The 57,671-nt window shown below is 33.3% G+C and carries 50 protein-coding genes and 1 tRNA gene (1 of these 51 running past the window's edge); 19 read left to right on the top strand and 32 right to left on the bottom strand.

All coding sequences use genetic code 11. The features are described 5' to 3' along the window. From IQ05_RS10245 to rsfS, 3 genes are all read right to left on the bottom strand, one after another. Window positions 1–582 carry the 5' portion of an LUD domain-containing protein gene (locus IQ05_RS10245; RefSeq protein WP_144892644.1) on the bottom strand. It extends 21 nt beyond the left edge of the window, so only the first 582 of its 603 coding nucleotides appear in the window; the start codon lies at window positions 580–582; its stop codon lies beyond the left edge, outside the window. Window positions 583–697: 115 nt separating this feature from the next. Continuing rightward, window positions 698–2,623 (bottom strand): ATP-dependent zinc metalloprotease FtsH, encoded by a 1,926-nt coding sequence (gene ftsH / locus IQ05_RS10240; protein ID WP_144892642.1) that lies wholly within the window; start codon window positions 2,621–2,623, stop codon window positions 698–700. Between the two features lie 18 nt (window positions 2,624–2,641). Then, a complete protein-coding gene (gene rsfS, locus IQ05_RS10235) occupies window positions 2,642–3,013 on the bottom strand; it encodes a ribosome silencing factor (RefSeq protein WP_086453765.1) in 372 nt (123 codons plus the stop codon). Window positions 3,014–3,108: 95 nt separating this feature from the next. On the opposite strand from rsfS, the gene IQ05_RS10230 reads away from it, so the two are divergent. After that, on the top strand, window positions 3,109–3,837 hold the full coding sequence (locus IQ05_RS10230) for a biotin--[acetyl-CoA-carboxylase] ligase (protein WP_144892640.1): 729 nt from the start codon (window positions 3,109–3,111) through the stop codon (window positions 3,835–3,837). A gap of 56 nt (window positions 3,838–3,893) precedes the next feature. Here IQ05_RS10230 and IQ05_RS10225 read toward each other — a convergent pair whose 3' ends face one another. Both IQ05_RS10225 and pyrE read right to left on the bottom strand, forming a co-directional pair. Further along, the gene (locus IQ05_RS10225; RefSeq protein ID WP_144892635.1) at window positions 3,894–4,286 is read right to left on the bottom strand and encodes an SRPBCC family protein; all 393 of its coding nucleotides are present in this window, start codon (window positions 4,284–4,286) and stop codon (window positions 3,894–3,896) included. Window positions 4,287–4,308: 22 nt separating this feature from the next. Next, a complete protein-coding gene (gene pyrE / locus IQ05_RS10220) occupies window positions 4,309–4,956 on the bottom strand; it encodes an orotate phosphoribosyltransferase (protein WP_086453767.1) in 648 nt (215 codons plus the stop codon). 7 nt (window positions 4,957–4,963) lie between these two features. Here pyrE and IQ05_RS10215 point away from each other — a divergent pair, with 7 nt between their 5' ends. Beyond that, window positions 4,964–5,566, top strand: coding sequence for an NUDIX hydrolase (locus IQ05_RS10215; protein WP_144892633.1), 603 nt, complete (start codon window positions 4,964–4,966; stop codon window positions 5,564–5,566). Window positions 5,567–5,711: 145 nt separating this feature from the next. Here IQ05_RS10215 and IQ05_RS10210 read toward each other — a convergent pair whose 3' ends face one another. Beyond that, complete coding sequence (locus IQ05_RS10210) at window positions 5,712–7,442, bottom strand: M14 family metallopeptidase (RefSeq protein WP_144892631.1); 1,731 nt, start codon at window positions 7,440–7,442, stop codon at window positions 5,712–5,714. A 154-nt stretch (window positions 7,443–7,596) separates the two neighbouring features. Here IQ05_RS10210 and IQ05_RS10205 point away from each other — a divergent pair, with 154 nt between their 5' ends. Further along, complete coding sequence (locus tag IQ05_RS10205; RefSeq protein ID WP_144892628.1) at window positions 7,597–8,943, top strand: DEAD/DEAH box helicase; 1,347 nt, start codon at window positions 7,597–7,599, stop codon at window positions 8,941–8,943. A gap of 142 nt (window positions 8,944–9,085) precedes the next feature. Here the strand turns inward: IQ05_RS10205 and IQ05_RS10200 are convergent, their stop codons facing one another. The 4 genes from IQ05_RS10200 to IQ05_RS10185 form a co-directional block, all read right to left on the bottom strand. Next, on the bottom strand, window positions 9,086–9,664 hold the full coding sequence (locus IQ05_RS10200; RefSeq protein ID WP_144892626.1) for a PhnA domain-containing protein: 579 nt from the start codon (window positions 9,662–9,664) through the stop codon (window positions 9,086–9,088). A 97-nt stretch (window positions 9,665–9,761) separates the two neighbouring features. Then, a complete protein-coding gene (gene coaD / locus IQ05_RS10195; RefSeq protein ID WP_144892624.1) occupies window positions 9,762–10,217 on the bottom strand; it encodes a pantetheine-phosphate adenylyltransferase in 456 nt (151 codons plus the stop codon). Window positions 10,218–10,261: 44 nt separating this feature from the next. Further along, window positions 10,262–10,954, bottom strand: coding sequence for a DUF421 domain-containing protein (locus IQ05_RS10190; RefSeq protein WP_144892622.1), 693 nt, complete (start codon window positions 10,952–10,954; stop codon window positions 10,262–10,264). Window positions 10,955–10,963: 9 nt separating this feature from the next. Further along, window positions 10,964–11,938, bottom strand: coding sequence for a D-alanine--D-alanine ligase (locus IQ05_RS10185; RefSeq protein WP_144892620.1), 975 nt, complete (start codon window positions 11,936–11,938; stop codon window positions 10,964–10,966). A 241-nt stretch (window positions 11,939–12,179) separates the two neighbouring features. On the opposite strand from IQ05_RS10185, the gene IQ05_RS10180 reads away from it, so the two are divergent. Further along, the gene (locus IQ05_RS10180) at window positions 12,180–12,803 is read left to right on the top strand and encodes a PASTA domain-containing protein (RefSeq protein ID WP_144892618.1); all 624 of its coding nucleotides are present in this window, start codon (window positions 12,180–12,182) and stop codon (window positions 12,801–12,803) included. Further along, window positions 12,793–13,833, top strand: a complete 1,041-nt coding sequence (locus IQ05_RS10175) for an RluA family pseudouridine synthase (protein ID WP_144892616.1) — start codon at window positions 12,793–12,795, stop codon at window positions 13,831–13,833. Before IQ05_RS10180 ends, IQ05_RS10175 begins: the two co-directional genes overlap by 11 nt. A gap of 66 nt (window positions 13,834–13,899) precedes the next feature. On the opposite strand, the gene IQ05_RS10170 is transcribed toward IQ05_RS10175, so the two are convergent. From IQ05_RS10170 to IQ05_RS10160, 3 genes are all read right to left on the bottom strand, one after another. Beyond that, window positions 13,900–15,114 carry an RsmB/NOP family class I SAM-dependent RNA methyltransferase gene (locus IQ05_RS10170; RefSeq protein ID WP_144892614.1) on the bottom strand — a complete coding sequence of 405 codons (1,215 nt, stop codon included), beginning with the start codon at window positions 15,112–15,114 and terminating at the stop codon, window positions 13,900–13,902. Between the two features lie 131 nt (window positions 15,115–15,245). Beyond that, window positions 15,246–17,207, bottom strand: coding sequence for a KUP/HAK/KT family potassium transporter (locus IQ05_RS10165; protein ID WP_144892612.1), 1,962 nt, complete (start codon window positions 17,205–17,207; stop codon window positions 15,246–15,248). A 114-nt stretch (window positions 17,208–17,321) separates the two neighbouring features. Then, complete coding sequence (locus tag IQ05_RS10160) at window positions 17,322–18,593, bottom strand: hypothetical protein (protein ID WP_144892610.1); 1,272 nt, start codon at window positions 18,591–18,593, stop codon at window positions 17,322–17,324. 109 nt (window positions 18,594–18,702) lie between these two features. On the opposite strand from IQ05_RS10160, the gene IQ05_RS10155 reads away from it, so the two are divergent. Continuing rightward, entirely contained in the window at window positions 18,703–19,767 is a 1,065-nt protein-coding gene (locus IQ05_RS10155) for a sialidase family protein (RefSeq protein WP_144892608.1), read from the top strand. A 60-nt stretch (window positions 19,768–19,827) separates the two neighbouring features. Here IQ05_RS10155 and IQ05_RS10150 read toward each other — a convergent pair whose 3' ends face one another. The 4 genes from IQ05_RS10150 to IQ05_RS10135 form a co-directional block, all read right to left on the bottom strand. Then, window positions 19,828–20,286, bottom strand: a complete 459-nt coding sequence (locus tag IQ05_RS10150) for a sensor of ECF-type sigma factor (protein ID WP_144892606.1) — start codon at window positions 20,284–20,286, stop codon at window positions 19,828–19,830. 19 nt (window positions 20,287–20,305) lie between these two features. Beyond that, window positions 20,306–20,725, bottom strand: a complete 420-nt coding sequence (locus tag IQ05_RS10145; protein ID WP_144892604.1) for a hypothetical protein — start codon at window positions 20,723–20,725, stop codon at window positions 20,306–20,308. Window positions 20,726–20,758: 33 nt separating this feature from the next. Next, entirely contained in the window at window positions 20,759–21,301 is a 543-nt protein-coding gene (locus tag IQ05_RS10140) for an RNA polymerase sigma factor (RefSeq protein ID WP_144892601.1), read from the bottom strand. A gap of 61 nt (window positions 21,302–21,362) precedes the next feature. After that, entirely contained in the window at window positions 21,363–22,439 is a 1,077-nt protein-coding gene (locus IQ05_RS10135) for an SRPBCC family protein (protein WP_244289565.1), read from the bottom strand. Window positions 22,440–22,967: 528 nt separating this feature from the next. On the opposite strand from IQ05_RS10135, the gene IQ05_RS10125 reads away from it, so the two are divergent. Beyond that, on the top strand, window positions 22,968–23,357 hold the full coding sequence (locus tag IQ05_RS10125) for a pyrophosphohydrolase domain-containing protein (protein ID WP_144892595.1): 390 nt from the start codon (window positions 22,968–22,970) through the stop codon (window positions 23,355–23,357). Between the two features lie 56 nt (window positions 23,358–23,413). Here the strand turns inward: IQ05_RS10125 and IQ05_RS10120 are convergent, their stop codons facing one another. Next, complete coding sequence (locus IQ05_RS10120) at window positions 23,414–24,481, bottom strand: branched-chain amino acid aminotransferase (protein WP_144892592.1); 1,068 nt, start codon at window positions 24,479–24,481, stop codon at window positions 23,414–23,416. 298 nt (window positions 24,482–24,779) lie between these two features. Here IQ05_RS10120 and mnmD point away from each other — a divergent pair, with 298 nt between their 5' ends. Together mnmD and IQ05_RS10110 are read left to right on the top strand one after the other, a co-directional pair. Beyond that, a complete protein-coding gene (mnmD, locus tag IQ05_RS10115) occupies window positions 24,780–25,442 on the top strand; it encodes a tRNA (5-methylaminomethyl-2-thiouridine)(34)-methyltransferase MnmD (RefSeq protein ID WP_144892590.1) in 663 nt (220 codons plus the stop codon). A 125-nt stretch (window positions 25,443–25,567) separates the two neighbouring features. Then, the gene (locus tag IQ05_RS10110; protein WP_144892588.1) at window positions 25,568–25,765 is read left to right on the top strand and encodes a hypothetical protein; all 198 of its coding nucleotides are present in this window, start codon (window positions 25,568–25,570) and stop codon (window positions 25,763–25,765) included. A 25-nt stretch (window positions 25,766–25,790) separates the two neighbouring features. On the opposite strand, the gene IQ05_RS10105 is transcribed toward IQ05_RS10110, so the two are convergent. After that, the gene (locus IQ05_RS10105; RefSeq protein ID WP_144892586.1) at window positions 25,791–26,732 is read right to left on the bottom strand and encodes a LysR substrate-binding domain-containing protein; all 942 of its coding nucleotides are present in this window, start codon (window positions 26,730–26,732) and stop codon (window positions 25,791–25,793) included. A 229-nt stretch (window positions 26,733–26,961) separates the two neighbouring features. Between IQ05_RS10105 and IQ05_RS10100 the strand changes: the two genes are divergently transcribed. The 3 genes from IQ05_RS10100 (at window position 26,962) to can (ending at window position 29,671) form a co-directional block, all read left to right on the top strand. Then, complete coding sequence (locus tag IQ05_RS10100; RefSeq protein ID WP_144892584.1) at window positions 26,962–27,249, top strand: hypothetical protein; 288 nt, start codon at window positions 26,962–26,964, stop codon at window positions 27,247–27,249. Between the two features lie 76 nt (window positions 27,250–27,325). Beyond that, the gene (locus IQ05_RS10095) at window positions 27,326–28,978 is read left to right on the top strand and encodes a SulP family inorganic anion transporter (RefSeq protein ID WP_144892582.1); all 1,653 of its coding nucleotides are present in this window, start codon (window positions 27,326–27,328) and stop codon (window positions 28,976–28,978) included. Between the two features lie 57 nt (window positions 28,979–29,035). Next, window positions 29,036–29,671, top strand: a complete 636-nt coding sequence (can, locus tag IQ05_RS10090) for a carbonate dehydratase (RefSeq protein ID WP_144892581.1) — start codon at window positions 29,036–29,038, stop codon at window positions 29,669–29,671. A gap of 42 nt (window positions 29,672–29,713) precedes the next feature. On the opposite strand, the gene IQ05_RS10085 is transcribed toward can, so the two are convergent. Beyond that, window positions 29,714–30,913 (bottom strand): LETM1-related biofilm-associated protein, encoded by a 1,200-nt coding sequence (locus IQ05_RS10085; RefSeq protein ID WP_144892984.1) that lies wholly within the window; start codon window positions 30,911–30,913, stop codon window positions 29,714–29,716. Between the two features lie 344 nt (window positions 30,914–31,257). Next, entirely contained in the window at window positions 31,258–32,037 is a 780-nt protein-coding gene (locus IQ05_RS10080; protein WP_144892579.1) for a superoxide dismutase, read from the bottom strand. Window positions 32,038–32,292: 255 nt separating this feature from the next. On the opposite strand from IQ05_RS10080, the gene IQ05_RS10075 reads away from it, so the two are divergent. Further along, on the top strand, window positions 32,293–33,213 hold the full coding sequence (locus IQ05_RS10075) for a YihY/virulence factor BrkB family protein (protein ID WP_144892577.1): 921 nt from the start codon (window positions 32,293–32,295) through the stop codon (window positions 33,211–33,213). Window positions 33,214–33,361: 148 nt separating this feature from the next. Here the strand turns inward: IQ05_RS10075 and IQ05_RS10070 are convergent, their stop codons facing one another. The 5 genes from IQ05_RS10070 to IQ05_RS10050 all read right to left on the bottom strand — a co-directional run bounded on the left by IQ05_RS10070 (window position 33,362) and on the right by IQ05_RS10050 (window position 41,472). Then, window positions 33,362–35,167 (bottom strand): acyl-CoA dehydrogenase family protein, encoded by a 1,806-nt coding sequence (locus IQ05_RS10070; protein ID WP_144892575.1) that lies wholly within the window; start codon window positions 35,165–35,167, stop codon window positions 33,362–33,364. Window positions 35,168–35,207: 40 nt separating this feature from the next. After that, window positions 35,208–36,389: an acetyl-CoA C-acyltransferase gene (locus tag IQ05_RS10065; RefSeq protein WP_144892573.1), complete on the bottom strand. Its 1,182-nt coding sequence runs from the start codon at window positions 36,387–36,389 to the stop codon at window positions 35,208–35,210. Window positions 36,390–36,469: 80 nt separating this feature from the next. Next, entirely contained in the window at window positions 36,470–38,860 is a 2,391-nt protein-coding gene (locus tag IQ05_RS10060; RefSeq protein WP_144892571.1) for a 3-hydroxyacyl-CoA dehydrogenase/enoyl-CoA hydratase family protein, read from the bottom strand. A gap of 67 nt (window positions 38,861–38,927) precedes the next feature. Beyond that, complete coding sequence (locus tag IQ05_RS10055; RefSeq protein ID WP_144892568.1) at window positions 38,928–39,416, bottom strand: MarR family winged helix-turn-helix transcriptional regulator; 489 nt, start codon at window positions 39,414–39,416, stop codon at window positions 38,928–38,930. 280 nt (window positions 39,417–39,696) lie between these two features. Further along, window positions 39,697–41,472, bottom strand: a complete 1,776-nt coding sequence (locus tag IQ05_RS10050; protein ID WP_144892566.1) for an AMP-dependent synthetase/ligase — start codon at window positions 41,470–41,472, stop codon at window positions 39,697–39,699. Window positions 41,473–41,950: 478 nt separating this feature from the next. Here IQ05_RS10050 and IQ05_RS10045 point away from each other — a divergent pair, with 478 nt between their 5' ends. Next, the gene (locus IQ05_RS10045) at window positions 41,951–42,874 is read left to right on the top strand and encodes a LysR family transcriptional regulator (protein ID WP_144892564.1); all 924 of its coding nucleotides are present in this window, start codon (window positions 41,951–41,953) and stop codon (window positions 42,872–42,874) included. Window positions 42,875–42,951: 77 nt separating this feature from the next. On the opposite strand, the gene IQ05_RS10040 is transcribed toward IQ05_RS10045, so the two are convergent. The 6 genes from IQ05_RS10040 to IQ05_RS10015 all read right to left on the bottom strand — a co-directional run bounded on the left by IQ05_RS10040 (window position 42,952) and on the right by IQ05_RS10015 (window position 54,698). After that, window positions 42,952–43,911 (bottom strand): fasciclin domain-containing protein, encoded by a 960-nt coding sequence (locus IQ05_RS10040; RefSeq protein WP_144892562.1) that lies wholly within the window; start codon window positions 43,909–43,911, stop codon window positions 42,952–42,954. A gap of 19 nt (window positions 43,912–43,930) precedes the next feature. Next, a complete protein-coding gene (locus IQ05_RS10035; protein ID WP_144892560.1) occupies window positions 43,931–44,815 on the bottom strand; it encodes a hypothetical protein in 885 nt (294 codons plus the stop codon). 372 nt (window positions 44,816–45,187) lie between these two features. Further along, window positions 45,188–48,850: a phosphoribosylformylglycinamidine synthase gene (gene purL / locus IQ05_RS10030; protein WP_144892559.1), complete on the bottom strand. Its 3,663-nt coding sequence runs from the start codon at window positions 48,848–48,850 to the stop codon at window positions 45,188–45,190. Between the two features lie 92 nt (window positions 48,851–48,942). Continuing rightward, the gene (locus IQ05_RS10025) at window positions 48,943–50,784 is read right to left on the bottom strand and encodes an endonuclease (protein ID WP_144892557.1); all 1,842 of its coding nucleotides are present in this window, start codon (window positions 50,782–50,784) and stop codon (window positions 48,943–48,945) included. Window positions 50,785–51,169: 385 nt separating this feature from the next. Further along, on the bottom strand, window positions 51,170–53,008 hold the full coding sequence (locus IQ05_RS10020; RefSeq protein WP_144892555.1) for an endonuclease: 1,839 nt from the start codon (window positions 53,006–53,008) through the stop codon (window positions 51,170–51,172). Window positions 53,009–53,171: 163 nt separating this feature from the next. Beyond that, on the bottom strand, window positions 53,172–54,698 hold the full coding sequence (locus IQ05_RS10015; RefSeq protein ID WP_144892553.1) for a hypothetical protein: 1,527 nt from the start codon (window positions 54,696–54,698) through the stop codon (window positions 53,172–53,174). A gap of 112 nt (window positions 54,699–54,810) precedes the next feature. Here IQ05_RS10015 and IQ05_RS10010 point away from each other — a divergent pair, with 112 nt between their 5' ends. The 5 genes from IQ05_RS10010 to IQ05_RS09990 all read left to right on the top strand — a co-directional run. Further along, window positions 54,811–55,248 carry a PaaI family thioesterase gene (locus IQ05_RS10010; RefSeq protein ID WP_086453826.1) on the top strand — a complete coding sequence of 146 codons (438 nt, stop codon included), beginning with the start codon at window positions 54,811–54,813 and terminating at the stop codon, window positions 55,246–55,248. Next, window positions 55,248–56,351, top strand: coding sequence for a chorismate-binding protein (locus IQ05_RS10005; protein WP_144892551.1), 1,104 nt, complete (start codon window positions 55,248–55,250; stop codon window positions 56,349–56,351). The genes IQ05_RS10010 and IQ05_RS10005 overlap by 1 nt, the downstream gene beginning before the upstream one ends. A gap of 23 nt (window positions 56,352–56,374) precedes the next feature. Further along, complete coding sequence (bshB1, locus tag IQ05_RS10000; protein ID WP_144892549.1) at window positions 56,375–57,091, top strand: bacillithiol biosynthesis deacetylase BshB1; 717 nt, start codon at window positions 56,375–56,377, stop codon at window positions 57,089–57,091. 86 nt (window positions 57,092–57,177) lie between these two features. Further along, a tRNA-His gene (locus tag IQ05_RS09995) sits at window positions 57,178–57,251 on the top strand. A gap of 165 nt (window positions 57,252–57,416) precedes the next feature. Then, a partial coding sequence (locus IQ05_RS09990; RefSeq protein ID WP_144892546.1) for an ISAon1 family transposase N-terminal region protein occupies window positions 57,417–57,671 on the top strand: 255 nt, incomplete at its 3' end.

Raw genomic sequence — 57,671 nt, 5'->3', positions numbered from 1 at the left:
TAAATACAGATTCTTTGCGGAACTTCCATATTGAGTGAAGTCCTCTTCTTTGGCTTTTTCGAAATACTTTATAGTTGAAATATTAGTTGGATAATCTCTTTCGTATTTTTTCTTAATGGCACTTAAACCATCGCTTTTGGTTCCCATGATTTGGCTGGCTTTAGCCATAATAATCATGTTTGTAGGAAGATCGTTTGGTTTGTGTTGTTTGATTTGTTTGGATGAAAACAAGATAGAACCCTCTTCGGCAATCAAACTTTCACAACTAGACAGCAAAAATTTAGGATTTTCAGGTTTGTCATAAGTAAGTTTATTATCATCAAGTAACTTAAAAAGTTCGGAATCGTAACAAAGAACTTCACTTTCAAACCAGTCGTTTTCTTCAAGTATGTTTTCAAACTGCTCCGTAATTTCTAAGTTGTTTTCACAGTATAAAAATTTACCACCGTTTTTTTTGAAATTAAAAATAAATTGCTCGTCTATAGACACAGTTGGTTCCTTATAGTAAGTACTAAATTCACTTTCTTTTTGCTCTTCAGCAGCCGGATGACTTGAACCAAAAATTTTTCTAAAAAGACTCATATTTATTTTTGAAAACAATAATTAAAGGTATAAAAACCGTTCAAAGATAAAAAAATCTTAATTCAAAAATTGTTTTTGAATTAAGATTTTAAAAATAATTGATATTATGTATTATTTACGATACTACTTCTTCAAGATTTTTGTCAAATGTTCTTTTGCCAAAAATTGCCTCAAGATCATCTTTAAATATTACTTCTTTCTCTATTAAGATGTTGGCAAGTTGATTTAGCTTGTCTTTGTTGTCTTCTAGAATTTGAATCGCTCTTTGGTATTGGCTTTCAATTAATAACGAGATCTCCTCATCAATAACTTTTGCAGTCTCTTCAGAGTATGGTTTTGAGAAGTTATACTCACTTTGTCCTGTTGAATCATAATAGGTAACGTTACCTATTTTGTCATTCAAACCATAAACGGTAACCATAGCGCGAGCTTGTTTGGTTACTTTCTCTAAGTCACTTAATGCTCCAGTAGAGATTCTATCAAATGTTACTTTTTCAGCAGCTCTACCACCCATTGTAGCACACATTTCATCAAGCATTTGGTCTGGACGTACAATTAGTCTTTCCTCTGGTAAATACCATGCTGCACCTAAACTTTGACCTCTAGGTACTATTGTTACTTTTATTAATGGAGCAGCGTGCTCTAGCATCCAGCTAACAGTTGCGTGACCCGCTTCGTGTATTGCAATTGCTTTTTTCTCTTCAGGTGTAACAATTTTGTTTTTCTTTTCTAAACCACCAACAATTCTATCGACAGCATCTAAGAAATCTTGTTTATCTACTGCAGATTTGTTATTTCTTGCTGCTATTAAAGCCGCTTCGTTACATACATTTGCAATATCTGCACCTGAAAAACCTGGAGTTTGTTTAGCTAAAAAGTCAGTATCAAGACCTTCAATTTTTTTCAAAGGAGCTAAATGAACTTTAAATATTTCGGCTCTTTCACGAATGTCTGGTAAGTCAACAAAAATTTGTCTATCAAAACGACCAGCACGCATTAAAGCTTTATCCAGTACGTCAGCTCTGTTTGTTGCAGCAAGAACAATAACATTTGAGTTGGTACCAAAACCATCCATTTCTGTCAATAATTGGTTCAACGTATTTTCACGCTCGTCGTTACCTCCTGACATGTTACTTTTGCCTCTTGCTCTACCTACAGCATCAATCTCGTCAATAAAAATGATGGCAGGTGATTTTTCTTTAGCTTGTTTAAATAAGTCTCTTACACGTGATGCACCTACACCAACAAACATTTCCACAAAATCAGATCCTGATAAAGAGAAAAATGGTACTTGAGCTTCACCGGCAACAGCTTTGGCTAATAATGTTTTTCCTGTTCCTGGAGGTCCTACAAGTAAGGCGCCTTTTGGTATTTTACCACCCAAATTAGTGTATTTTTCAGGGTTTTTAAGAAATTCTACAATTTCTTGTATTTCTTCTTTTGCACCTTCAAGACCCGCTACATCTTTAAATGTAGTTTTGATATCCGTTTTTTCATCAAAAAGTTTGGCTTTTGATTTTCCAATGTTAAAAATTTGTCCACCACCGCCAGCACCGCCACCAGACATTTTGCGCATAATAAATATCCATACCGCGATAATTATGATGATAGGAAGTAAACTGATTAATATATCAGACCAATTGTTTTTTGGTAAAAAACTAAAATCTTTTAATTTTCCCTCAGCAACTGCTTTTTCTAACTTGTTTTGAAAAATTTGATCGTTACCAATGTCAAATGTATAATGAGGACCTTTATTTTCTCTATCAAAAACATCTTTAGATACTTTTTTATGAGCTACTTCCTTGATGGCATTGGCATTCAAGAAAACTTCTGCTTCGGTTTTATTATAAACAATAACTTTTTCAATTTGTCCTTTTTGTAAGTATTCGTTGAATTTTGAAGCAGTCAATTGTCCCGGCTCATTTAGCCCATTTCCTTGGAAAGTTATGCTGATGAACAAAAGAATTAAAATTACTGAAGTGTAAACAAGCCACGGGCTTACTTTAAACTTATTCGGGTTTGGATTATTTTCTTTAGCCATTACTACGGATATGTGTCTTTAGTATTTGTTTTCTATGGTTGTTATTTTAGCATCGCCCCATAAACTTTCGATGTTGTAATATTCTCGAATGTGTTTTTGAAATACATGAACTACGATATTTACATAGTCCATCAATACCCATTCTGCATTATCAGTACCCTCTACATGCCAAGGTTTGTCTTTTAATTCTTTAGATACTGTTTTTTGAATTGAATTTACAATTGCATTAACTTGGGTGTTTGAATTTCCATTTGAGATTACAAAATAGTCACATACTGCAGTATCAATTTCTCTTAAATCGAGGATGGTAATATCATTTCCTTTTACTTCTTCTATTCCTTTAATGATATTTGCCAGAAGGATATCATTGTTTATAGTCTTTTTCGCCATGAATTATTTTTATATAAGTTTGTAAAGTTACCATTTTTTGTGATTATTTTTGAACCTTAACACAATATTAAATTCTGTTTCACAAAAAACTACATATGAAACTAATCAAACTCGATGCCATAGATTCAACAAACGACTTCCTGAAAGGACTTGCGAGTAAACAAGACTTAGAAAATTTTACTGTAGTTACTGCTGAAAGTCAATCAAAAGGGAAAGGTCAAATGGGCGCTGTGTGGACTTCTGAAAAAAGTAAGAATCTAATAATGAGTGTTTTGATTAAAAATATTCTTTACAATATAGATTCTATTTTTAATTTGAATATCGCTGTTTCGTTGGCTGTAATATCTGTTTTAGAAAAGTATCAAATCCCTAAACTAAGTATTAAATGGCCTAACGACATAATGTCAGATAATAAAAAAATAGGTGGCATCTTGATTGAAAATAGTATAAAAAGTGATGGTTCTATTTTTTCAATTGTAGGTTTAGGCTTGAATGTGAACCAAACTAACTTTGAAAATTTACCCAAAGCTTCCTCTCTTGCATGTGTGAGTGCAACATCATTTAACATTTCAATACTAATTCAGGAAATTGTTAGTGAGATGAAAGAAAAAACAAATAATTGGCCAGATTCCAATTCCTTACATACTAAATTATACACTCAATATTTGTTTAAAAAAGAGGTTCCTACTGCTTTTAGTTTACCAAATGGATCGGCTTTTATGGGAATTATTCAAGGGGTGTCAAGTACAGGAAAACTTAAAGTTTTATTGGAAGATGACACTATACAAGAATTTGATATTAAAGAAATTCAAATGCTATATTAAAAAAAAAAGTCTTTAAGCTATTGCTCAAAGACTTTTTATGATTGGAGAATAAAAAATTATAGTTTATTCATATTTGTAGCTAGTGTTTCAATGAACTTTCCTATTGGGCCTTTAATCATCATTGCCATCATTGGGTTAAAATCGCCTTCAAAATCAAGCTTTACACTACTGCTAGCCTCTGATATAGACTCAATATTTGCAACAAGTGTAAATGGAAGTTTGTCACTAGCAGCACCCAAAACAACTTTGTTCGGTGCTATTTTTTCTTTCATTTTTAATTTAATTTCTGGCATTCCTTTTAGTCCAAAAATGAAAGCATCTTCGCTAATTACTTCAAATTTAGCAATATTGTCTGGCATTAACTTTTCAAAATTCTTGACGTCACTTAATAAATTAAACATTTCAAGATCAGATTTTTCTACTGTAACTTTTGGGCTTTCTAAGTTCATATTTTGGGTTGTTAATTTTTAGTTAAACATTTGTATTCCAAGTTGATGGAGATACGTTCCATTCTCTTAAAGTTTGTTCTTCTTCTTCAGTAATATATCTTTTGGCTACAGCCAAATTTAAAAGATTTTGATAGTTACTTAAGGTGAACAAATCAACATTTGCGTTTTTGAAATTTTCTTCGGCCACGTTAAAACCATAGGTAAATATAGCTGCCATTCCTTTTACATTGGCTCCAGCTTCTTTCAAGGCTTCAACAGCTTGTAAACTGCTGTTTCCTGTACTAATTAAGTCTTCAACTACAACAACATTTTGACCTTTTTGTAAAAATCCCTCTACTTGATTTTGTCTGCCATGTTTTTTTGGTTCAGGTCTTACGTATACAAATGGTAGACCCATACTTTCTGCTACAAGCATTCCTATGCCTATTGCTCCTGTAGCAACTCCTGCAATTACATCAGGTTTTCCAAATTGTTTCTCAATATTTTTAGAAAATTCATCGCGAACGTAATTTCTAACTGCTGGAAATGAAAGGATTAAACGGTTGTCACAATAAATTGGGGATTGCCATCCAGAAGCCCATGTAAAAGGATTTCTTGGATTCAATTTAATTGCATTTATTTGCAATAGAAATTCGGCTGTTTTTTCGGCTGTATCTTTATTAAAAATCATACCACAAATGTATAAAGTTTTTGTTAACGACAAACCACTTTTTTTGACAAATCATATTTCAAAGGAAACAGATTTTCAATTGTTCCTCTTAGAAAGTATTGATATTGAACAGCTTATAGTGAAAATTTTTCAAAATAAAATAAATAAAGCCTATTTATATCATCCAGATGAAACCTTGATTATGAAGACTTTGAAGGCCAAAATTCCAGTATGTAAAGCTGGTGGCGGACTGGTTTATAATAAAAAGGGAGAGGTTTTATTTATTTTTAGAAATGGAAAATGGGATTTACCTAAGGGCGGAATTGAAAAAGGGGAGGATATTGAGGATACCGCAATGCGTGAAGTAGAAGAGGAAACAGGTGTAAATGGGTTGTCAATTTCTCACAAATTACAAAAAACGTATCATGTCTTTAAAAGAAATGGCAAGTATAAGCTTAAAGTGACACACTGGTTTGAAATGCAATCTGATTTTGAAGGAACTCCTCAAGGACAATTAGAAGAGGGAATTGAAAAAGTAGCTTGGATGAATGCAGAACAAATAAAAGAGGCATTGAAAAATTCCTATGAAAATATAAAATTATTGTTTGAAGAAGAGAAGCTACTGAAATAGTCCTATTTTTCGAAAACATATAAAGGTGATTGAGCAGTTTTATACTGACGTATTAAATTAAACACGAATTTCACGAATTTCCACTAAATAATTAGTGTAAATGCGTGAAATTCGTGTTTTATATATAATTCAACTGGAACTTTTTTTATTTTAAAACACGATAAACAGGATATTGTAAATGTGCCTTTTCATAGTAAACCGAATGTTTGTATATCCACTCTAGTTGCTCTTCCGGATTTTTTAAAAAGGCTTCGTCGTTTTGTTTTTTTGTTTCAAATTCTGCTTTCAAAGATGGGTTTTCTTTAAAAATTTGAGTTGCAGTATCTTCAAAAACATAATCAGAATAGCCTTCTTTTTGTTGGAGTAGTGTATCAAAGAAGTTCCAATTGAAAAAAGAATCCACTGCCTCCGGCTCTAATGTTTCTAAGATATATTTAATACCTTTTTGTTGCGTAGGTATCAAATAATCACCTTTGGCGAAAGCCCTCTTCTCAATTGTAGCGTTTACGGTTGTATTTCGATGTAGATAATGTCCTTCGTAGGCTGAGCTGCTAGTTTTAAAATCAGCTATTTTATAACTTTCTACTTCAATAATAGTATCGTTTTTAAGTTGTGAATAGGATATGGTATTGCTTTTTAATAAGTCAATTACAGGCCAAAAACCTTTTGGGACGATATAAGCCTGAGGAATTACAATTTCTTTTACAGATTTGTATTCTTTGTTATATGGAATGTTTTTTTGAAATGGCTTTTTTTGATCGTAATAAAGTCGATTTCCTGTAGTGACATCACTTTTTTTATAGCTAGCCTCAAAACCTCTAAAAAAGAATGATTCGGTTTTAGTGGTGTCAATTTCCCATTTTAAGGTGTATTTTTTCTTTGGAGCATATTGGTTTTCGTTTTTTAACCTGAGTTCTTTGATGGTTTTGTAATTTTCATCGGTGTAATCAATCGTTGATTTCATGTATTCATAGGTAACTTTTACACGATCAGCATATTTTTTTAGCATGTGTGTTTCTACAACAAAGCCGAGTGTATTAAACAAGGAAGTGTATCCAGTAGCATATCTTGGACTTTCAAAAAACTGTGCAAATCCCTTATCAGGAGTGTCTTGAAAAGCGTTTACATAGGGTGTGGTTTCAATTTTCTTTTTTTGTAAATCAGCTACAATTGACGGCATCATTTTAGCATTTAAAAAATCGCCTAAGACAGTTCCTAATTTATTGTGTTGAGTCATGATATAAGTGAGCTTATACTGGTAATCCGAGCCATTACTAACATGGTTGTCAATAAAAACATCAGCATTTATTTTATGAAAAATGTCCACAAAACTTTTTGTATTTCGGGTATCTGATTTGATGTAATCTCTATTTAAATCGTAGTTGCGTGCGTTTCCACGAAAACCATACACTTCGGGTCCGTCTTGATTGGCTCTTGAGGTCGAATTTCTATTCAAAGCTCCTCCAATATTATAAACAGGTATACAAACAATTACCGTATTTTTGGGTGCTTTTATTTTACCCAAAGCTAAATCTCTAAATAGTTGCATACTAGCATCAATTCCGTCTGGTTCACCGGCATGAATACCGTTATTAATCAAGATTACGGCTTTGTTTTTTTGGATTTCTCCAAAATCAAATTGCTTTTCAGGATTAAAAACAACCATATGCAGCGGTTCTCCGCTATCTGTTAACCCCATTTCTTGCATGTTGATGGTTGGGAAATCTTTTGCTAATAATTTGTAATACGCAATAGTTTCTGGGTAGGATGCCGATTGATTTCCGTTGCCTTTTTCAAAAAAAGTATCGTATTTATTTTGATTTTGTGCCAAAGAACAAATGGTACATAAAAGAAAAAAGTAGTGTAAATATTTCATGGTTACGTAAATATAAGAGCTTCAAATTTAGCTTTTTTTATAGAATCTTTAAAAGGAATATTTAATAATAGGGCAGATGTATGAAATTATCGAAATTTTAAACGACAAAATTCATTAGTCGCAATTTAAAATTACCTTTGCACAAACGAATAAAATGAATACGAAGCACCACTCCAACAATATACTTTTGAATTTAGGTATAGAAAGCCTAAATGAAATGCAAGAAGTAGCACAAGATGCTATCCTGAATGACAATAATATTTTATTACTGTCTCCTACAGGTTCAGGGAAAACACTCGCTTTTTTACTACCAATATTTGAAATACTACAGCCCGAAATACTTTCGGTGCAATGTTTAATTTTAGTTCCCTCACGTGAGTTGGGACTCCAAATAGAACAAGTTTGGAAAAAAATGGGTACTGATTATAAAGTAAATGTATGCTACGGTGGGCACTCCATAGATACTGAAATTAAAAACTTAAGCAATCCACCAGCTGTTTTGATAGGAACTCCAGGTAGAATTGCAGATCATATTGATAGAGGAACTTTTAGGGTTGATAAAATTCAAACCTTAATTTTAGATGAATTTGATAAATCATTACAGCTTGGTTTTCATGAGCAAATGTCATTTATCATTGGGAAATTAACCAAATTGAATAAACGAGTGTTGGTTTCGGCTACTTCAGATATTGAAATACCTAAATATACACGTGTACTTAATCCTACTATTTTAGATTTTATTCCTGAGCATGTTGTAGAAACCAATCTTTCTATGCGAATGGTTGTTTCTAAAGACAAGGATAAAATGGGTAGTTTATTTAATTTAATTTGTTCTTTGAAGTCACAGGCTGCAATCGTATTTTGTAATCATAGAGACGCTGCAGAACGTATTAGTGATACTTTGAATGCAAAAGGCATTTATGCTACGTATTACCATGGCGGCATGGATCAAGAGGAGCGGGAGCGTGCGCTTATACAGTTTAGAAATGGCAGTATGACTTATTTAATAACCACTGATCTTGCTGCTCGTGGACTTGATATTCCAGAGATGAAGCATGTTATTCACTATCATTTACCATCTAAAGAAGATGAGTTTACACATAGAAACGGACGTACTGCGAGGATGCAAAACTCAGGTACCGCATACATTATTTTCAATGAAAGCGAGAAAAAGCTAGATTATATTGATTACTCCATGACGGAATTAAAAGTGGAGAATACTGTTAGTTTACCAAAACCGCCTGAATTTCAAACTATATACATCAGTGGTGGGAAGAAAAATAAATTGAATAAAATAGATATCGTAGGCTTCTTTTCTCAGAAAGGAAAATTAGAAAAAGGGGATTTAGGTCTTATCGAAGTCAAAGATTTTATTTCATTTGCAGCAGTAAAATTCAACAAAGTAAAAGATTTATTGCACGCCATCAAGGATGAAAAAATGAAGGGTAAAAAATATAAAATTGAAGTTGCTCGAAAGGTGATCAAGAAAGAGGAGGAGTAGCCTCGAAGTTTCGGTATCAGTCTCAGTCTCAGTTTTCAGTAAAAAAAATCGTTAAGAGTAAATTTTGTTTTACTGTTAACGATTTTTAGTTTAATGTATATTTTTTTCTGTTCTCTTTTTTCTGCAAACTGATTACTAAAAACTATGTTTTCTTTACATACTGAGTGATAATTACAATGGTTTGACCATCTACCTTTCCCTCAATATATTCGGCATTTTCATGATCCAGTCTAATGTTACGTACAGCAGTTCCTTGCTTTGCAACCATGCTAGAGCCTTTTACTTTTAAATCTTTGATTAATACAACCGAGTCTCCTGTTTCTAGTATTACTCCATTACTATCGCGGTGTATGATTTTGTTTTCGTCTTCCTCGCCTTCGCCTGTAGCTTGCGCCCAAGCTAAAACTTCTTCATCAAGATACATTTGGTCTAATAATTCCTGAGGCCATCCCGCATTGCGCATACGACTTAACATTCTCCATGCGACAACTTGTACGGCAGTATGTTCACTCCACATGCTATCATTTAAACATCTCCAGTGATTTAAATCTACGTTATCTGGATTTTCAATTTGGTCAATGCACGTCGTACAAGCCATAATACTTTCGTCAAGTCCGCCTTTTTTGGTAGGTAAAACTTGATATACTTTTAGGTTCTCAGTTGAACCGCATAGTTCACATTTTGACCCGCTGCGTTTGCTTAATTCTCTTTCTATACTCATGTTTGATGGCTTTTATTTTTATGGAAAATTATGTATTTCTACTTTTAGAACACTTGTTTTTGTGACTTTTTAACGAATTATATCGATATCAGAAGTATTATTTTATCCTAACCGCATCTGGAACTAACATTTCATATTGCCCGTTGTTGCGAATCACATCTCTTACTATACTGGAACTGATATACGACGTTTTTGCTGCGGTCAATAAAAACACCGTTTCTATTTTTGATAACCTACGATTGGTGTGCGCAATAGCTTTTTCAAATTCAAAATCGGCTGGATTTCGTAAACCACGAAGGATGAAATCTGCTTTTAATTTTTTACAAAGATCAGTGGTTAACCCTTCATAGGTAATGACTGAAACTTTAGTTTCATCCTTAAAAGTCTCCTCAATAAATCTTTTTCTTTCTTCTAGAGAGAACATGTATTTTTTTTCGGCATTGACACCAATCGCAATAACTATTTCATCAAATAAGGGTAAGCTTCTTTTGATGATGTCTTCATGTCCTAAAGTTATTGGGTCAAATGAACCCGGGAATATGGCTTTTCTCATTGTAAAAGTTATAATTAAATCAAAATGATTTTCTTTGGGTTGAACTAGGTTTTTCGGATTGTTTGTATGGCCTCAACCCATTCAGACTTTGTGCAAATACTGCATAGGGCATTACCTGGTTTATGACTTTCTGTGTTGCCGCAAAACGTACAGGAATACATACCTTCTATTGGGATTTTTTTACTTTTTAATTTGAATAAAAAAGGCAAAATTGGTAATCCTGGCTGGACTTCGTGGTCTTCGTAATAGAAAACACTAATCTCTCCACTTGTTTCCATAAATGCATTCTTAACCTGTCCTAAATGCTCTATTGATTTCAATCGAAGTTCCGAAAAGAATTCATCTTGTGCCAGGCTCTCTTTTTTGAAAGTAGCGATTGAGAATTTCCCTTCGCTGATGATACATTCGGTTTTTCCTTCTATAAACTCTTCAAAGCGTTTACTTTTTCCGGTGAGCGAAGTTACTAATCGGTACAAAAGGATAATAACCAGAAATACGGTTATGGGTGGAATGATACCAACTTCTTCATAAAACATAGGATCTCCCGCTGCTGATCCTAAGGCAATAATGATTACCGTTTCAAATACGGATAATTGTTTCACACCCCGTTTACCAGCTATTTTTAATGTCAATAGCAAAACGGAAAACATTATGGTAGAACGGAAAATGACCTCTAAAAGAAAGGATTCTGGTAGATTATTGTATAATAATCGGTTCCATTCAAAGATTTCTGTCATAATGGAAAGTTAGTTATTTAAAGCTAATTCTATCGCATTAGTAAACAAATCTTCCAATGAAATTCCTGCAGCTTTGGCTTGTTGCGGAATTAAACTTTCGGTGGTTAAACCTGGAATAGTATTCATTTCAAGCATGTGTGGTTCTTCATTTACAATAATAAATTCGCTTCTGGAGAAACCTTTCATTTTGAGTACTTCGTAAGCGCGTTTGGCTATATCACTTACTTTTTGCGTCATTTCATCTGAGATTCTTGCTGGTGTGATTTCTTGAGACTTTCCTAAATATTTGGCTTCATAATCAAAAAAATCATTTTCTGAAACGATTTCGGTTATCGGTAAAACGGTCACTGTTCCTTTATAATTGATAACACCTACAGAAACCTCAGTTCCGTCAAGAAAACTTTCTATTATTATTTCGTTGTCTTCTTTGTAAGCAACTTCAATCGCGATAGGCAATTCGGCAGCAGTTTTTACTTTTGAAATTCCGAAGCTAGAACCCGCTTTATTGGGTTTTACAAAGCAAGGCAAACCAACTTTAGCAACAATTTCAGCGGTATTGATAATATCTCCTTTGTTTAAATAGTAAGAAGTAGCGGTTTTTATACCGTATGGTTTTAAAACCGACAGTAAATCGCGTTTGTTGAACGTTAATGCGGCTTGGTAATAATCGCAAGAAGTTTGCGGGATGTGCAATAGTTCAAAGTAGGCCTGCATTAATCCATCTTCCCCGGGTGTACCGTGAATGGCATTGAAAACACAATCGAAAGTAATCTTGTTACCTGCAACAGTTACTGAAAAATCATTCTTATCTATTGGAAATTCAGCATCATTTGCGTCAACGTAAACCCATTTTTCTTTAAAAATATGGATGCGAAAGCCATTGTATTTTGTCTTGTCAAGGTATTGATAGACAACGTTTCCGCTGATGAGTGATATTTTATATTCGCTTGAATACCCGCCCATGATGATGGCAATATTTTTCATTTTATTCAGTTTTAAGTGATGTGTTTTTTGTTTAAAAAAGGTAAGACAGCTTATGATTTGTTTTAGCCCCGATAGCAGCGGTATCCTTTGTTTTTTTTCTTTAAAAAAGCAAAGATACAAGCGGATAGCGGGAATAAGCTCCAAAAAAATAGCGCGTATAATTCCTAAAAACGATTAAACAAAATTATCATTTTTTTTGAAACGAAATAGCTTTATCTTTGCCACAATTAAAAATTATTTTATGAGTTTACGTAAGTATCTTACCAGTCGTGTTTTTGTAGTTCAAGTAATTTTAGCACTTGGGATTCTTGTTGCTTTAGTGTATTTATTCATGCACTGGCTTACATTTACCACAGATCACGGTAATGAAATTTCGGTTCCAGATTTAAGAAAATTAACCGAGGAACAAGTAGAAGAAAAACTCGATGAGCTTGATCTAGACTATGAACTCTTAGACAGTGTTGATTATAGAAGTGATTTTCCTCAGTTTAGTGTTGTGGAACAAGATCCTACACCAGGTACTAAGGTGAAAGTAGGTAGAAAAATATATATAAAAATTAATACCTCAGGATATTCATCTGTACGAATTCCAGATTTAGTTAATAAAACGTATCGTGAAGCTGTTCCTACTTTAAAAGCACTTGGACTTGATGAAGGGAGTGTTACTTATGTGCCAAACTTAGGGAAAGATATGGTGCTGGAGATGCGTTATAAAGGAAGAAATTTAAAACCAGGTGATAGAGTGCTTAAATCGTCCAAAATTGACTTGGTCTTGGGAGATGGAAAAATGAGTTTTGAAGAAGAAGAAAGCGCAGCAGATACCCTTGCGGCACCAATAGAAGAAATACCAGTTGATGAACAATAATATAGATACAATAGATTTAGAAGACGAATTATTTGAACATTTTAGGTTTGAAGTTCCAAAAGGTCAAGCCTCTTTAAGGATTGACAAATACTTGATGGGTTTAATACAAAATGCAACCCGAAATAAAATTCAAACAGCAGCCAGTGAAGGTAATATTTTTGTAAATGATGCCACGGTTAAGTCAAATTATAAAGTTAAAGCGCATGATATAGTGCGGGTTATGCTTTCGCATCCTCCTTATGAAAATCATATTATTCCAGAGGATATTCCGCTTGATATTGTTTATGAAGATGATACCTTATTATTGATTAATAAATTACCTGGAATGGTAGTGCATCCTGGTCATGGGAATTATACTGGAACCTTAGTTCATGCATTAGCCCATCATTTTGATAATTTGCCTATGAATAGTAGTGAACGTCCTGGACTAGTTCACCGAATAGATAAAGACACATCAGGCTTGTTAGTCATTGCAAAGACTGAGGCTGCCATGACGCATCTTGCCAAGCAATTTGAAGCAAAAACATCAGAAAGAGAATATGTTGCTCTTGTTTGGGGTAATGTGGCTGATGATAGCGGCACGATAGAAGGAAATTTAGCTAGACATTTGAAAGATCGAATGCAAATGGCTGTTTTTGCAGATCCTGAAATAGGGAAACCAGCTGTGACACATTATAAAGTTTTAGAACGTTTTGGGTATGTAACTTTAATATCATGTCAGCTAGAAACTGGACGAACACATCAAATTCGGGCCCATATGAAACACATTGGGCATCCTTTATTTAATGATGAGCGTTATGGAGGTCACTTGATCTTGAAAGGAACTACATTTACAAAATACAAACAGTTTATTGACAACTGTTTTAAAGCGTTACCAAGGCAAGCACTTCACGCAAAAACACTCGGATTCATACATCCTACAACTGGTGAAATGATGCGTTTTGATACTGAGTTGCCTCAAGATTTTCAAGATTGTATAGAAAAATGGCGAGGTTACTCTAAATCACACTTTACAGACGAAGAGAATTAATAAAAAAAAAAACTCCAATTTCTAATTTAGAAATTGGAGTTTTTTTTGTGCTATAAGCTTTTAATATTATTCTTTACGTTCTAGAAGCGCCATGTAAAAGCCATCAAACCCTGACTCTGACGCTAGGATTTTATGATCTTTAACAAAAGTAAACTGTTTTCCAATTTCGGTAGTTAAAAAACGTTTCACTTGATCTTGGTTTTCAGAAGGTAAAATAGAGCAAGTCGCATAAACTAATTTCCCTCCTGGTTTTACAATTTTGGAATAACTTTCTAAAACTTCAGATTGTACTTTACGAATGTTATCAATGAACTCCGGTTTCAATTTCCATTTAGCATCAGGATTTCTTTTTAAAACTCCTAAACCGCTACAAGGAGCATCAATTAAAACTCTGTCAGCTCTCTCGTGTAATTTTTTTATAATTTTAGTGGAGTCGATAATGCGGTACTCAATATTAAAAGCACCATCTCTTTTAGCTCTAATTTTTAATTGCTTTAATTTACTTTCATATAAATCCATTGCAATTAATTGTCCTTTATTTTCCATCAAAGAGGCAATGTGAAGTGTTTTTCCACCCGCACCTGCACATGTATCAACTACTCTCATTCCTGGTTTTACATCCAAAAATGCTGCAACTAGTTGAGAATTTGCATCTTGTACCTCAAAAAATCCTTGTTTAAAAGCATCTGTCAAAAACACGTTGGCTCTTTCTTTTAAAACAAGTGCATCTGGTTGCTCTTTAAGAGTATCTGTTTCAATGTTTAAATCCATCAAAATAGCACGCAAAGCTTCTCGCGTTGTTTTTAATGTGTTTACTCTAAGGATTACTTTTGCAGGTTGGTTTTGAGCAGTGATTTCTTTAGACCAAACTTTTTCTCCAAGTTCACTTACACCCAGCTCATCCATCCAGTCTGGTATAGATTCTTTTAAAGCTCTTACTTTTGATAATTCATCAAAACGACCTTTTATTTTTCGTTCAGGAGTACCTTCAAGCTGGCGCCAATCAGGGATTGGGTAGCCTCTTAAAACGGCCCATACAGAGAACATTCTCCATAAATTATCTCTATCGTACGGCTCTTTAACCTCTGCTATTTCAGAGTATAATCGTTTCCAACGCACAATTTCATAAATGGTTTCGGCTACAAACTTCCTGTCTGAACTTCCCCAACGTTTGTCTTTTTTTAAGGATCTTGCTACTACTTTATCGGCGTATTCGCCTTCATTAAAAATAGCGTTTAAAGCATCTATTGTTGTGTAAACTAAATTTCTGTGTAATCTCATTTTAAATAATTGAGGTGCAAAGGTACTATTAATTGATTTGAATGTTAAATTTTAGTACTGAATGTTGTTTAAAAAATTTTCATAAAAAAAGCACTGTATTGCTACAATGCTTTTTTTAAAGGATTCTTAATTTATTTTACTCGCGTGAGCCCTATGTTTTCTGGTGCATGAAGTACCATTGGGAATTTTTCAATTTTTACAGAACTACTATCTAAACCAAAAGCGCGTTCTTCTGAAAGACTTAGTTTTTTGATAAAAAAGTATGAATTCATGATTAATTTTTCATGCCATCTTAAATCACTATCGTTTGAAAGGAATTTTTCGGATAATACGAATTTAAAATCTCCAATAATATTGTTTTTGTTTAGAGATTCGTACCTACTTGTGATATCTACTTCGCCCTTCTTAACCATGTCTCTGATAACTTCACGGAACATAAGATTGATTTTAGTAGGTTCTCTAAAACCAAGGTTAAAGTCAACACGGTATAAATCGTCTTTTACAATTTCGGTAACTTTGTATTCGGTTTTGTAAGGTTCTGTAAGAATATTGACATGAACAAACCAATATATGTCAGCTCTTTTAGGTCTTTTTTGTAAGATAGAATACATTACTTTTTCCTCTATTTCATCAACTCGTCCAGCATTAGTCATGTAAACTAAATGTGTTGCATATTTTGGTATTGATAAATCGGCACTTAATTCAACAAGTACTTTCTTGTAATCTTCAATTTTAACCAGTTTAGTGTAACTTTTATTAATTTTCTTAGCCAAATACCAAATTGTCATTACTGATATTAATGCTATAGCGATAAAAAGTGTTACATAACCACCTTCGGCAAATTTTGTAATATTAGCAGCTAAAAAACTGAATTCGATTACTAAATAAATGGTGATTAAGGGAACTATAAAATATAATTTTACCCTTTTCATAATCAAGTAGTAATTCAATAGAATGGTGGTCATGATCATACATAGAATAATAGCTAGTCCGTAAGCATGCTCCATGTTGCTAGACTCTTCAAAATGCAATACAATACCTACGCATCCTATAAATAACAACCAATTAATTGACGGAATGTACAATTGTCCTTTTAATTCTGTCGGATATTTTATTTTTACTTTTGGCCAGAAATTAAGTCTCATTGCTTCATTTATTAACGTAAATGAACCACTAATCAAAGCTTGAGATGCAATAACAGCAGCAAGTGTAGCTATTACAATCCCTATTGGTTGAAACCAATCTGGCATAATTAAGTAAAACGGATTCCCATTTTTTCCACCAATACTTTGTAAAGTTTCGCCCTCATGTTGTAATAAGTAAGCAGCTTGTCCAAAATAATTTAGTACCAATGCTAGTTTTACAAAAACCCAACTAATTCGGATATTTTTACGACCACAGTGTCCCATATCAGAATATAATGCCTCAGCACCAGTAGTACATAAGAAAACAAAACCAAGTACAAAAAATCCTTCAGGATGAATGGATAATAAGTGGTATGCATAATACGGGTTTACAGCTTTTAATACTTCGGTATTTTGAGTAATTTGAGAAATCCCCAAAATAGCTAGCATCCCGAACCAAATAAGCATCATGGGAGCAAAGAATTTACCGACTAATTTTGTTCCAAATTGTTGTATCATGAACAAAATGAATAAAATGGTAATAACAATTGGGATGGTATTAATTTCAGGATAATAGGTTCTTATTCCTTCAACAGCTGAGGAAACCGATATGGGAGGTGTAATGATACCATCTGCTAGTAAAGCACTTCCTCCAATTATTGCTGGAACGATTAACCATTGAATTTTAGTTTTCTTAACCAATGCGTACAGTGCAAAAATTCCTCCTTCACCATGATTGTCTGCGCTAAGTGTGATAATCACATATTTAATGGTTGTTTGTAGCGTAAGAGTCCAAAAAACACAGGAGATACCTCCCAAAACGATATCTGATACTATTAAATGAGTGCCAAGTATGGCTTTCATCACATACAAAGGTGAGGTTCCTATATCTCCGTAAATGATTCCTAATGAAATTAATAACCCGCCTAATGTCCATTTAGTATGGAGGTCTTTGTGTGAAGCGTTCATGAAATTTTTTTTTAAAAACGTTTCAAATTTACACTTTTATAATATATTAGGTGCTTTTTGTGTAAAAAAAAACACGACTAAAATTGTCGTGTTTTTCAAGTATTTTAATCAAATCTAAGATCTTCTATTTTCTGATCGTTCAGAACTTCCTCTTTGATTGCTATTTCCTCTTGTTTCAGATCCTCTACCAGAATTACCCCTAGAACTTGATTCTTGTCTTTGAGGTGCAGCTTGTGGTGCTGAACTTGATCTGTTTTGCGAATAATCTCTCGGTGAACTTTCTCTTCTTGATGGTATACTGTTTTCAGAATTTGATCTACTTTGAGTTGTTGCAGTTTGGTTTTCGCTTCTTTGCATAACTCTTTCGTTACTTGTATTGCCTCTATTTTGAGAGTAGCTTCTATCAGATCGCCCGTTAGCAGTGGTTGTCTCTCCACTAGTTCTTGTGCTATATCTGTTGTTTTCAGTTCTTGTTGGTATTGGATTTGAATTGTTGCTATTTTCTGTGCGAGATCTTCCTTTTGATTCATATCTACCAGAAGTACTGTTTTGTGCCGTACGGTTTTCTCTGCTACTATTTGTAGAGTATCTATTAGCATCATTGGTGGTGCGTCTACCATAAGTGTTTTCTACTCTTGAGCTTGTTCTTCTTTGGTCTAGTTCATATCGGTTTGATACAGCCACATTACGTCTTGAAAAAGCATAGTTTGGATATTGTCTTTCATACCCATTAGAGCGTCTTGAGTTATAAAGAACAACCGCTCTACTGCTTGTTCTATAATTTACATAATTGTAACTGTTATAGCTATTTAAACAAATTGAAATATTATTTCTATATCTAAACACAGGGAAAGGATTCCAAGTATAGTAGTACGATGGGTAATATCCCCAGTTCCATCTAGAAGTATAGGCACGGTAGGAAGGTCTCCAGAATGATGCGTAAATTACAGGAGTAGTATAGTAAACTGGCTCATAAATATAATTATCACCATACATGTAAACATCCCCTATTACTTGTACCTGAACTTTATTGTTTCTATCTCTTTCAACATCAATTGTAGCTACATCTTGGTATAGATCTCTGTCTAGTACAGCTTGAACAACAATTAGGTGTGTGTTGCTCTCTACCGATTCTACAACTCTTAAATAATCAACTTGATTGTCGTTGTTTAAATCTAGATTAGATATCTGAGCTTTCGGGTCGTTTAATCTTCTTTCAAAATCATCAAGATCTCTGGAATCACCAAAAATGGAAGCTATTGCTCTCAAATCTAGATTATCGCTTATTTCAGAATTCATGGCGTTTACTGATGTTCTATCTTGTGCCTGAGAAGTTGTGACTAATAAGGTAGTCATAACACTGAATAGGAGTAGTTTAGTTTTCATATATAATGGAATTAGTTTCACATTTATGTAGTAACCAATTACTATGCCAGTTTCTTTTAGACTGTAACTCTAGATTTTTATTTGTACTTTGGCCTAAAATAAATAGTATATGAATTACCGTTTTTTTCTTTTATTGATAGTAGTTGTAATAGCATCATGTAAAAGTCAAGCAGATGTTAATCAAACATTTGATGATTCAGCAATTTTCAAGAATATTGCTATAGATACTTTATTTCAGGATAAAGTTAGTATTCGCTCCTTAGTGGTTGATGAGACCAAAATTTGGTATGTGGCTGATAAAAATCGATATGGCTACTTTGATTTGGCAACAAATAAAAAAACTGAAAACAAAATTGTTAAGGATACATTGCAATTAGAATTTAGAAGTAATGCACAAACTAGAGATTACGTTTATGTTTTGAGTGTATCGAACCCTGCAATGCTATATCAAATTTCTAAAAAAGATTTAACTACTAAATTGGTCTATCAAGAAAATCATGAGAAAGTATTTTTTGATAGTATGCAATTTTGGAATAATAAAGAAGGTATAGCCATGGGTGACCCTGTTTCTACTGGTTTAAATGTTATCATTACTCGTGATGGCGGAGCTTCATGGAAAAAAGTTCCTGACATACTCATGCCTACAACAAGTGCAGGAGAGGCTGCTTTTGCAGCAAGCAACACTAATATTGTATTAAAAGGTTCTTCTACTTGGATTGTCTCTGGTGGAGTTAAGTCAAGAGTTTTTTATTCGCCAAATAAAGGAAAGTCTTGGACAGTTTATGAAACGCCTATTGTACAAGGTAAAAGCATGACAGGAATATTTACTGCTGATTTTTACAATGAAAAAATAGGGTTTGTATCTGGTGGAGATTATGAAAATAGAGATCAAAATCATTCAAATAAAGCCATAACTGTTGATGGAGGAAAAACTTGGAAACTAGTAGCTGAGAATATGGCTTTTGGTTATGCATCTTGTGTGCAATATGTGCCTAATAGTAAAGGGAAAGGTATTGTTACGGTGGGTTACTCTGGAATATTTTATTCTGGGGATGGAGGTGTTTCTTGGAAACAATTAGCAACTGATTCAAAATTGAATACCATTCGCTTTATTAATGCAACTACGGCTATTGCAGCTGGCCAAAATAAAATGATTCGGTTACAATTTAAATAAAAAAACTACCCTCAATATGCTAGACACTGAGGGTAGTTCTTGAATTAATAAAAAAGGAAATTAATTTTTTTGTCCGTTATTGCGGTATTGTTGGAGTAATTTTTTATTGAAATCTTCTTCGGCCTTTTTTAATTTTACAATCTTTACAGCTGGTAAAAACGTTCTCAAATTTTGTAAAAAGCGTTTGCGAACTAAGAATAATTCTTCTTCTGTGCCCTCAATTTGAGCTAAAAAAAGTTTGGCTTCTTTCTCATTAATTTTATCAAGAGAACCATCGCTCATTCGTTTTACATAGGATTTCATTTTTTGATGTCTTAACTCAAATTGTTTATCATCATAAGTATTGTAAACAGGCCAAAACTTTTCGGCTTCGGTAGTTGTAAATCCTATTTCTGTGGTAAAAAAAGCAGCTTTCAAAACTTTTATTTGCTCTCTTTTTTCTTTCATACTTTCGCCTTGAGCGTAAAAATTAAAAGAAACAAATAATAAAGCAAGGAGTATTATTTTGGAATTATTCATTGTATTTTTTTTAAATCTATTATTCTAAAATTAAATTTTCTAAGTTGGTATTTGTTGAAAAATGTTCTTCAATTGTCTCATCTTCTAGGGCAATTGGAGTTTTCATATTTTCAATTTCTTCATAATTCAAACCATTAATTAAATCGTATTGATTTACATTTGTTTGATAAGTAATATAATTTTCTAATGCAGCTGTTTCTAGCTCATTTTCTTTATTGTTTTGTTGTTGTACCACTAAAGGAACCATCAGCGCTAAAACTAATACGGCAGCTACAGCAGAGAATATTAAAGTTTTCTTTCGTTGAAAAATAGAAATAACGGGTGGTTCATTTTGCTCTAATTGCTGCATCATCTTTGCAGAAAAAGTGTCAAAATAATGATCAGGAACTTTAAATCCAGGTTCTATTTTTGGTTCGTTTTCTAATTTAAATGTCTTCATAATAGTGTTTAGACAATGTTAATACTAAAAGGTTTAAGTGGAAGAAACAAAAGCTTCAATTTTTTTTACGGCTAGGTGATAGGAGGCTTTCAATCCGCCTACTGTGGTGCCTAAAATTTCAGATATTTCTTCGTATTTCAGTTCTTGAAAGTATTTCATTTTAAAAACCAGTTGCTGTTTCTCTGGTAGTAACGCAATTGCGCGTTGTAGCTTTAATTGCATTTCATTTCCATCAAAAAATACATCGGCTTCTAGATTATCGAGTGTTTTATTTTGCAAAGCCTCAGATGAGATATTATTAGCACGGGCTTTTTGTTTTAAGAAAGTCAAGGCCTCATTTGTAGCAATACGGTACATCCAAGAAAAAAGTTTGCTATCTCCTTTAAAACTTTTAAGATGTTGAAAAATTTTAATGAAACAATTTTGCAAAACATCATCTGTATCATCGTGATTTAAAACAATGGTGCGGATATGGTTATACAATGGTTTTTGATATTCCAATATCAACCTCTGAAACGCTTGATTTTGCGTTTTGGGGTTTAATAATTGGTTTATAAATTCCTGTTCTTCCTGCACAATGTTTTTTTAGTTTAAGATGATTTTTGAATAATAAGGTTTAATACCAAAAGGTGTTTTTTTAAAATTCAGAATCTTCTTCTTTGATTTCTGTTGGAGTTGGTTGATTGCCAGGAGTTACTGGAGTAGCAGTCGTAGGTTTTACAGGAGCAGTTACGGGAATCACTTTTGGCGGAAGCGGCACATAAACCTCAGTTTCCCATTTTGATGGGTTTTTTACGTCTGATTTATTAATTTTAAAAACTTCTAAATGGCTAAAATTAGGACTTACAACAACCTTATTTTTAGCTATGTACGCATTAGATTGTTGAATAGCCTTGCTTATGTGAGTATAATCGCCTGTTAAATTTGTTTTTATGGCTTCAAATGGCTCTAATGTACCTGATAAAATATCACTACCTGAGCTAGTCAAAATTCGGTTTTTAGTAGGAATACAAAAAGAAATTTGTGCTAATCCTGTTGTTGCATTGTAATTGTGAAACAATAAAAATGGTTTTCCATTTGTTTCAACGCCATTATTGGTACAAAAAGCAGTTAATTTATTAAATACGATATTAGCATTTTTAGAAACGCTAGTAAGCTTGCTTGTAAAGGTTTGTTTTAAGTAATTTGTTCCTGATTTTGTGCTTAGACCAATGACTTTTATATTGAAAGTATTGGTTTCAAAAACCAATGTTTTTTCGAGTTTCTCTAAACTTTTTTCGTAAACGCGACCCATTATTTTATCTATTCCGCCTTGCATTGCAGCCATTACTTTCATGGTAAAGCTCATTTTTCCTTGAGATTTCCAAGTCACTTTAGTCCCATTTAAAGTATCTTTAAAACGCAATACTACTGATGATTCACTGCCATCAAAATCCATTTTTTGTGAAATACTATCGTTTTCTTGTGATGAAAGTGTTGCAATTGATCCTGAACTTGTTTGGTTATCCCAAGTCATCGTAGCGCCGTTGCCTATTGATTTTTCTGAAAAAGAAAGGTTTGAAGCTGCATCTTTAGATATCCAGGCTGCAAAATCTTCCCAGTTTCTTAAATCATTAACAAACTGGTATACAGTATTCTTAGGCGCTTTAATAATATGACTTCTTTCTACAGTGAAATCTCCTTTTTGAGTGGCAATAAATATAGTCAAAGCCACTAGGCTTAGTAGAAGTAGAAGGAAAATATATTTTAAAATTCGCATAACGGGTTGGTTTCTTGATTTTGTAAAGTTATAGATTTTATTTAAAAGTTTTTCAATGCTCAAATTTTTATAAATTGTTCTTGAAATCCTATATTGTAAAATTGTAAAAGCTTGATTATTATTGTTGTATTTTTTTGTAAATACTTAGATTAAAGGTAGTGTTGAAATAAAATAAATAAAAAAGCCCACAAGAAGTGGACTAATAATCAGGTGAAAACTACCTTTTAAAGAAAACTTTTATCAAAAAAAGAATAGCAATAAAACCAATAAATCCCAATAGGATTTTATAATTGCCTTTATAAAATGTTTTATGAACTTGAATGTCTTTTCTGTAGGAGTATACTGCGGATATAACAAAAGCGATAAAAAATAAGATACCAAAAATGATTTGACCTTGACTAAACATGTTTTACAATTTTTTGTAAATTTACTCAATAGTTTAGAAATAGTTGCTATTTTGTCATCTCAATTAATAAAAAGAATATGAAAAAACAAATTGACGCTGTAAAACAATTTCATTCTGCTTTTAACTTAGGATTTCATGATGCACCTGTTGCTGATTTGGGAGAAAAGAGACATTTGTTACGATACAATTTAATGAAAGAAGAAAATGAAGAGTATCTAGAAGCAGTGCAAAATAATGATTTGGTTGAAATAGCTGATGCTCTTGGGGATATGTTGTATATATTGTGTGGAACTATTATAGCCCATGGATTACAAGATAAAATGGAAGCAGTATTTGAAGCCATTCAGCTTAGTAACATGAGCAAATTAAATACTGATGGAACACCTATTTATAGAGAAGATGGTAAGGTTATGAAAGGACCTCATTATTTTAAACCTGATTTTTCAAACATATTAAACGAAAAATAAAAAAAGTGATTTTCACAGTAGAAAATCACTTTTTAAAATTTAAGTTCCTGAAATAATTATACTTTCACTGTCCAGCCAAAAGTATCTTCGTCAAGTTTATTTTGAATGTTTGTTAATTTTTCTTTTAGTTGAATGGCAATTGAATGATCAACCTTTGGAAGATCATAATACACATCTTGGAAAGAAAATCCTGAAATAGGACTAATTACTGCTGCTGTTCCAGCACCAAATATTTCTTTTAGAGTACCGTTTTTTGCTGCTTCAACTAATTCTGATACTAGTACAGAACGAACTTCAACATCAATACCTTCACTTTTTGCTAAGTCAATAAGTGTTTTTCTAGTTACACCATCAAGAATACGTTCACTCACAGGAGCTGTGAATAAGGTATCGTTGATTCTAAAAAACACATTCATAGTTCCCGCTTCTTCAAGTTTAGTGTGGGTAGCATCGTCTGTCCAAATAACTTGTTGAAAACCTTCTTTATTTGCTAAAGTTGTAGGGTAAAATTGTGCAGCATAGTTACCCGCAGCTTTTGCAGCACCTATTCCTCCATTTGCAGCTCTACTGTAGTGTTCAGCAATAAGAACCTTAACATCTCCAGCATAATAAGAGGTAACTGGGGATAAGATAATCATGAATTTATATTCGTTTGATGGATTTGCTATTACTCCTGTACCTGTAGCAATCATAAATGGTCTTATGTACATCGAGTTTCCGTTCCCTTTTTTAATCCAGGCTTCGTCTAGTTGTAATAATTGGTGAAGTCCAGACATGAAAATATCTTCTGGAACCTCTGGCATTGCCATACGTACCGCTGATTTATTAAAACGATTGTAATTTTCATCAGGTCTAAAAAGCCAAATAGAGTCATTTGTATCTTTATAGGCTTTCATTCCTTCAAATATTGCTTGGCCATAATGAAAAACCCTTGTTGATGGATCTATCAAAAAAGGAGCGTATGGCTTGATAGTAGGATTTTGCCATTCACCGTTTTTGAAATCGCATTCAAATAAATGATCAGTAAAAACAGAACCGAAGCTTAAGTTTTCAAAATCTACATCGTTTATTTTTGATGTGGTGGCTTTTATAGTTTCAATTTTAGTAGTTAGAGTGTTACTCATAATAGTGTACTGTTTGTTTATTTTTTGTTCAAACAAAAAAAACAATTCATGTGAATCAAGTATTGCTTTTTGTTTAATGCGTGCAAAATTAAATAAAAAACAATGAATACTTTTATTCATTTCGTTTAATTATAGCATAAAAGTGTGATTTGTTTGTTATTTAAAAAAATATACTTATAATGTTTAATTTTGAGGGTATCTATTAAATAATAATGACAGGAAGTAAAAAAAAAACTTTTAGTTTTCACTAATTTTGGTAAAAAAGCTATTACTATTAATTTATACCTAAATATATATTTTGAAAAGAGAAATAATTCAAACCCTAGATGGTTCTACAACCATTCATTTACCAGAATGGGATGAGTGTTATCATTCTAAACACGGTGCCATACAAGAGGCCGAACATGTTTTTATAAAAAACGGATTGGCACTTTTTCCAAATTCAAAAGTATCAATTTTAGAAATCGGTTTTGGAACAGGTCTTAATGCGTTCATTACTTTGTTAGAGTCTATTAAAAGAAATCAATCCATAAATTATGTAGGAGTAGAGGCATACCCTGTATCTGCGACAGAAGTCTTAGCTATGAATTATGTAGCTGAACTAGAGGCTGAGGAATATAAAGCTGTTTTTGAGACGATGCATACCAGCAATTGGGAAGAAAAAAACATCCTGGCTCCTCATTTTGAAATCACAAAAAGGAAACAGTTTTTTGAGCAAATAGAGGATGTTGACGCCTTTGATTTAATTTATTTTGACGCTTTTGGGTATCGAGTACAACCAGATTTATGGAGTACGGAAATTTTTCGAAAAATGTATACAGCGCTGAAAACAGATGGAGTTTTAGTAACTTATGCAGCAAGAGGCGTAGTCAAACGTAGTATGATTGAAGTAGGTTTTACTGTAGAAAAATTACCTGGACCACCAGGAAAACGAGAAATGTTTAGAGCCTTTAAAAAGTAATTTTTTTAATAGGCTTTCAACCCTTTGTTTTGGTTTGAAAACTAAAAACTAAGTTAAATAATAGTGAAACATTTTTATTTTTAGTTTAAATTTACGCTGTCTCAAATAAAAAAATAAATTGCACTATGTCGAAAATAATGTATGACTATACCAAATCAATTTTAGAGAGGGTAAGTTTTGATCCAGCTTTGTTCTGTAAAGAGTTAGAAAAAGCAATAAAAACATTGTTGCCATACGAAATGGAGCTTTTAAGAGAATGGCTTTTAAGTTATACCGTAACTAAGCCAGAATTAAAACAATGTTTAATATTAGTAAATTCATAAAAAAAATAAGGAACGCTCAAGTTCCTTATTTTTTTGACATAGAACTAATAATTTGAACGTTTTGAAATACTATTGCTCCTTTAATTACTCCTGCAATTGTAGTTCTTAGCGCATCTATAATTTGAATTTTTAATTCACTTTTAGGAAAAATTAAACTTACTTCTCTAGCAGGTTTCGGTTCTTTGAAATGTCTAAGTTTTAAGGCATCACTTTCTTTAAGGTCTAAGGTGTGTAGGTAAGGCAACAAGGTTGTTCCGAGGCCTTCATCGGCTAGTTTTATAAGGGTTTCAAAACTCCCACTTTCAATCTGGAAATGGCTCGCTTCATTTCTATCTCCACTTTTACAAAGATTCAAGATCCCATCTCTAAAGCAGTGTCCATCTTGCAGTAATAAAATTTCATCTAAATTCAAATCAGATACTTCAATTTCATTTTTTTGAAAATGGTGATGACTCTCCGGGATGTAAGCAACAAAAGGTTCATAGTACAATACTATTTCTTTTATTTTTTCTTCTAATAAAGGTGTAGCAGCAATACCCGCATCTAGATGACCGTTGTTGAGTTTAGTGATTATTTCATTCGTGTTTAATTCTTCTATTATCAGTCTAACTTTAGGATATTTTTTTATAAAGTTGTTCAAAAACATTGGCAATAACGTAGGCATAATAGTAGGGATGATTCCAAGCCTGAATTCGCCACCAATAAACCCTTTTTGTTGTTCTACAATATCTTGAATACGATCAGCCTCAACAACTATATTTTTTGCTTGGTTTACAATTTTTTGTCCAATATCTGTAAGCTGTATAGGTTTTTTTGTACGATCAAAAATTTGAATACTCAATTCCTCTTCAATTTTTTGAATTTGCATACTCAATGTGGGTTGTGTTACAAAACATTTTTCGGCTGCAAGTGTAAAATTTTTATGTTCTGCTACTGCCAAAACATATTTTAGTTGTGTAATTGTCATGTATAGTATTTTATGATGCAAAGATAAAAACAATCAATTTACTTTATGATTAATTTGCAGATATTATGAGCAATATTAACGTTAATCGGTTTTTTTGAATAAATAAATTAAATGCTACCTATATAAAATATTTATTACCTTTATAGCATTAATGCATGTAGTTCATTTATTGTTTTTTTATTTTTAAGCAATTTTGTAGTTCTATTTGCTGGAATTTATTACTTAATCAATGAAAGTGTTTGCGCGTTTTTTTTTATTTTTATTCTTAGCTTTTCTAGCTGCGCCAACTATTGTTGTTATTATTAAAAAGAGCTGTGATATATCTGTTTTCTTTGACTTTTCTGAGGAGGAAGAAGACTCTCAAAAGAATATCAAGAATTTTGTTCATCAAGAATTGGTAAATATTGAGCTTATAAACGTTTGTTTTGAAGAAATTGAGCTTATTTTTTCAAACACGATAGGTGAACATGACAATGTAATATCTTTTATTTTCGCACCTCCTCCTAACTTGGGGTAATGTTATTTTGTAGAAAAACAATCGTCTGTGTCTTTTTGATATGGACTATGCTTTGTATATTAATTATCATTATCTTATGAAAAATAAAAGTAATCTTTTTGCGCACCTCAAGTCTGATTTTGCTTCAGGTCTTGTTGTTTTTTTAGTGGCGCTACCTTTGTGTCTAGGTATTGCAATGGCCTCTGGTGCACCATTGTTTTCGGGTATTATTGCAGGAGTTGTAGGCGGAATTGTGGTAGGGTATTTTAGTTCTTCCAGTTTAAGTGTTTCCGGCCCAGCAGCTGGTTTAACAGCAATTGTTTTAACAGCAATTACCGATTTAGGGGCGTTTGATGTTTTTTTAACCGCTGTTTTTATTGCAGGTTTGATTCAGTTAATTTTGGGTTTTGCAAAGGCAGGTAGTATTTCAAATTATTTCCCTACAAATGTTATCGAAGGAATGTTAGCAGGAATTGGGATTATAATAATTTTGAAACAATTACCTCATGCATTTGGATATGATAAAGATTTTGAAGGCGATCAAGCTTTTTTACAAAATGACGGAGGTAATACATTTACTGCTTTATTCGATATTTTTAATTATTTACAACTTGGAGCTATAGTTATTACTTTAATATCTATGAGTATACTAATAGCTTGGGACAAAGTACCTTTTTTAAAAAGAATGAAATTGATTCCGGGCGCTTTGATTGCCGTTGTTCTAGGGGTAGTACTTAATGAAATTTTTATGATTTCAGGAAGTAAATTAGCCATTGGAAATGAGCATTTGGTTTCATTGCCTATTCCATCTACTTTTCAAGAGTTCAAATCCATAATTGTAACACCAAATTTTGCAGCAGTTACTAATACTAAAGTATGGATTGTCGCCTTTACAATTGCCATTGTAGCATCAATAGAAACTTTATTGAGTATTGAAGCTGCTGATAGAATGGACGTTCAAAAGCGTTATACAGATACTAATATAGAATTAAAAGCGCAAGGAATAGGGAATGTTGTGAGTTCTTTATTAGGCGGTTTACCTTTAACCTCTGTTATTGTTCGTACATCAGCGAATAGTAACTCTGGTGCTAAATCTAAAATGTCTACCATAATTCATGGCTTTTTGTTACTTGTTAGTGTTCTAGCTATTCCTTTTGTTCTCAATAAAATTCCATTAGCTACGTTAGCGGCAGTGCTTATTCTTGTAGGGTATAAATTAGCAAAACCTAGTATTTTTATACATTTTTGGAATAAAGGGAAATACCAATTTATTCCTTTTATTGCAACACTTTTAGCTGTTGTTTTTTTAGACTTACTCAAAGGTGTTGCACTTGGAATCTTTATTAGTATCATTTTTATACTAAAGGGAAATTTAAAACGAGCTTACAACTTTCGAAAAGAGAATTATGAATCAGGTGACGTTATTCACATTGATTTGGCTCAAGAAGTTTCATTTTTAAATAAAGCTGCCATCAAGCAAACTTTAAATGATATTCCCGAAAAGTCAAAAGTAATTATTGATGCAAAAGACACCGTTTATATTGCTCATGACATCTTAGATCTTATTCATGAGTTCAAAACAATTAAAGCTGTAGATAAAAAAATAAAAGTAAAATTGAAAGGATTTAAAGATGCTTACGAATTAGAAAACTCCGATGATTCTAACAATCATGTTACTTTTGAACACTATTATGACGCAGCTAAACGGGTTATGGTTAAAAAACCAATTGGAGACGAAATAGATTTTTAAGGTTGAAAGTATTACAAAAGAGATTAAAATAATTAACAAACATTAAATTAAAATATAATGAGCGATTTTTATAAAAAAATATTAGACAATAATAAAAAATGGGTTGAAACATCGCTGGCTAGTGACCCTAATTTTTTTGCAGATTTAGCTAAAGGTCAAACACCTCCTTTATTATGGATTGGCTGTTCTGATAGCCGTGTGCCAGCAAATGAAATTGTGGGTGCAAAGCCGGGTGAGGTTTTTGTACACCGTAATATTGCTAATATGGTGGTGCATACTGATATGAATATGCTTAGCGTACTAGATTATGCTGTTAATGTCCTAAAAGTAAAGCACGTAATAGTGTGCGGGCATTATGGTTGTGGTGGTATAAAGGCAGCTATGGGCAATCAATCTATTGGGATTATCGACAACTGGATTCGTCATATTAAAGATGTTTATCGCTTGCACAATACCTATTTAGATAGTATTCAAGACGAAACAGAGCGTTTCAATACCTTTGTAGAACTCAATGTAAAGGAACAAGTTTTTGATCTTGCAAAAACATCAATCGTTCAGGGAGCATGGCGAAACAATCAAGATCTAACTTTGCACGGATGGGTATATGGATTAAATTCAGGTTTTGTAACAGATTTAAATGTAAACATAAGCTCAGAAGATGACCTTGATGAAGTATATCAATTAAAATTCTAAATTATTAAAGGCCCAAAGAGCATATTGCTTTTTGGGTTTTTTTTATTCTTCGTCCAGGTTTTCGTTGAATGCCGTTGGAAGTAGGGTAGGAATGAATTTTATCAAAATAGGCAGTAATAAACTACCGCCTGGTAGTAAAAAAATTGTCAGAGAAGGTATGGTTTTACAAATTTCTAACAATTGTTTTTTAACTTTTTTCTTTTCTTTTTCATCAAGATCTCTTCTTGTGGAATAAGCAAGCAAAACCATTAATTCCTTACTTTGATAGAGTTCTTTTAATAGCCGGTTTTTATTTCGGCTTATTAAGGTAACCACACTTTGCGTAGTTTGATCGTAAAAATGTTTTACTGGATTTGAATAATTAAAATATGGAATGTCTTTTTTGTGTTGTGCAATAAATGTATTTGTACAGCTTAAGCTTTGAAGTACAAATTCATCATTAATGTTTAGAATAGTGGCAAGTGAGTGTAAAAAATAATTTTCTTCATTTTCTATTTCTCCATCGCTCCATAACGCCATACAGGCTAGATCAATTAAGTAGTATTTTTCAAGATCATTTGTAAAATAATCTAGTTGCAGTGTATCTAAGTTTTGTGTTGTTCCTTTTGAAAACTTACTGTAACGTATTGATGCTTCAAAGAGTTTAATTAAAAGATCATCATACTGTGATTTTTTAGTCTTTATTTTTAATGCTAATGTGACTACGTTTACAATAGTTTCTTCTATTTTTTTTAAATATTTATCTGGTATTTCACCTTGAATCAAGTATTGCTGGTACGCAATGATATCTATGAATAATAAAGCATTAGTAACTAAGTGTGAAAAGTTTTTATTAATGATACTTTCGTTAGTTTGTACCCGATTATCGATAATTTTTTCAAGTGTAAGCGCCAGTGAATCTTTGGGTAATATTTTTTTAAACAAATTAAATCCCTGAGGATTCATTTGGTTATAAAAAGCTACCGTTTCTTTTATGAAAAGATTACTTTGATTTTCTCCTTTTGTCAAACAAAAAATATCATAGAGTAGTGTAAGTAATGCTACCTTTGATATTTCATCTTTAAACCAGCCTTTGGTTTGAATTTGAGTAGGAGTGTTAAAGGAAATGATATGACCATAAATAAAACCAGTTGCTCTTACTTTTTCATAAAAAGCACCAGTGGTAATGGCAACAGATTTTGTAGAAAAATCTTGCTCATTAAAAAATTTATCTATCCAACCTGTAGCTGATGGGTTAATCATTGTTTTAATTTCAAAGTACAAAGCTATTCTTTTTTGAGCAAGTTTGTCAGCCAAAAAAATAGTTTAACAAAAGAATTACATTAATAATAATATAATTGATGGGTATGAAGATAATTAGATTTTATTCTAAAATTTAGAGTTAAATAGCGGTTTACTTTAATTCTTTACTACTTAATTTCAATTTATTATTTGCTCTTTTCAGAGTGAAGTAGTTTTATTGTTTTTAAAAAAACGTTTTATCGGGGTTTATAAACTCAAAATCAATTGAGAATTTCAAAAAACTAAAAATGCCTCAAAATTTAAAGTGTTGAGGCATTTTTTTATTAAAATTTACAATTTTAAAATTAGGAATTAAAAAGTTGTTCAGCTTTTTCCCAGTTAATTACATTCCAAAAAGAGTTGATGTAATCAGCTCTTCGGTTTTGATTTTTGAAGTAATAAGCATGTTCCCAAACATCTAAAGCCATGACCGGTTTGCCTTTAAGACCTTTTCCTTTCAAACGCATTAATGGATTATCTTGATTAGCTGTGGAACCAATTACGAGTTGACCATCTTTAACTACTAGCCATGCCCAACCTGAACCAAAACGTTTCATGGAAGCGTCAGCAAATTGTTTTTTGAATTCATCAAATGAACCAAAACTACTAGTAATTGCTTGGGCTAGTTTCCCTTTAGGCAAACCTCCACCATTAGGAGAGAGTAACTCCCAAAATAGGGTGTGATTGTAATGGCCTCCCGCATTATTACGTATTGAATCTGGAAACTGTGACATTTTTTTAAATATAGTTTCGAGTGAGCTAGAAGATTCGACCAGTTTTTTATCAAGAGTTCCTATCGCCTTATTCAAGTTGGTTACGTACGCTTGATGGTGTTTTCCATGATGAATTTCCATAGTAGCTTTATCAATATGAGGCTCAAGAGCATCAGTAGAATAAGGTAATTTTGGTAATACAAATGTTCCTTCTTCAATGCTATTAGTAAATATATCGCTCCCAGTTTCTTCGAGTAGGGGCTGAGTAGTATTTGCAAAAGCGTCCTGTAATAAAGAACTCCCTATTAAGGTTCCTGTTGAAAGTATTGCTGTTTGCTTTAAAAAACTTCTTCTGCTAGTATTATTTTCCATTTGTTTTGTGTTTTGATATGCCTTAACATTTGATTTATAAAATTATGTAAATACATTTCAAATGGGGTTAAGAAAGACTTAAATTTTAGGATTTTTATTTTTATTGGTTGTTTAAAAATATTTTCACTTGAATTATGTAAAATTCATTTCAATTTGGTATGTTACTTCTTCGTAATTTTGAAAATTCATTCTTAGTTGAAACCAAATATTAGAATTGGATTCAAATGGAGTACTCATACCTATATTTTATTTTAAATGAAAAAGAGAAAGTTAGCTAAAGATGGCTGGAGCCTTTTGAAACGAACCTATGAAGAGTTTGAAAATGATAACGCAATCAAATTGAGTGCCTCATTGTCGTATTTCACTATTTTTTCATTACCCCCATTACTAATTATTATACTATCTATTTTTAGTTTTATATTCGGAAAAGAGGCTGTTACAGGCCGATTTTTTGGGCAAATAAATGGTATGGTTGGTAATGAAGCTGCTTTGCAAATACAAGAAACTATAAAAAACATTGAATTGTCAGATAGCAATACTTTTGCAGCCATCTTTGGTGGAATAATGCTACTTATTGGAGCGTCTGGAGTTTTTGCCGAAATTCAAAGTTCTATTAATTTTATTTGGGGTTTAAGGGCAAAACCAAATAAAGGTATCATGAAGTTTATCAAAAATAGATTGATGTCTTTTTCAATGATTGCTTCTGTTGGTTTTTTATTAATGGTAAGTTTAATGTTAAATACGGTTATGGATGTTATCAATTCACGTCTGATAGTTTACTTTCCAGATACAACGGTATATATTTTTTATGTTCTCAATATTGTTATACTATTTATAACAACAACCATTTTGTTTTCAGTGATTTTTAAAACATTACCCGATGGAGAAATTGTATGGAAAGACGCCTTAATTGGATCTAGTTTTACCTCTTTCTTTTTTATGATAGGGAAATTTGCAATAGGTTTTTACTTAGGAAGCTCAACGGTTGCCACTGTTTATGGTGCAGCAGGCTCTATTGTAATTATTTTAGTTTGGGTTTATTATTCGGCAATTATATTATATTTTGGAGCTGAGTTTACTAAAGTTTATGCGAATGCTCATGGCAATAAAATTGTACCAAATGACTATGCAGTTGCTATTAAAGTAGAAGTACTAGAGGTTAAAGAGGTGAAATAATTTTTTTGAAATATTTATGAGAGCTTACTATATTTTAATATCATTTTTAGGAAGTTGAGCACTGTTTAAAAAATAGTTTACATAAAAAAACCGCCTTGTTTTTTTCAGGTACAAGGCGGTTAAAAAAAAAACTAAAAACTAATTTTTATTAGAAACAATATTCATTTTCTGCTACTAGTTTAGCAGTAATTATTTCTCTTAATGCCACTACATTTGGCATATTTGTGTATTTTGTAAAACGACGTAATCCCATTAACATCATACGTTGCTCATCACCTTCAGCAAAAGAAATAATGCTTTCTTTTCCTTTTTGGTTTACAATATCAACGGCTTTGTATAAGTAAAGTTTAGCCATTGCAATTTGTTCTTGAACTTTATCTTCTCCTTCTTTTTTAGCTAATTTCTCAGTTCTTAAGATAGTACTTTCTGCCATGTAAACTTCAATAAGCATATCCGAAGCAGCCATTAATAATTGTTGGTGTGCATCTAAGTCAGCTCCAAATTTTTTAACAGCACTACCAGCAACCATCAAGAAAGATTTCTTTAAGTTTTTGATGATTTCTTTTTCCTCTGCAAATAATTCTGAGTAGTCTGGTGTGTCAAATGATGGAATTCCCATCAACTCTTCAGATACTTTCATAGCAGGTCCTAATAAATCAACGTGCCCTTTCATTGCTTTTTTAATTAACATACCTACTGAAAGCATTCTGTTAATCTCATTTGTACCTTCGTAAATACGAGCAATTCTTGCATCTCTCCAAGCACTTTCCATTGGAGTATCTTCAGAGAATCCCATACCTCCAAAAATTTGAATTCCTTCATCAGAACAGTTTTGAACGTCTTCTGATACAGCAACTTTCAAGATTGAACATTCGATCGCATATTCTTCAACTCCTTTTAATTCAGCTTCTTGATGAGAAGTTCCTTCTGCTTCACGAGCAATGATTCTGTCTTCAATATCTTTTGCTGCACGGTAAGAAGCACTTTCTCCTGCGTAGCAAGAAGTTGCCATCTCAGCTAATTTAGAACGAATTGCACCAAATTGAGAAATAGCTGTATTAAATTGGATTCTTTCATTAGCATATTTTACAGATCCTGTAATTACTCTACGTTGTGCATCAAGACAAGCAGCTGCCAATTTAATTCTTCCTACGTTAAGTGCGTTCATCGCTATTTTAAAACCATTACCTCTTTCAGATAACATGTTTTCAACAGGAACTTTAGTTTCGTTAAAGAAAACTTGACGAGTAGATGAAGCACGAATTCCTAGTTTATGCTCTTCTTCACCCATTGAGATTCCGTTGTTATCTGTATTTTCAACTATGAAACCTGTAATGTTTTTATCATCACCAATTCTAGCAAAAACAATAAACAAACTACAGAAACCTGCATTTGAGATCCACATTTTTTGACCAGTGATAGAATAGTGCGTTCCATCTTCAGATAAAACTGCTTTAGTTTTTCCTGAATTAGCATCAGATCCAGCTCCTGGCTCCGTTAGGCAATAAGCACCAAACCACTCTCCCGAAGCAAGTTTAGGAACGTATTTTAATTTTTGCTCCTCAGATCCATATAATGTGATTGGCATAGTACCAATTCCTGTATGAGCTCCAAAAGCAGTTGAGAACGATCCAGTTGCTCCAGAAATGTAATCACAAACTAACATAGTTGATACAAACCCCATTCCTAATCCACCATAAGCTTCAGGTACTGCAACTCCTAAAAGTCCTAGCTCACCAGCTTTTCTCATGGATTCTTCCGTGTAAGCATAATCCTTTTTTTCAAAACGATCTTTGTGTGCCCACAACTCTTTGTCTACAAACTCTTTCACAGAGTCACGCATCATTAATTGCTCTTCTGTAAAATCTTCAGGTGTGAAAATATCTTCACATTTTGTTTCTTTAACTAAAAACTGACCTCCACGGGTTACGTTTTTTTCAATTGTATCTGCCATTTTTTTATTTTTTAATATGTTTTTTATTTAAAATCTAAGCTTACAAAAGTTCGTAAACACCTGCAGAGCCTTGTCCAGTACCTACACACATACTTACAATTCCGTATTTGCTTCCTCTGCGTTTCATTTCATCAAACAATTGTACTGATAGTTTTGCTCCAGTACATCCTAGTGGATGACCTAGTGCAATAGCACCTCCATTTACATTAATGATTTCTGGATTTAAGTTTAATTCACGGGTTACAGCTAATGCTTGAGAAGCAAAAGCTTCGTTTAACTCTATTAAATCAATATCATTAATTGTTAAACCTGCTTGTTTTAGTACTTTTGGTATTGCTTTTACAGGTCCTATTCCCATGATTCTTGGTTCAACTCCTGCCGAAGCGAAATTTACCAAACGAGCAATAGGCTCTAAGTTGTACTCTTTTACCATTTCTTCGCTCATGATCAACACAAAAGCAGCACCATCACTCATTTGTGATGAGTTACCTGCAGTTACACTTCCATTTGCTTCAAAAACAGGACGTAATCCAGCCAAAGCTTCTTTTGATGTACCAGCTCTTGGACCTTCGTCTTTATTTACAACGTATGATTTGGTTTCTTTTTTTCCGTTTTCATTAAGGAATGTTTGTTCCACCGTAATAGGAACAATTTGCTTGTCAAATTTACCATCAGCTTGTGCTTGCAAAGCTTTCATGTGAGAGTGGTATGCAAATTCATCTTGATCCTCACGAGATACTTTAAATTGTTGTGCTACTGCTTCAGCAGTAAGACCCATTCCCCAGTAGTAATCCTCGTTTCCAGCTTTTGCAACAGCATAATCCGGAGTTGGTTTGTAACCTCCCATTGGGATAAAACTCATGCTTTCAGCTCCACCTGCAATAATACAATGTGCCATACCTGATTGAATTTTAGCCGTAGCCATACCAATAGTTTCCAAACCAGAAGCACAATATCTGTTTACAGTAACACCAGGAACATCTTCTACTTTTAAACCCATTAACGAAATAAGTCTCGCAACGTTTAGTCCTTGTTCTGCCTCTGGCATTGCATTTCCTACCATAACGTCATCAATGCGTGTTTTATCAAAACTTGGCAACTCATTCATCATAAACTCGATGGTTTCTGCTGCTAATTCATCAGGACGTTTAAATCTGAACACTCCTTTTGGGGCTTTCCCCACGGCTGTTCTGTATGCTTTTACTATATAGGCTGTTTTCATAACTAGTATTTTGAATTTTGAATTATAAATTTGAAATGAAAATCATTTGAACTTTATAAGTCATCATTTATAATTTAAAATTAATTTCTCAACGGTTTCCCTTTGGTCAACATAAATTGGATTCTTTCTAATGTTTTTCTCTCTGTACATAACGATAAGAAAGCTTCTCTTTCAATGTCCAATAAATATTGTTCGCTTACTAGTGTTGGCTCAGATAAGTCACCACCTGCCATAACGTAAGCTAGTTTATTAGCTATTTTTTTATCATGTTCAGAGATGTATTTTCCAGCTTCCATTTGATCTGTACCTACTAAGAACATCCCAAGAGCTTGTTTTCCTAGTACTTTTACATCCGTTCTACGTATCGGTTGTGTGTAACCAGCTTCGGCCATCAAGAGTGCATGTTTTTTTGCTTCTGCAATCTGTCTGTCTTTATTGATTACAATGATATCTTTACCGTGCTGTAATAATCCAGTGTCAAATGCCTCGTATCCTGATGTAGATACTTTTGCCATTGCTATAGTCAAGAAATATTCTTGCAATACATTTAACTCAACATCATTTTTATGGAATAAATCAGAGGCACGCATAGCCAATTCTTTAGATCCACCACCGCCAGGAATAACCCCAACACCAAATTCAACTAATCCCATATAGGTTTCTGCTGCAGCAACAACTTTGTCAGCATGCAAACTCATTTCGCAACCACCTCCAAAAGTCATTCCGTGTGGTGCTACCACAACTGGAATTCCAGAGTAACGTACGCGCATCATCGTGTCTTGGAACATTTTGATAGCCATATTCAACTCATCATACTCTTGCTCCACGGCCATCATGAAAATCATTCCAATATTGGCACCCACAGAGAAGTTCGCTGCTTGATTTCCAATAACCAATCCTTGATATTCTTTCTCAGATAAATCAATTGCTTTATTGATAGCTTGTAAAACATCGCCACCAATAGTATTCATTTTAGATTGGAATTCTAAATTCAAAATTCCGTCTCCTAAATCTTGGATGATTGCACCACTATTACTCCATACTTTTTTGCTTTCGCGAATGTTATTTAGGATAATAAAGGCGTCTTGACCCGGAACTTTAATTTGCGCTTTACTTGGAATATTGTAGAAAAACGTTGCTCCTTCTTTTACTGAATAAAAACTAGTATTTCCAGAAGCTAACATATCATTTACCCATGCAGCAGGAGCTAAACCTTCTGCCTTCATGATCTCAATTCCTTTTTCAACACCTATAGCGTCCCAAATTTCAAATGGTCCATTTTCCCATCCAAAACCGGCTTTCATAGCATCGTCTATCTTGTAAAATTCATCTGAAATTTCAGGAACTCTGTTAGATACATAAGCAAATAAACCAGCAAAACTTTTTCTGTAAAATTCACCTGCTTTATCTTTTCCTTTTACAAGAACTTTAAAACGGTTGATTGGTTTATCAATAGTTTTGGTCAGTTCAAGTGTTGCAAAAGATGCTTTTTTAGCAGCTCTGTATTCTAACGTATCTAGATCTAAGGTTAAGATGTCTTTACCTTCTTTTTTATAAAATCCTTGTCCTGTTTTGCTACCCAACCATTTGTTTTCCATCATTGTGTTTACAAATGCAGGAAGTTTAAATAAGTCATGTTGTTCATCATTTGGACAGTTTTCATAAATACCATTGGCAACATGAACCAAAGTATCTAAACCTACAACATCAACAGTTCTGAAAGTAGCCGATTTTGGACGACCAATAACAGGTCCAGTTAATTTATCAACTTCTTCAATAGTAAGTCCCATTTCTTTTACCAAGTGAAACAAACTTTGAATTCCGTAAATTCCAATTCGGTTTCCAATAAACGCTGGAGTATCTTTGGCCAAAACCGAAGTTTTTCCTAAAAATTTCTCACCATAAACCGTAAGGAAATCTAAAACCTCTGTACTTGTTTGTGGACCAGGAATAATTTCAAATAATTTCAGGTAACGTGCTGGGTTAAAAAAGTGAGTCCCGCAAAAATGCTTTTGAAAATCTTCACTTCTTCCTTCACTCATAAAATGAATAGGAATACCAGAAGTGTTAGAAGTTACCAGTGTTCCAGGTTTTCTAAATTTTTCTATTTGTTCAAAAACTAATTTTTTAATATCAAGTCTTTCTACAACAACCTCAATAATCCAATCTACACCAGCAATCTTTGCCATGTCATCTGTTGTATTACCAGTTGTGATGCGGTTCGCAAATTTTTGACTGTAAATAGGGGATGGTTTTGATTTCAAAGAATTGGCTAAATGCTCATTTACCAATCGATTTCTAACAATTTTACTCTCTAGTGTGAGTCCTTTTTTTGCTTCGGCATCAGTCAATTCTCTTGGGATAATGTCCAAAAGCAATACTTCAACTCCAATGTTAGCAAAATGACAAGCAATTCCAGATCCCATAATTCCGGATCCTATTACTGCAACTTTTTTGATGGTGCGTTTCATACTTCGTTTATGTTTGTTTTTTTTAATTTGTAATGGTTTATCTGTCAAATGATATATTAGATCCTAATTAAACGGTTTCCTTAGTTTCTAATTTTTCAACAGGTATATCAAGCGTGTGGGTGTTGTTAAAAATATTCTTTTCTACAATTAATTCGTTAATAACATCCGCAACTTCAACAAAATGTTGTAGTTTTTCTTCAGAAATTGATTTGCGTACAGCATCATTAAATTTTAGCACTGTATTTTTTGAAAGTTCTCTTTTTTCTTTTCCAAATTCTGTCAAATAAATCAATACTCCACGACCATCTTCAGGATTTTTCTTTCGAATAATCAATCCTTTTTCCTCCATTGATTTAAGAGTTCTTGTCAAGCTTGTGGCTTCCATTCCCATTTTAGGTCCTAAAGAAGTTGATGGAGTTCCACCTTCTTTATCGATACTCAACAAAGCAAATCCTGTTGCCATACTAGCATCATATTTTGATGCTTCTTCGTTATACATTCTGGCGACTGCTTGCCATGTTGCTCTTAATATGTAATCTATTGTTTTATCTTTCATGGGAAACTATATCGATTTCAAATATAATAAAAAAAATACTATGCACGCATAATAAAAGTGTTTTTTTTATTAAAAATTTATTAAATATAAAAAAACATTCTTGAATATGAGAACTTTATAAGGTAAAGTATCTTGTGGTGGGTTGTAGTCCATATGTTGTTATAACCAGACAAAGCCATATTTTTAGACCAAAAAAAAAGCCACAAGTAAAACTTATGGCTGATAATGGATAACATTATATTTTAATTTAAAATCCTTGAGAAGGTTTTAAGACATTATATTAATTGTAAATTTTATTAAATAAGTCAGCATATTTTTGTAAAACTATTTTTCGTTTTAATTTTAGAGTAGGAGTGAGTTCTCCTCCTTCTATAGACCATATATTTGGCGTAAGTTCAAAACGTTTTATTTTTTCCCAATTTCCAAATTTTTCATTCAAAGTATCAACTTCTTGCTGAATGCGTTCTATTACTTTTTCATTGGCTACAATAGCTTCATTGCTGCTACCTAATTCAATTTTATGAATTAAAGCCCATTCTTTAATAAATTCAAAACTAGGTTGAATGAAGGCTCCAGGCATTTTTTGTCCATCACCTATAACCATGATTTGCTCAATAAAGCGAGATTGTTTCATGGTATTTTCAATTAGTTGCGGAGCAATATATTTACCTCCTGAGGTTTTAAACATTTCTTTTTTACGATCTGTTATCTTCAAGAATCCTTCTTTGTCAAATTCTCCTATGTCACCTGTATGAAAGTAATTATCTGTAATAACCTCACTGGTTAATTGTGGGTCTTTGTAATATCCCATCATTACATTGGGTCCTTTACAAAGAATTTCACCATCTTCGGCAATTACTACAGATACGTTATCAATCACTTTTCCAACTGTACCTACTCTAAAACCTTTGTTTCTAAGATCGTTTACAGAAATAACAGGAGAAGTTTCCGTCAGTCCGTATCCTTCCATAACAGGAATTTCTGCAGCAGCAAATATTCTGGCTAATCTAGGTTGCAAAGCAGCACTTCCAGATACCATCAAGTCTAATTTTCCGCCTAAACCTTCTTTCCATTTGCTAAAAATTAGTTTTCGTGCAATTTTAAGTTGGAACTCATACCAAAATCCGTTTTTGCCATAAGGCTCATATACAAGACCTAAATCGATTGCCCAGAAAAAAAGTTTTTTCTTTATTCCAGTAAGCTCCGTTCCTTTAGCATATATTTTATCATATACTTTTTCAAGAAGTCTAGGAACAGCAGTAATTACAGTAGGTTGTACTTCTTTAATGTTGTCACTAATTCGCTCAATTGATTCTCCAAAATAGATGGAAACACCATAATATTGGTATAAATAGAGAATCATGCGTTCAAAAATGTGGCAAATAGGCAAGAAGCTCAACGCTCTACTTTTTCCTGCTTCAAAAGGAATTCTTTTGGCGCTGTCTAAAACATTAGAAACTATATTTTGGTGCGATAACATTACTCCTTTTGGTCTTCCTGTTGTCCCAGAAGTGTAAATAATAGTAGCTAAATCCTCTGATTTTACATCATTTTTGCGTTGCTCTACTGTATCTTGATGACTCATATCCTGACCTAGAACTAGTAATTCCTTCCAGTTTGTACATCCTTCTATTTCATTAAAAGAGTAAATCCCTCTTAAAGTTGGAACATTTTTTTGAACCAAACGTAATTTTCGTAACACTTCGGTATCTGATACAAAACAATAAATAGATTCAGAGTGATTTAAAATGTATTCGTAATCATCCTCGGCAATAGTTGGATAAATAGGCACAGTTTGTGCACCTGTTTGTAATACACCAATATCCATTACATTCCATTCAGTTCTATTATTAGTGGATATGATAGCAATTTTATCATTTTTTTGAACTCCTAGTTTGATCAATGCACGAGATATAGCATTGGCATTAGCAATGTATTCTTGCGTAGAGGTTTTAATCCATTCTCCATTTTGTTTGGTAACCAACGCATCCGGAATAGATGTATATTTTTCTTGTTGGTAGTAAGGGAAATCAAAGAGGCGGGTGATATTTATCATTATGGAAATATTGGTTTGAATTGCAAATTAAAAAAAAATTAGTGATTAATTTTTATAATTAGAAATTTTATAGTGAAAATTAATATTTATTGGTGTTTTCAACTTAGATATTCAAGTTTTCTACTACTTTGTTTATTTGTTTTAAATGCATAAAAATAGTGGTTATATCTTTTTGATATTAAATGTAAGTATTAAAAAAAAAGTGGTTTTTCATAGTAGTTTCTTACTAAAGGAATTATTTCGCTTAATTATCATTGGAGAAGTAATTAAGCGAATATAATTCAAACAAAAATAATGGCGTTGCTGTATTTGGGTACTAATTCAAAATATCAGAAAACGAACTACTACAGTTTAATTTAACTTTATTGAAGTACTAATTCCTAATAGAAATGTTTCTTAATTAAATTTAGAGCTAAGATAATAGATGGGATACATTAATTTTTATTTATATTTGTAATGATTACTATAAATTATATATATGAACTACACACTCCATCAACTTCAAATATTTCTTAAAGTAGTTCAAACCAAAAGTGTTACTAAAGCAGCCGAGGAGTTGCATCTTACACAACCCGCTGTATCTATACAATTAAAAAACTTCCAAGATCAGTTTGATATTCCGCTAACAGAAGTGGTTGGTAGACGTTTGTATATCAGTGATTTTGGTCAGGAAATTGCTGATGTAGCTCAAAATATAATCAACCAAGTGGAGACGATAAACTACAAAACGATGGCCTTCAAGGGGCAATTGAGTGGTAGATTGAAAGTGTCAGTTGTGTCTACCGGTAAATATGTTATGCCTTATTTTTTGTCTCATTTCATGAAACTGCATTCTAGTATTGAACTACAAATGGATGTAACCAATAAAAGTAAAGTTTTGAGTAGTCTTGAAAAGAATGAAATAGATTTTGCTTTGGTATCGGTGTTGCCTACTAATATGAATGTGGAACGATTGGATCTTTTGCAAAATAAATTATATCTCGTTGCAAATTCAAATTTAGACAAAGCAAACCTTCAAAATCAGGATACTATTTTTAATAATGTCCCTCTTATATTTAGAGAAAAAGGATCAGGTACACGCCAATTAATGGAAAATTTTATAAATAAAAATGCTGTAACAATTCCCAAAAAAATGGAATTAACCTCAAATGAAGCGGTAAAACAAGCTGTAATTGCAGGACTAGGATGTTCAATAATGCCACTTATTGGAATAAAAAATGAATTGGCTAATAAAGAGCTTCAGATTATTCCTTTCAAAGGATTACCTATTACCACAACGTGGAGTATTATTTGGTTAAAAGGTAAAAAACACGCGCCTGTTGCGGCTGCATTCTTAGCACATTTGGCTCAAGAAAAAGCAACTATTATTGAAGAAAAATTCAATTGGTCTGAAGGATATTGAATCTTTTTTTGGCTACAGCCAAAAAAAATAGTCTTACCATTAAGTAAAACTATTTTTTTATAATTTTTTCTGAATTTTTATGGTAGTAAAACTCTATCAATGATATGTACCACACCATTACTACATTGGATATCAGGAATAACCATGTTAGCAGGAATAGTATTCCCATTACTTTTAACTGTAAATACTCCATTTAAGAACGGGCTGTATGTTAAAGTACCACCACCAGCTGTTGTAGCTGTTGTTGCAGTTTGCTCAGAAGTAAATTTACCACCGCTAATAGCATGGTTTAATAGAACTTGTTGTAAAACTGCTTGAGGAGCGTTAGCTACATCTTGAATCGTTGCAAAACCAGCAGCTTTAAATGCAGCATCTGTTGGCGCATAAATAGTGAAATTGTTTGCTGGATTTGATAATGTAGGTGCTAATCCAGATGAAATAACTGCTTGGACTAGAAATGTAAGTTCTGGTGATTTAAAAACTTTAGAATCTTTAAGTAATATTGCTGAGTCTACAATGTTTACTCCGGTAGCAATCATTACTTTATCTATAGCGTGAACTGTTCCGTTACTTGCTGCTACATCTGTAAGAATTATTTTTGATCCGTTAATATACAAATCACTTCCTCTACTAATAAAACGTCTGTTTATGCTTAATGCAGATGCAGATGTTCCTCCAGCCATAATTTGGTTTGCCATTAAACTTCCGTTAGAAACGTGGTATAATAAAGTATTCGTTAAAAAACTGTTTTGCAAAACCCCAAGGCTTCCGCTATTTACAAGTCCTAATTTTGCGAAAGCATCATTTGTTGGTGCAAAAACTGTATATTTTCCTGATGGATCGTTTGGGTTACTGTTACTCAATACACCAGCAACTCCACCTTGAATAGCAGCTCCTTCTAGAGTACTAAAATTTGCATTTGCTACTGCAATTGCTGCAATACTTGGTTTCTCATCTTGGTAATCATTCTCACATGATGACAATGTAGCTAGTAATGATAGCGCTACTACTACGCTTTTTATGTTTACGTTTTTCATTTTGTTGACTGTTTTTTTATTAAAATTTGTATACTAAACCACCGTATAAACCAGTTGCTTTACCAACGTTTCTACCTTCAATTACAGTGCTTGCACCTGCTGAAATACCTACTTCTTTTGTAATCGGGGTGTAAAGATTCAATCCTATTTTAGTATAATTTACTTGTGTACTTGGGAAAAAACCAGTGAATCCTTCTCCAAGAATATCAACACCACTTGTAGATGTTTGGTTGGCAATAAAAGCATCAGCGTAGAATAAAGATGCTGCATATCCTAATTTTACTTCACTTGAGTAAGAATTTGGAACTTCATTAGAAGCAAAGTTTCCAGCAAATTGTGCGGATGCAAAAACTCCCGAATTCATTTTATACATGGCCATACCGGTTGTACTAAATGTTGTAGAACGGTTTCCAATAGCGATGATGGATTGTAATCCCTCATTAACGTTGTAATCTCCTAGCGGTGTTTTAAGTCCCAAAGCTCCTATAAGACGTAGCGATGATTTTCCGAAATCAAAATAAAACGGACTGTACTTTACAAAAACTGAAACATCTTGAAGACCTTTTCTCTCATTTTCAAAGTTATTGTTTGTCAATACTTCTTGTGATGCATTACCAGTTGCTGTTATGTATGGTAAAACCATTACAACATCAACTTGATCCGAGATTCCGTAAACACCATAAATAGATGCGCTAGTAATTTTTACGTCATTAAAAACAGGAACGCTCTCAACTTCTTGTGGAACAAGAAAAACATTATCATATTTCTCAAAACTATAAGAAAGCGCAACATTTCCCTTTCCTTTTCCTTGCATAAAACCGCTAATTGGGCTTTGTGAAAATGCAGTGGTAACACATCCTAGTGTAGTTACTGCAAGTAATAGTACTATTTGTTTTTTAATCATAATGGTTGTTGTTTATTATTTAACTTTGTTTTTGTCATTTACGGAGATACTTCTCTTTTGGTTTTATTTTTTTTGAAAAAAAATCAATTTATTTATAAGTATCCATTTTTCAATGAGTTATATTTGCTAAATTAAGAATTACACACCTCATTGTAAAGTCTCTTTCTTAATTTTTATTTATTTTAAATAAATGCTGTAGGGTATTATTATTAGTAATTAAATTCCATGAAATACTGTATTAACCCAAGTTTAATTCACATTCATTACTATTTACCGCATAAAATACTGAGTAACATCAAAGTACTATATAAAAAAAGGCGCTTTTGTAAAAAAGCGCCTTTTAAAAAGTTAGTTTCACTAAAATAATATACCTTATTTTTTATTTTCTATCCAAGTTCTAGCATTTACAAACGCTTCTAACCAAGGCGACACTTCGTCTTTCACACTTCTTTCTGGATAATTAGCCCAGTTCCAAGGGAAAGTAGAACGTTCAATATGTGGCATCATTACTAAATGTCTTCCTGTTGTGTCGCACATCATGGCCGTGTTGTATTCCGATCCATTTGGATTAGCTGGATAATCTTCATAACCATATTTGGCAACGATGTTATAATTTTCTTCTGCTAATGGCAAATTGAATTTTCCTTCACCATGAGAAATCCAAACCCCTAAAGTAGCTCCTTCTAAAGTAGAAAGCATTACCGAATTGTTTTTCTGAATTTTTACTGAGGTAAAGCCGCTTTCATGTTTATGTGAATCGTTGTGTTTCATCTTTCCATGTATTTCATGTTCTGGATTGATTAATTCAAGTTCCATCATCAACTGACAACCATTACAAATACCAACAGAAAGTGTGTTTTCTCTTTTAAAGAAGTTTTTTAAGGCCGTATTCGCTTTTTCATTGTATAAAAACGCTCCAGCCCAGCCTTTTGCTGATCCTAAAACATCTGAATTAGAGAATCCACCAACCGCTCCAATAAATTGAATGTCTTCTAAAGTTTCTCTTCCCGAAATTAAATCCGTCATGTGAACGTCTTTAACATCAAAACCTGCTAAATACATAGCATTTGCCATTTCGCGCTCAGAATTACTTCCTTTTTCACGAATAATCGCCGCTTTTGGTCGGTTTATGTTTGAAACTACTGGTAATTTTCCATCAAAATGAGATGGGAAAGTAAACGTTAAAGGCTGATTGGCGAAATTTTCATAGCGCTCTAACGATTTACCATTTTTAGTTTGTTTTTGATCTAATAAGAAAGAGGTTTCAAACCAAATTTCTCTATATTTTTTTGAAGAAAATTCAAAGGAATCTTCATGATTTACAATAGAAATTGTATCCGAATTCGTTACCGTTCCAATATTGAAAATTTCAACGCCATTGGCTTTAAATATTGCTTCTACTTCAGCATCCGCTTGGAAAACAACCGCAATATTTTCTGAAAACAATAATTTAGTAGAATCGATTTCATTGATAGCAGTTAAGTCGAAATTCGCACCTAAATTCACATCAGCAAAACACATTTCTAATAAAGTTGTGATTAAACCACCACTTCCGATATCATGCCCGGCTTTGATTTTTCTTTCTTTGATTAAATCTTGTAACGTATTAAATGCATTTTTGAAGAAAGCCGCATTTTTGATAGTTGGCGTTTCATTTCCAATTTTATTTTGCGTTTGATTAAATGAAGAACCTCCTAATTTAAAACTATCTTGCGATAAGTTTAAGTAGTAAATGTTCCCATCATTTCGTTGTAAAACAGGTTCTACAACCTTAGTAATGTTTGAACAATTTCCAGCAGCAGAAATAATCACTGTTCCTGGTGCAATTACTTCATCATTCGGATATTTTTGTTTCATCGAAAGCGAATCCTTTCCTGTTGGAATGTTGATTCCTAATTCGATAGCGAAATCTGAACAAGCTTGAACCGCTTCATATAAACGAGCATCTTCACCTTCGTTTTTACAAGCCCACATCCAGTTTGCCGATAAGGAAACAGAATCTAAACCGTCTTTCAATGGCGCCCAAACTAAATTAGAAAGTGACTCAGCAATAGCATTTCTTGTACCAGCAACTGGATCAATTAAAGACGAAATAGGAGCGTGGCCAATTGAAGTCGCAATTCCTTCTTTTCCTTTGAAATCTAAAGCCATTACACCTACATTGTTTAAAGGCAATTGTAACGGTCCAGCACATTGTTGTTTGGCCACTTTTCCACCTACACAGCGGTCGACTTTGTTCGTTAACCAATCTTTACAAGCCACAGCTTCAAGTTGTAAAACTTGCTCTAAATAGGTTGGGATTTCTTTTGAGTTATATTCTGAATTGCTGTAATTTCTAGCAATTGTTTTGTCATTCATAATTGTTTTTGGTGAACTTCCGAAAAAGTCTTCCAAAGAATAATCCATAGGTTTTAAACCTGTAGATTTCGATTCGAATGTAAATCTGTGGTCATTAGTAACTACACCAACTTCATACATTGGAGAACGTTCTCTATCTGCAATTAGTTGTAAGATGTCCATGTCTTTCGCACCAATTACTAATCCCATTCTTTCTTGAGATTCATTTCCGATGATTTCTTTAGCGGAAAGTGTTGGATCTCCAACTGGTAATTTATCTAAATCAATTAATCCACCTGTTTCTTCGACTAATTCTGACAAACAATTTAAATGTCCACCCGCACCATGATCGTGAATTGAAACAATTGGATTGTGATCACTTTCCACTAAACCACGAATAGCATTTGCGGCACGTTTTTGCATTTCTGGATTAGAACGTTGGATGGCATTTAATTCAATTCCTGAACCAAAAGCTCCTGTATCTGCTGAGGAAACAGCAGCTCCACCCATTCCAATTCTATAATTTTCTCCACCAAGAATGACAATTTTATCGCCTTCTTGTGGTTTCTTTTTAATCGCTTGATCTAATTTTCCGTAACCAATTCCACCCGCTTGCATGATTACTTTATCGTAACCAATTTTGCGATTTTCTTCTTCGTGTTCGAAAGTTAAAACCGAACCAGTAATTAGCGGTTGCCCAAATTTATTTCCGAAATCCGAAGCTCCATTTGAGGCTTTAATTAAAATATCCATTGGCGTTTGATACAACCAAGGACGTTCTTCCATGGCGCCTTCATACTTGCGATTGTTTGTTAATCTTGAATAAGAAGTCATATAAACAGCGGTTCCTGCTAAGGGTAATGAACCTTGTCCGCCAGCCAATCGGTCACGAATTTCTCCTCCAGAACCTGTTGCAGCTCCGTTGAAAGGCTCAACTGTTGTTGGAAAATTGTGCGTTTCTGCTTTTAAAGAAAGTACAGAATCAAATTCTTTTTCTTCGTAAAAATCAGGTTTGTCTGCGCTTTTTGGTGCGAATTGAGTTACTTTCGGTCCTTTAACAAAAGCGACGTTATCTTTATATGCCGAAACGATATCGTTAGGGTTTTCTAGAGATGTTTTTTTGATTAACTTAAATAGGGAAGTTGGTTTTTCTTCTCCATCAACCACAAAAGTTCCATTAAAAATTTTATGACGACAATGTTCTGAATTGGCTTGTGAGAAAGCAAAAATTTCAGAATCCGTAAGTTTTCTTTCTAGTTTAGTAGCTAAATTATCTAGATATTCTACTTCTTCTAAACTTAAAGCTAAACCTTCTTGTTTGTTGTAAGCATCAATATCATCAATTTCTAAAATGGCTTCAGGTTCAATATTTATCGTAAAAATGTCTTGATGTAATTCCGTGTATTTTTGAAGTAACATCGGATCAAAATCATTGAAATCGGCAGCTACTTTTTCGAATTCTTCAATTCTAATAATTCCAGAAATCCCCATATTTTGGGTTATTTCTACAGCATTGGTACTCCATGGCGTAACCATAGAGGCACGTGGTCCAACAAAAAAATCCGTAAGTACGGATTTTTCTAGGATATGTGCGTCGGCAAAAAGCCAATTGAGTTTTGAAATGTCTTGAGCTGAGATTTCGTTTTGCGTTTGTACTGCAAAAACGGTTTTACTTTGGTTTTCAAAGAAATGAATCATTGTTGTGTAGTTTGTTGTATTGCGGTACAAATTTAAGCAATTAAGATTAAATTCTAAGCATAAAAAAAGCGGCAATTTTGCCGCTTTTAGTATTATTGAATAATGAGTTTTTTTACAATCTCGTTTGAGTCAATTTGTAATCTTACGAGATAAGTTCCTGGTGTGCTATTCGGGATCGTTATTTCAGATTGAGTGGTGTTTTCCAAACTGTAAATTTTTTGACCAAGGATGGAATAAATCGCAATTGAATAAGTAGTATTAGCATTGGTAATATTAAACGTTCCTCGAGATGGATTCGGATAAATCTCTACCGTATTTGTTGCTGTATTTATACTATTTTTTGGAGTTTTACTCGCAGTTTTACTTCCTAAGTTGGAGCAAGTGTCTAATGCAAATACATCCCATTGTGTGGCTTTATTAAAAGTAGTTGAAGGTGCAGTTACGGTAGTTTTTCTGCGGATGGTTTCATCTATAGAGAAATTGGCAGTTCCACCATTAAAAGTTCCAATAATGTCAATAAGAACCCCGTTTTTAAACAAACCAACAGCGTCATTTCCGTTAAAAGTCATCTCGGTTGCCGAAGTAGACAAGTTCGCTGAACTTGTAGCATAGCAACTAGAAGCCATTAAACTATTCACAATAGTATATTTTGCTCCATTTACTAGGGTTCCAGATAAAGTTAAACCTGTGCTCCACGCTCCAGCTCCATTGGTTTGTCTCTTGATACTATAGATTGACAAATTTACTGATGTACCTGTTGCATTTGAAATCTCTAAGGCTTTGTTGTTTGAAGAACCTTCAATGTATTCAGAGAAAAGTAAATCAGTTGCGGTGTTGTTCGAATTAGTTACCACAGTCACTGTATTACTCACACCAGAAAGATTTCCTGCTGCATCTTTTGCTCTTACAGTAAAGGCATAACTAGTAGCTGCAGTCAATCCTGTTACAGCTGTATTTAAGGTAGTAACTGTAGTTCTTAGTACGTTGTTTACATATACATTATATCCTGTAACACCAATATTATCTGTTGCGGCTGACCAAGCTAGAGTAACAGAGGTAGTCGTTTTACTTGAAGAGATTAGGTTTAATGGTGTACTAGGCGCAGTAGTATCTGTAGTTCCGCCGCCTGTAGTTCCACCCCAAATAGCTGCTACATAAGATGGATTGTCAATAAAAGGATTTCTATTACCTTGTCGTGCATAAATAGCATTGTTTCGTTCTATTTCTCTGGCACTTACGGGATCATTTGTATGCCAAGAAAGGAGTAAGTTTAAAAAGGCAGTAGTAAATACCTGGTTGCTGCTCCCATCAAACATAGCAAAAGGATAGCCAGCTACCGTATTTTCATAACGTGTAGCAAAATAAAAATACATACGAGCTATATCGCCTTTGAAAGCCGCTGCAGGTTCAAAAACAGTTCCAGTATATCCAGAAACAGCACTTGTGCCTAATTTACTTCCATTTAAAGTAGTTGTTGAAGCTGTTGCCACATTTCCGTGCGGGAAATTAGATCGTAAACCGTTTACTTTTCCATCAGTTGGCGGAATAAAATGGGCATCAGATACCATAGGTGCTGCCGAGTTAAATACTGATTGCGGAATCATGTGTTCTCTATTGTAGCAGTCGCCCTCTACAGCGTAGGTACCACATTGCCCTGTTGTAAGGGTAAATGTATATGGATCAGTTCCATTTTGATTCTCAGAATACAAGTCGAAAATAGTGTTGTCATTTTCATTTTGATGGTCCCTATCCGATGTTGCATAAGTAGTCCATAATCCGGCGTACCCTTGATCAGTATGGCCTTTTATTACATTGTATAGTTGGGTTTTTAAAGTGTATCCGGTTCCCGTTGCTGTACTGTAATAGCCGCTTGGTGCTTGTGCTGATGCAACAGATAAGAATAAAAATAATAATGCAGTGTAGATGTGTTTCATAATTGCCTTTTAAATTAGTTTGCTTTGTGTTTGTTTTAAATACCTTACAAGTTGTTTATGAGGGTTTTAAGACGGTGCAAATTTATAATTTTAAATAGCTTTAATGTTATGAAATTGTAAAGATATATAGCATTTTGTTATATAATAGGGTTTAAAATTATCAAAAGTAAAATCATTCTTACTTTAATGTGCGAATTTTGTATTTTTAATCCGCTAGCATATTTTATAAATTTTTTTTAGAATTCATTCTAAAAGAATATTTCTTACATCCTCTATTTTTAAATCTTATACGATATTATAGTAGTACTTTAATTCTTGTTAAATTAAAAAATATGGATATAAAAAAAGCGGCACTCAGTGCCGCTTGGTATCTTCTAGATTGCTCTTAATTTACAATCAATTTTTTTGTAAATGTTTTGCTTGAAGAAGTAATTTTAACAATGTAAATTCCTCTTTCAAGCCCATTTAAAATTGCTGTGTTACTATTGTTAAAGTTTTCTTCAAATACTTTTTGTCCTATAATTGAATACACTTGAACAGAATATTTTTCGTTTTCACTTGGGAAATTAATCTTTACAGAACCATTTGAAGGGTTTGGATAAAGCAAAATTCCGTTGCTTTCAAAATCTTCGCTAGATAATGTTGTAACTGTATGAGTACCTATTCCATCGCAAGTATTGTTTGCAAATGAATCCCACTCTGCAGTTTTATCAAAAGTTGTATTTGGAGCAGTGATGCTTGGTTTTCTACGTAAGGTAACATCAGCAGCAAAATTAGCTGTTCCTCCATTGAAAGTTCCAATAATATCAATCAATACACCGTTTTTGAACAATCCCATTGGGTCATTGCCATTAAATGCCTCTTGGGCTGATGATAAATTGGCATTAGCTACTGGATAACATGTTGTTGCCATTTGTGGATCAACTAAAACAAATACTGCACCGGAGTTTAATGTCCCAGTTAAATTTAATCCTGTTGTCCATGCTCCAGCACCATTAGATTGTTTTTTAATGGAATATCCAGTTAAATCTACAGCAGCTCCAGTAAAGTTGGCAATTTCTAATGCTTTGTTAAAACTACTTCCTTCAACGTACTCAGAAAAGAATAGTTCTATTGCTCCAGCACCGCCTGTTGGCGCAGCAGTAGTTGTTCCTGTTACTGATCCACTTGCCGCAGATGAGTTTCTAGCATCATCTCTTGCTATGATGTAAAAGATATAACCAGTTGATGGTAATAAGCCCGTTACTGTAGTTGTTAATCCAGTTTGACTTGACTTTAACGTTCCGTTCATATAAATATCATATCCAGTTACAGCAACATTATCAGTAGCAGCGTTCCATGTAAGTGTCATTGTATTAGCAGTAGTGTTACTAACCGTTAAGTTTGTAACTACTGATGGAGCTTCTGTATCTGCAGGTTCTGTAGTCCAAACAGCAGCAACATAATTTGGATTATCTATGTAAGGATTTCGATTATTTTGACGTGCATAAATGGCATTGTTTCTTTCTATTTCGCGTGGACTTACTGGATCTAGATTGTGCCAAGAAATAAGTTGTGCTAAAAAGGCATCTGTGAATACTTTTCCAGTTGAGTTATTAAACATAGCGTAACTATAACCAGCAACAGTGTTTTCATAACGCGTTGCAAAATAGAAATACATACGGGCAATATCACCTTTAAATTCATCAATAGGTTCAAAAACAGGTCCACTATATCCTGCAGTTGTACTAGCTCCTAGTTTACTTCCATTCAAAGTTGTTTCTGAAGCAACTGCAACATTAGCATGAGGATAATTGGAACGTAGACCATTTACTTTTCCATCTGTTGGAGTAATAAAGTGTGCATCAGATACCATAGGCGACTGTTCGTTGAATACCGATTGTGGTATAATATGTTCTCTGTTATAGCAATCTCCTTCTTTTACGTAATTTCCACATCTTTGTGTTGATGCGATGCTATATGTATAAGGGTCAGTTCCTGCAGGGTTTTCGGAGTACATGTCTAATACCGTTCCATCTTTTTCAAAAAAATTATCTATGTCAGATGTAGAATAAGTTACATATAAGTCCCCGTATGATAATGTGGTATGCCCTTTTATGATATTGTACAATTGTGTTTTGAGGGTGTATCCTGATCCTGTAGCGGTACTGTAGTATCCTGCAGGTGCTTGTGCAAAAACAGCAGTAAAAAATAATAAAAAGAACAAAGAGTAAATTTGTTTCATAATCTGATTTAAAGTTAGTTGAATTAAATTTGATTTGTTTTTGGTTTTATAAATCGCCCAAAACTACTACTTATTTCTTAAATGTAGGTTTCCAAATCTTTAATTCAAATAAACTTTATTTTTTCAGAGCAGTAAAAAGCGTATGTGTTTGACTTGTAATATTTTATTTGGGGAAAACTTTGTTTTGAAATGCACCTAAATCCGGCGGAAGTGTTCTCGTATTACCAATAATATCTTGATTTATAAGAAAAGACGCATTTCCTTTTGCGAAAGCCGCCGAAGTATCGTCAATATTCAATTTGTTTTTTGATACGTTCAAAAATTTAGGGTCTTTATTGAGTAGTATGGCTTTGTAATGTAAAGGATCTATATCAAATTGATACAAAGGATTTGTACTAGCAGTGCTGGAGCGGTTATCAAACTTAATCAAGCAGTTGTTAAATTGGTATTCAAATGCAGCTGTTGTTTTTTTACTCAATGTCATTTCAGTTGCATATGATCCGTAAATAATACAATTATTAAATTGAGCTCCTGTAAGGTCTTTTGACTCTGGAACAGCACCAGTAATAAAATTGCTTACAATCAAAGCTTGTTGCTGTGAACTATTCCAGTTGTTGTTAAAAGTACTATGTGTAAAAGTGTAATTACCTCCATAAGTACAAGCTAGGGTTGCTTGTCCTGCTGCATTTATTACAATGTTTTGACCTTCAATTTTTGCGGTCTGCGCCAATATTCCGTAGTTGCTGCTGTTGTAAATTTGGGTATTCTTAATTTGAACTGTGGATCCGTCATTGTTTTGAATCAACAAGCCTATGCTGGCATTTTTTATGGTTAAGTTTTCAAAACTGTTGTTGGTACTGCCGCTGCTAAGCCATACAGTTCCCCATTGTCCGGGCACATCAGCAAATGCGGGTTCTAGTCTATCACCTTCAAAAACAACTTCGTTTTCCATTTTAGGTGTTAAAGATTGTTTTCCTTTGACTTGAATAGATCCTTTATTGGCTACTACAATCCCCGAATTTGCATGAAAATAGACACGAGCGCCAGCTTCAAAAATAGCTGTCTTCTCTGGAGGCACTGCCGCGTATCCATAAATTACATAGGGTTTTGTTTTGGTGAAAACCAATTCGTTTCCATGTACAGGATCATTTTCGTTGAGGTAAAAACCATTTATTTTTTCGTTACCCACCGGAAGTGTTTCAGTTGTTCCATCAGAAAAGCGTTCTGGATATAAAAAGATAGCATCTTGAACAAGCGTAACGAGTGCCACATTTTGTTGATTACTCCCACTGTCAAATTCAATTTGATCAGTGTATAAAAAGGTATCCGAACTGACGTCAGTAATCGCTGCGGTAGTTTCTATAAAAATAAATAAGCTGTCGCGCGCAAGTATGGGAACATTACTAAAAATTTTCCCATTGTTTCCTTGTAAACCGTCTACTGTCATTCGGTATTTAGAATTCAAGCCTTTACCAAGTTTTATGGTAGGTATTGAAATATCATTTTTACTTCGGTTGTATACCTTTAGCATATAGGTGCTTGAGCTGATATTTGAAAAAACAGTATCCAGATAAACGGTATCTTTTGAAAATTTTAAATAACCAGTACTCGGTATTGTTTCAAAATCAGATCGGCAAGAACTGAAAGCAATTGTTAGTACACCAAGTAGGATAAGTATTTTGAAACGCATGGTAATTTTTTTGTAAAAATAACAAAAATCTATTTTGTAAAACATATTAACAATTGTATTTGCGCATTGCTATTGTTACTTTATTTATTTTTACATTTTTAAACCAACAATTATGACTTTCGATAAAGAGAAAATTTTAAACTACTGCAATCATGTTTCTAAAAACACTTTAATGCAAACTTTGCAGATTGAGTATGTGGATGCTGGAGAAGATTTCTTAGTAGCTACCATGCCAGTTAATGCTACCGTTCATCAACCTATGGGATTGTTGCATGGAGGTGCATCTGTAGCATTAGCTGAAAGTGTAGGTAGTGCTGCATCTATGATTTATGTTAATTCGGATGTTAGCGAAGTACGCGGAATTGAAATATCTGCCAATCATCTTAAAGCTAAAAGAGAGGGAATTGTTACCGCAACAGCCCGCATCATTCACCGTGGTAAGAGCATTCACTTGTGGGAAATTAAAATTACGGATGAAAATAACGCTCTTATTTCGCTTTGTAAATTAACTAATATGGTGCTTCCTAAACGTAAAACTACCGATAAGTAATGGAGGAAATGATCCAGAAAGTACAAGGTCATTTGCTTGACAAGCTGCCCTTTGTTTTGTACCGGAAACCCAATCAAAAAGAAATTACGGGTTATTTACAAAAAGAGGATACTTTATATTCTATTAATGATTTTAAAGAAAAAGGATTCGTTATTTCTTCATTTGATGGAGCAAATACGTACTATATCCCTGAAGAAAAAGCCGAAAAATTCCAATGGAAGTACCAAGAATCATTTATTCAAAAGGAAGAAAAAAACCTTCCTTTTTTTGAAAGTAATGATAAGGAAGTATTTGTAAGCTTGGTTAGTAAAGGTGTTCAAGCTATTAATAATAAGGAGTTTGAGAAAGTAGTATTGTCTCGAAATGAAATTATAGCTCTAGAAAATAAAAGTGTATTTGAGATTTATGAATCATTGGTGTATAGTTATCCTACCGCTTTTGTTTATTGTTTTTATCACCCAAAAATAGGCACTTGGCTGGGTGCTACTCCAGAATTACTTCTAAATGTAAAAGAGGATGTTTTAAAAACCATTTCGCTGGCAGGAACTCAAAAAGATGTTGGTACTCCAGCTGTTTATTGGCAAAACAAAGAAATTGAGGAACAGCAATTTGTGACTGATTTTATTGTTTCAAAATTGCAGAACGAGTTGGAAGCAGTTACAGTGTCTAAACCCTACGGCACTCAAGCGGGTTCTTTGTGGCATATTAGGACAGATATCTCAGGTACAATTACACCAGTAACATCATTTGAAAAGATAATTCAAGTTTTACATCCTACACCAGCTGTATGTGGTTTACCAAAGGAAAGTGCCAAAAAATTTATTCTTGAAAACGAAAATTACGACAGGCAATTTTATACGGGTTTTTTAGGTGAGTTGAATTGTGATGTGGATAGCGGTCAACAAAACGCTGATTTATATGTTAATTTGAGATGCATGCAAATTAAAGCTAATGTACAGGATATGGTAAATAAGCAAAGTATAAAACAAGTACATTTGTACATGGGTTGCGGTGTAACAAAAGACAGTTTTCCTGAAAAAGAGTGGGAGGAAAGTGTTAATAAATCCATGACCATGAAAAAAGTATTGCAATCATTATCATAGAAAATTAATAATAACAAAAAAGTATGAAACTAGACATATTAGCCTTTGGCGCTCATCCAGATGATGTAGAGTTAGGATGTGCAGGAACTATTTTAAAAGAGATCTCACTGGGTAAAAAAGTAGGTATTATTGATTTAACTCGTGGAGAGTTAGGTACGCGTGGCTCTGCAAGTATTAGAGATCAAGAAGCGGCAGCTGCAGCAAAAATACTTGGCGTAACTGTACGAGAAAACTTGGAGATGCGTGATGGTTTTTTTGTAAATGACGAAACACACCAATTAGAGATTATAAAAATGATACGGAAATACAAACCTGAAATAGTGTTATGTAATGCTGTAGACGACCGTCATATTGATCATGCTAAAGGAAGTAAATTGGTATCTGATGCTTGTTTTTTATCTGGTTTAGTTAAAATTGAAACTAGTCTAGAAGGAGAATTACAAACGGCTTGGCGCCCAAAACTGGTATATCATTACATACAATGGAAAAATATCGTTCCGGATTTTGTGGTAGATATTACAGGTTTTACAGATTTAAAAGTTGCATCTATATTGGCATATAGTTCTCAATTTTATGATCCTAATTCTAAAGAACCGGAGTCGCCAATTTCAAGTAAAAACTTCCTAGAAAGTTTAAATTACCGTTCTAGGGATTTGGGTAGGATCACGGGCGTAGATCATGCTGAAGGTTTTACAGTAGAAAGATATTTGGCTGTCAATAGTTTAGGTGATTTGATCTAAAAATGATGCAAATTTTTTAAAAAAAGTTTTGAAAAACGTTTGCAAAAGTAAACTTTAGTTGTATCTTTGCCACCGCTAAGCAAATGGTGGTTGTAGCTCAGCTGGTTAGAGCATCGGTTTGTGGTACCGAGGGTCGCCGGTTCGAACCCGGTCATCCACCCAAAAAAGCAAAAGCCTCGAAGAAATTCGAGGCTTTTTTTGTATCTATAATTCAAATACATTTTGTGAGATTTAAAAAGATTATAGAAGGTGTTTTTCTGGATCAAGTCTGAAAGTTGTGGGGAAATATTAAAAACCGGTTATTTGTATTTTAAAAAATACAGAAATGCAGGATTCTTTTAAAGAACTTATCAAGTTGTTGTTACCAGAGATTATTGTGGATTATTTTGAGTTAACTTCTTATGAAAAAGACCAAGAAATACTTCATCTATACTTAAAAGAAATCAATTCTATTCCTAAAGAATATCGGGAGAGTAAATTAAGCTCAAAAGGTTTTTTTGACCAGATAACAGTTCAAGACTTTCCCATTCGAGGTCATCAAGTTTATCTGCATATCACACGCCGAAGATGGCTCAACGAA

Origin of the sequence: Flavobacterium tiangeerense, from assembly GCF_007830355.1 — a bacterium.
Taxonomy (GTDB): Bacteria; Bacteroidota; Bacteroidia; order Flavobacteriales; family Flavobacteriaceae; genus Flavobacterium; species Flavobacterium tiangeerense.
Note: the sequence above shows the minus strand (reverse complement) of the source record. Positions and strands in the feature narration are given on the sequence as shown.

Excerpts from the sequence above, each read along its gene's own strand:
- ftsH (WP_144892642.1), bottom strand. The coding sequence starts at position 2,623 with ATGGCTAAAGAAAATAATCCAAACCCGAATAAGTTTAAAGTAAGCCCG.
- rsfS (WP_086453765.1), bottom strand. The coding sequence starts at position 3,013 with ATGGCGAAAAAGACTATAAACAATGATATCCTTCTGGCAAATATCATT.
- IQ05_RS10230 (WP_144892640.1), top strand. The coding sequence starts at position 3,109 with ATGAAACTAATCAAACTCGATGCCATAGATTCAACAAACGACTTCCTG.
- IQ05_RS10225 (WP_144892635.1), bottom strand. The coding sequence starts at position 4,286 with ATGAACTTAGAAAGCCCAAAAGTTACAGTAGAAAAATCTGATCTTGAA.
- pyrE (WP_086453767.1), bottom strand. The coding sequence starts at position 4,956 with ATGATTTTTAATAAAGATACAGCCGAAAAAACAGCCGAATTTCTATTG.
- IQ05_RS10215 (WP_144892633.1), top strand. The coding sequence starts at position 4,964 with ATGTATAAAGTTTTTGTTAACGACAAACCACTTTTTTTGACAAATCAT.
- IQ05_RS10210 (WP_144892631.1), bottom strand. The coding sequence starts at position 7,442 with ATGAAATATTTACACTACTTTTTTCTTTTATGTACCATTTGTTCTTTG.
- IQ05_RS10205 (WP_144892628.1), top strand. The coding sequence starts at position 7,597 with ATGAATACGAAGCACCACTCCAACAATATACTTTTGAATTTAGGTATA.
- IQ05_RS10200 (WP_144892626.1), bottom strand. The coding sequence starts at position 9,664 with ATGAGTATAGAAAGAGAATTAAGCAAACGCAGCGGGTCAAAATGTGAA.
- coaD (WP_144892624.1), bottom strand. The coding sequence starts at position 10,217 with ATGAGAAAAGCCATATTCCCGGGTTCATTTGACCCAATAACTTTAGGA.
- IQ05_RS10190 (WP_144892622.1), bottom strand. The coding sequence starts at position 10,954 with ATGACAGAAATCTTTGAATGGAACCGATTATTATACAATAATCTACCA.
- IQ05_RS10185 (WP_144892620.1), bottom strand. The coding sequence starts at position 11,938 with ATGAAAAATATTGCCATCATCATGGGCGGGTATTCAAGCGAATATAAA.
- IQ05_RS10180 (WP_144892618.1), top strand. The coding sequence starts at position 12,180 with ATGAGTTTACGTAAGTATCTTACCAGTCGTGTTTTTGTAGTTCAAGTA.
- IQ05_RS10175 (WP_144892616.1), top strand. The coding sequence starts at position 12,793 with ATGAACAATAATATAGATACAATAGATTTAGAAGACGAATTATTTGAA.
- IQ05_RS10170 (WP_144892614.1), bottom strand. The coding sequence starts at position 15,114 with ATGAGATTACACAGAAATTTAGTTTACACAACAATAGATGCTTTAAAC.
- IQ05_RS10165 (WP_144892612.1), bottom strand. The coding sequence starts at position 17,207 with ATGAACGCTTCACACAAAGACCTCCATACTAAATGGACATTAGGCGGG.
- IQ05_RS10160 (WP_144892610.1), bottom strand. The coding sequence starts at position 18,593 with ATGAAAACTAAACTACTCCTATTCAGTGTTATGACTACCTTATTAGTC.
- IQ05_RS10155 (WP_144892608.1), top strand. The coding sequence starts at position 18,703 with ATGAATTACCGTTTTTTTCTTTTATTGATAGTAGTTGTAATAGCATCA.
- IQ05_RS10150 (WP_144892606.1), bottom strand. The coding sequence starts at position 20,286 with ATGAATAATTCCAAAATAATACTCCTTGCTTTATTATTTGTTTCTTTT.
- IQ05_RS10145 (WP_144892604.1), bottom strand. The coding sequence starts at position 20,725 with ATGAAGACATTTAAATTAGAAAACGAACCAAAAATAGAACCTGGATTT.
- IQ05_RS10125 (WP_144892595.1), top strand. The coding sequence starts at position 22,968 with ATGAAAAAACAAATTGACGCTGTAAAACAATTTCATTCTGCTTTTAAC.
- IQ05_RS10120 (WP_144892592.1), bottom strand. The coding sequence starts at position 24,481 with ATGAGTAACACTCTAACTACTAAAATTGAAACTATAAAAGCCACCACA.
- IQ05_RS10110 (WP_144892588.1), top strand. The coding sequence starts at position 25,568 with ATGTCGAAAATAATGTATGACTATACCAAATCAATTTTAGAGAGGGTA.
- IQ05_RS10105 (WP_144892586.1), bottom strand. The coding sequence starts at position 26,732 with ATGACAATTACACAACTAAAATATGTTTTGGCAGTAGCAGAACATAAA.
- IQ05_RS10100 (WP_144892584.1), top strand. The coding sequence starts at position 26,962 with ATGAAAGTGTTTGCGCGTTTTTTTTTATTTTTATTCTTAGCTTTTCTA.
- IQ05_RS10095 (WP_144892582.1), top strand. The coding sequence starts at position 27,326 with ATGAAAAATAAAAGTAATCTTTTTGCGCACCTCAAGTCTGATTTTGCT.
- can (WP_144892581.1), top strand. The coding sequence starts at position 29,036 with ATGAGCGATTTTTATAAAAAAATATTAGACAATAATAAAAAATGGGTT.
- IQ05_RS10085 (WP_144892984.1), bottom strand. The coding sequence starts at position 30,913 with ATGATTAACCCATCAGCTACAGGTTGGATAGATAAATTTTTTAATGAG.
- IQ05_RS10080 (WP_144892579.1), bottom strand. The coding sequence starts at position 32,037 with ATGGAAAATAATACTAGCAGAAGAAGTTTTTTAAAGCAAACAGCAATA.
- IQ05_RS10075 (WP_144892577.1), top strand. The coding sequence starts at position 32,293 with ATGAAAAAGAGAAAGTTAGCTAAAGATGGCTGGAGCCTTTTGAAACGA.
- IQ05_RS10070 (WP_144892575.1), bottom strand. The coding sequence starts at position 35,167 with ATGGCAGATACAATTGAAAAAAACGTAACCCGTGGAGGTCAGTTTTTA.
- IQ05_RS10065 (WP_144892573.1), bottom strand. The coding sequence starts at position 36,389 with ATGAAAACAGCCTATATAGTAAAAGCATACAGAACAGCCGTGGGGAAA.
- IQ05_RS10060 (WP_144892571.1), bottom strand. The coding sequence starts at position 38,860 with ATGAAACGCACCATCAAAAAAGTTGCAGTAATAGGATCCGGAATTATG.
- IQ05_RS10055 (WP_144892568.1), bottom strand. The coding sequence starts at position 39,416 with ATGAAAGATAAAACAATAGATTACATATTAAGAGCAACATGGCAAGCA.
- IQ05_RS10050 (WP_144892566.1), bottom strand. The coding sequence starts at position 41,472 with ATGATAAATATCACCCGCCTCTTTGATTTCCCTTACTACCAACAAGAA.
- IQ05_RS10045 (WP_144892564.1), top strand. The coding sequence starts at position 41,951 with ATGAACTACACACTCCATCAACTTCAAATATTTCTTAAAGTAGTTCAA.
- IQ05_RS10040 (WP_144892562.1), bottom strand. The coding sequence starts at position 43,911 with ATGAAAAACGTAAACATAAAAAGCGTAGTAGTAGCGCTATCATTACTA.
- IQ05_RS10035 (WP_144892560.1), bottom strand. The coding sequence starts at position 44,815 with ATGATTAAAAAACAAATAGTACTATTACTTGCAGTAACTACACTAGGA.
- purL (WP_144892559.1), bottom strand. The coding sequence starts at position 48,850 with ATGATTCATTTCTTTGAAAACCAAAGTAAAACCGTTTTTGCAGTACAA.
- IQ05_RS10025 (WP_144892557.1), bottom strand. The coding sequence starts at position 50,784 with ATGAAACACATCTACACTGCATTATTATTTTTATTCTTATCTGTTGCA.
- IQ05_RS10020 (WP_144892555.1), bottom strand. The coding sequence starts at position 53,008 with ATGAAACAAATTTACTCTTTGTTCTTTTTATTATTTTTTACTGCTGTT.
- IQ05_RS10015 (WP_144892553.1), bottom strand. The coding sequence starts at position 54,698 with ATGCGTTTCAAAATACTTATCCTACTTGGTGTACTAACAATTGCTTTC.
- IQ05_RS10010 (WP_086453826.1), top strand. The coding sequence starts at position 54,811 with ATGACTTTCGATAAAGAGAAAATTTTAAACTACTGCAATCATGTTTCT.
- IQ05_RS10005 (WP_144892551.1), top strand. The coding sequence starts at position 55,248 with ATGGAGGAAATGATCCAGAAAGTACAAGGTCATTTGCTTGACAAGCTG.
- bshB1 (WP_144892549.1), top strand. The coding sequence starts at position 56,375 with ATGAAACTAGACATATTAGCCTTTGGCGCTCATCCAGATGATGTAGAG.